This window comes from Tropicimonas sp., assembly GCF_047971885.1.
Taxonomy (GTDB): domain Bacteria; phylum Pseudomonadota; class Alphaproteobacteria; order Rhodobacterales; family Rhodobacteraceae; genus Tropicimonas.
This window is the reverse complement of the sequence record NZ_JBKEAE010000063.1, coordinates 1-57671: the sequence shown is the minus strand read 5'-3', so window position 1 is coordinate 57671 and position 57671 is coordinate 1. Positions and strand designations below refer to the sequence as shown.

At 65.2% G+C, this 57671-nt stretch carries 45 protein-coding genes and 3 pseudogenes (1 of these 48 running past the window's edge); 17 read left to right on the top strand and 31 right to left on the bottom strand.

Annotation, left to right across the window (positions count from 1 at the left end; translation table 11 throughout):
* The 3 genes in view from ACK5IR_RS06480 to ACK5IR_RS06470 are tightly spaced (at most 7 nt apart) and all read left to right on the top strand, a layout consistent with a single transcriptional unit that may run on beyond the window.
* Window positions 1-915, top strand: the 3' portion of a protein-coding gene (locus ACK5IR_RS06480) for a TRAP transporter large permease (RefSeq protein WP_416927083.1). The gene continues 363 nt to the left of window position 1, outside the view; the window shows 915 of its 1278 coding nt (coding positions 364-1278); the start codon falls outside the window, past its left edge; the stop codon is at window positions 913-915.
* 7 nt (window positions 916-922) lie between these two features.
* Window positions 923-1462 carry a VOC family protein gene (locus ACK5IR_RS06475; protein WP_416927081.1) on the top strand — a complete coding sequence of 180 codons (540 nt, stop codon included), beginning with the start codon at window positions 923-925 and terminating at the stop codon, window positions 1460-1462.
* 2 nt (window positions 1463-1464) lie between these two features.
* Window positions 1465-2730 (top strand): RuBisCO large subunit C-terminal-like domain-containing protein, encoded by a 1266-nt coding sequence (locus ACK5IR_RS06470; RefSeq protein WP_416927079.1) that lies wholly within the window; start codon window positions 1465-1467, stop codon window positions 2728-2730.
* A gap of 153 nt (window positions 2731-2883) precedes the next feature.
* Here the strand turns inward: ACK5IR_RS06470 and ACK5IR_RS06465 are convergent, their stop codons facing one another.
* From ACK5IR_RS06465 to fmdA, 3 genes and pseudogenes are all read right to left on the bottom strand, one after another.
* Complete coding sequence (locus tag ACK5IR_RS06465) at window positions 2884-3180, bottom strand: hypothetical protein (protein WP_416927077.1); 297 nt, start codon at window positions 3178-3180, stop codon at window positions 2884-2886.
* An 11-nt stretch (window positions 3181-3191) separates the two neighbouring features.
* On the bottom strand, window positions 3192-3704 hold the full coding sequence (locus ACK5IR_RS06460) for an AmiS/UreI family transporter (RefSeq protein WP_416927075.1): 513 nt from the start codon (window positions 3702-3704) through the stop codon (window positions 3192-3194).
* Between the two features lie 64 nt (window positions 3705-3768).
* Window positions 3769-4995 (bottom strand): annotated as a pseudogene (gene fmdA, locus ACK5IR_RS06455) (formamidase).
* A 255-nt stretch (window positions 4996-5250) separates the two neighbouring features.
* On the opposite strand from fmdA, the gene ACK5IR_RS06450 reads away from it, so the two are divergent.
* Both ACK5IR_RS06450 and ACK5IR_RS06445 read left to right on the top strand, forming a co-directional pair.
* The gene (locus ACK5IR_RS06450; RefSeq protein WP_416927073.1) at window positions 5251-7920 is read left to right on the top strand and encodes an ATP-binding protein; all 2670 of its coding nucleotides are present in this window, start codon (window positions 5251-5253) and stop codon (window positions 7918-7920) included.
* The gene (locus ACK5IR_RS06445) at window positions 7917-9065 is read left to right on the top strand and encodes a sensor histidine kinase (protein ID WP_416927071.1); all 1149 of its coding nucleotides are present in this window, start codon (window positions 7917-7919) and stop codon (window positions 9063-9065) included. Before ACK5IR_RS06450 ends, ACK5IR_RS06445 begins: the two co-directional genes overlap by 4 nt.
* On the opposite strand, the gene ACK5IR_RS06440 is transcribed toward ACK5IR_RS06445, so the two are convergent.
* From ACK5IR_RS06440 to ACK5IR_RS06405, 8 genes are all read right to left on the bottom strand, one after another.
* Window positions 9041-9796 (bottom strand): winged helix-turn-helix domain-containing protein, encoded by a 756-nt coding sequence (locus tag ACK5IR_RS06440; RefSeq protein WP_416927069.1) that lies wholly within the window; start codon window positions 9794-9796, stop codon window positions 9041-9043. The genes ACK5IR_RS06445 and ACK5IR_RS06440 overlap by 25 nt on opposite strands.
* A 191-nt stretch (window positions 9797-9987) precedes the next feature.
* Window positions 9988-10863: an alpha/beta hydrolase gene (locus ACK5IR_RS06435; RefSeq protein WP_416927067.1), complete on the bottom strand. Its 876-nt coding sequence runs from the start codon at window positions 10861-10863 to the stop codon at window positions 9988-9990.
* Window positions 10860-12464 (bottom strand): ABC transporter ATP-binding protein, encoded by a 1605-nt coding sequence (locus ACK5IR_RS06430; RefSeq protein ID WP_416927065.1) that lies wholly within the window; start codon window positions 12462-12464, stop codon window positions 10860-10862. The genes ACK5IR_RS06435 and ACK5IR_RS06430 overlap by 4 nt, the downstream gene beginning before the upstream one ends.
* Before the next feature lie 4 nt (window positions 12465-12468).
* Complete coding sequence (locus ACK5IR_RS06425) at window positions 12469-13287, bottom strand: ABC transporter permease (protein WP_416927063.1); 819 nt, start codon at window positions 13285-13287, stop codon at window positions 12469-12471.
* A gap of 4 nt (window positions 13288-13291) precedes the next feature.
* Window positions 13292-14272, bottom strand: a complete 981-nt coding sequence (locus ACK5IR_RS06420; protein ID WP_416927061.1) for an ABC transporter permease — start codon at window positions 14270-14272, stop codon at window positions 13292-13294.
* On the bottom strand, window positions 14269-15723 hold the full coding sequence (locus ACK5IR_RS06415) for a carnitine 3-dehydrogenase (RefSeq protein ID WP_416927059.1): 1455 nt from the start codon (window positions 15721-15723) through the stop codon (window positions 14269-14271). Before ACK5IR_RS06415 ends, ACK5IR_RS06420 begins: the two co-directional genes overlap by 4 nt.
* On the bottom strand, window positions 15720-17273 hold the full coding sequence (locus ACK5IR_RS06410) for an ABC transporter substrate-binding protein (RefSeq protein WP_416927057.1): 1554 nt from the start codon (window positions 17271-17273) through the stop codon (window positions 15720-15722). The genes ACK5IR_RS06415 and ACK5IR_RS06410 overlap by 4 nt, the downstream gene beginning before the upstream one ends.
* Before the next feature lie 43 nt (window positions 17274-17316).
* Window positions 17317-18204 (bottom strand): 3-keto-5-aminohexanoate cleavage protein, encoded by an 888-nt coding sequence (locus ACK5IR_RS06405; RefSeq protein WP_416927055.1) that lies wholly within the window; start codon window positions 18202-18204, stop codon window positions 17317-17319.
* A 58-nt stretch (window positions 18205-18262) separates the two neighbouring features.
* On the opposite strand from ACK5IR_RS06405, the gene ACK5IR_RS06400 reads away from it, so the two are divergent.
* From ACK5IR_RS06400 to ACK5IR_RS06390, 3 genes and pseudogenes are all read left to right on the top strand, one after another.
* A complete protein-coding gene (locus tag ACK5IR_RS06400) occupies window positions 18263-19255 on the top strand; it encodes a GlxA family transcriptional regulator (RefSeq protein WP_416927053.1) in 993 nt (330 codons plus the stop codon).
* A gap of 138 nt (window positions 19256-19393) precedes the next feature.
* Window positions 19394-19626: pseudogene (locus ACK5IR_RS06395) on the top strand (IS5/IS1182 family transposase); the annotation flags it as partial.
* Window positions 19627-19897: 271 nt separating this feature from the next.
* Window positions 19898-21031: a tyrosine-type recombinase/integrase gene (locus ACK5IR_RS06390; RefSeq protein ID WP_416927051.1), complete on the top strand. Its 1134-nt coding sequence runs from the start codon at window positions 19898-19900 to the stop codon at window positions 21029-21031.
* 90 nt (window positions 21032-21121) lie between these two features.
* Here ACK5IR_RS06390 and ACK5IR_RS06385 read toward each other — a convergent pair whose 3' ends face one another.
* Window positions 21122-22057: a ParB/RepB/Spo0J family partition protein gene (locus ACK5IR_RS06385; RefSeq protein ID WP_416927049.1), complete on the bottom strand. Its 936-nt coding sequence runs from the start codon at window positions 22055-22057 to the stop codon at window positions 21122-21124.
* 175 nt (window positions 22058-22232) lie between these two features.
* Window positions 22233-23663: an AAA family ATPase gene (locus tag ACK5IR_RS06380; protein WP_416927048.1), complete on the bottom strand. Its 1431-nt coding sequence runs from the start codon at window positions 23661-23663 to the stop codon at window positions 22233-22235.
* 578 nt (window positions 23664-24241) lie between these two features.
* Between ACK5IR_RS06380 and ACK5IR_RS06375 the strand changes: the two genes are divergently transcribed.
* On the top strand, window positions 24242-25444 hold the full coding sequence (locus ACK5IR_RS06375) for a replication initiation protein (protein WP_416927165.1): 1203 nt from the start codon (window positions 24242-24244) through the stop codon (window positions 25442-25444).
* 18 nt (window positions 25445-25462) lie between these two features.
* On the opposite strand, the gene ACK5IR_RS06370 is transcribed toward ACK5IR_RS06375, so the two are convergent.
* Window positions 25463-25924 carry an Lrp/AsnC family transcriptional regulator gene (locus tag ACK5IR_RS06370; RefSeq protein ID WP_416927046.1) on the bottom strand — a complete coding sequence of 154 codons (462 nt, stop codon included), beginning with the start codon at window positions 25922-25924 and terminating at the stop codon, window positions 25463-25465.
* A 131-nt stretch (window positions 25925-26055) separates the two neighbouring features.
* On the opposite strand from ACK5IR_RS06370, the gene ACK5IR_RS06365 reads away from it, so the two are divergent.
* From ACK5IR_RS06365 to ACK5IR_RS06355, 3 genes are read left to right on the top strand one after another with little or no spacing between them, the layout of a single operon-like run.
* On the top strand, window positions 26056-27294 hold the full coding sequence (locus ACK5IR_RS06365) for a thiamine pyrophosphate-dependent enzyme (protein ID WP_416927044.1): 1239 nt from the start codon (window positions 26056-26058) through the stop codon (window positions 27292-27294).
* Window positions 27285-28304, top strand: coding sequence for an alpha-ketoacid dehydrogenase subunit beta (locus ACK5IR_RS06360; protein ID WP_416927042.1), 1020 nt, complete (start codon window positions 27285-27287; stop codon window positions 28302-28304). Before ACK5IR_RS06365 ends, ACK5IR_RS06360 begins: the two co-directional genes overlap by 10 nt.
* A gap of 1 nt (window position 28305) precedes the next feature.
* On the top strand, window positions 28306-29520 hold the full coding sequence (locus ACK5IR_RS06355; protein ID WP_416927040.1) for a dihydrolipoamide acetyltransferase family protein: 1215 nt from the start codon (window positions 28306-28308) through the stop codon (window positions 29518-29520).
* Between the two features lie 14 nt (window positions 29521-29534).
* Here the strand turns inward: ACK5IR_RS06355 and ACK5IR_RS06350 are convergent, their stop codons facing one another.
* The 13 genes from ACK5IR_RS06350 to ACK5IR_RS06290 form a co-directional block, all read right to left on the bottom strand.
* Window positions 29535-30782, bottom strand: a complete 1248-nt coding sequence (locus tag ACK5IR_RS06350; RefSeq protein WP_416927038.1) for a TRAP transporter large permease — start codon at window positions 30780-30782, stop codon at window positions 29535-29537.
* The gene (locus ACK5IR_RS06345; protein ID WP_416927036.1) at window positions 30779-31282 is read right to left on the bottom strand and encodes a TRAP transporter small permease; all 504 of its coding nucleotides are present in this window, start codon (window positions 31280-31282) and stop codon (window positions 30779-30781) included. The genes ACK5IR_RS06350 and ACK5IR_RS06345 overlap by 4 nt, the downstream gene beginning before the upstream one ends.
* On the bottom strand, window positions 31283-32281 hold the full coding sequence (locus tag ACK5IR_RS06340; RefSeq protein WP_416927034.1) for a TRAP transporter substrate-binding protein: 999 nt from the start codon (window positions 32279-32281) through the stop codon (window positions 31283-31285).
* A gap of 204 nt (window positions 32282-32485) precedes the next feature.
* Window positions 32486-33430, bottom strand: a complete 945-nt coding sequence (locus tag ACK5IR_RS06335) for an ABC transporter substrate-binding protein (protein WP_416927032.1) — start codon at window positions 33428-33430, stop codon at window positions 32486-32488.
* Window positions 33431-33472: 42 nt separating this feature from the next.
* Window positions 33473-34459 carry an ABC transporter permease subunit gene (locus ACK5IR_RS06330; protein WP_416927030.1) on the bottom strand — a complete coding sequence of 329 codons (987 nt, stop codon included), beginning with the start codon at window positions 34457-34459 and terminating at the stop codon, window positions 33473-33475.
* Window positions 34456-36057 carry a sugar ABC transporter ATP-binding protein gene (locus ACK5IR_RS06325; RefSeq protein ID WP_416927028.1) on the bottom strand — a complete coding sequence of 534 codons (1602 nt, stop codon included), beginning with the start codon at window positions 36055-36057 and terminating at the stop codon, window positions 34456-34458. The genes ACK5IR_RS06330 and ACK5IR_RS06325 overlap by 4 nt, the downstream gene beginning before the upstream one ends.
* 180 nt (window positions 36058-36237) lie before the next feature.
* Complete coding sequence (locus ACK5IR_RS06320; protein ID WP_416927026.1) at window positions 36238-37254, bottom strand: ABC transporter ATP-binding protein; 1017 nt, start codon at window positions 37252-37254, stop codon at window positions 36238-36240.
* A 4-nt stretch (window positions 37255-37258) separates the two neighbouring features.
* Window positions 37259-38095 carry a sn-glycerol-3-phosphate ABC transporter permease UgpE gene (gene ugpE, locus ACK5IR_RS06315; RefSeq protein WP_416927163.1) on the bottom strand — a complete coding sequence of 279 codons (837 nt, stop codon included), beginning with the start codon at window positions 38093-38095 and terminating at the stop codon, window positions 37259-37261.
* 17 nt (window positions 38096-38112) lie between these two features.
* Window positions 38113-38994, bottom strand: coding sequence for a sn-glycerol-3-phosphate ABC transporter permease UgpA (gene ugpA / locus ACK5IR_RS06310; protein WP_416927161.1), 882 nt, complete (start codon window positions 38992-38994; stop codon window positions 38113-38115).
* Window positions 38995-39039: 45 nt separating this feature from the next.
* Window positions 39040-40350: a sn-glycerol-3-phosphate ABC transporter substrate-binding protein UgpB gene (gene ugpB / locus ACK5IR_RS06305; protein ID WP_416927024.1), complete on the bottom strand. Its 1311-nt coding sequence runs from the start codon at window positions 40348-40350 to the stop codon at window positions 39040-39042.
* Window positions 40351-40691: 341 nt separating this feature from the next.
* Entirely contained in the window at window positions 40692-43118 is a 2427-nt protein-coding gene (locus ACK5IR_RS06300; RefSeq protein WP_416927022.1) for a phage tail sheath family protein, read from the bottom strand.
* A gap of 561 nt (window positions 43119-43679) precedes the next feature.
* Window positions 43680-46814, bottom strand: a complete 3135-nt coding sequence (locus ACK5IR_RS06295; RefSeq protein WP_416927020.1) for an efflux RND transporter permease subunit — start codon at window positions 46812-46814, stop codon at window positions 43680-43682.
* A gap of 42 nt (window positions 46815-46856) precedes the next feature.
* On the bottom strand, window positions 46857-48029 hold the full coding sequence (locus ACK5IR_RS06290) for an efflux RND transporter periplasmic adaptor subunit (protein WP_416927018.1): 1173 nt from the start codon (window positions 48027-48029) through the stop codon (window positions 46857-46859).
* 112 nt (window positions 48030-48141) lie between these two features.
* Here ACK5IR_RS06290 and ACK5IR_RS06285 point away from each other — a divergent pair, with 112 nt between their 5' ends.
* The 5 genes from ACK5IR_RS06285 (at window position 48142) to ACK5IR_RS06265 (ending at window position 54146) form a co-directional block, all read left to right on the top strand.
* Window positions 48142-48867, top strand: coding sequence for a TetR/AcrR family transcriptional regulator (locus tag ACK5IR_RS06285; RefSeq protein WP_416927016.1), 726 nt, complete (start codon window positions 48142-48144; stop codon window positions 48865-48867).
* Window positions 48868-48879: 12 nt separating this feature from the next.
* A complete protein-coding gene (locus ACK5IR_RS06280) occupies window positions 48880-50286 on the top strand; it encodes a hypothetical protein (protein WP_416927014.1) in 1407 nt (468 codons plus the stop codon).
* Window positions 50287-50461: 175 nt separating this feature from the next.
* Complete coding sequence (locus tag ACK5IR_RS06275) at window positions 50462-51442, top strand: TAXI family TRAP transporter solute-binding subunit (protein ID WP_416927012.1); 981 nt, start codon at window positions 50462-50464, stop codon at window positions 51440-51442.
* Window positions 51442-51918, top strand: coding sequence for a DUF1850 domain-containing protein (locus tag ACK5IR_RS06270; RefSeq protein ID WP_416927010.1), 477 nt, complete (start codon window positions 51442-51444; stop codon window positions 51916-51918). The genes ACK5IR_RS06275 and ACK5IR_RS06270 overlap by 1 nt, the downstream gene beginning before the upstream one ends.
* Window positions 51915-54146, top strand: a complete 2232-nt coding sequence (locus ACK5IR_RS06265; protein ID WP_416927008.1) for a TRAP transporter permease — start codon at window positions 51915-51917, stop codon at window positions 54144-54146. The genes ACK5IR_RS06270 and ACK5IR_RS06265 overlap by 4 nt, the downstream gene beginning before the upstream one ends.
* Here the strand turns inward: ACK5IR_RS06265 and ACK5IR_RS06260 are convergent.
* From ACK5IR_RS06260 to ACK5IR_RS06245, 4 genes and pseudogenes are all read right to left on the bottom strand, one after another.
* Entirely contained in the window at window positions 54143-55165 is a 1023-nt protein-coding gene (locus ACK5IR_RS06260; RefSeq protein WP_416927006.1) for an ABC transporter ATP-binding protein, read from the bottom strand. The genes ACK5IR_RS06265 and ACK5IR_RS06260 overlap by 4 nt on opposite strands.
* Window positions 55166-55174: 9 nt before the next feature.
* On the bottom strand, window positions 55175-56230 hold the full coding sequence (locus ACK5IR_RS06255; protein ID WP_416927004.1) for a carbohydrate ABC transporter permease: 1056 nt from the start codon (window positions 56228-56230) through the stop codon (window positions 55175-55177).
* Window positions 56227-57234: a carbohydrate ABC transporter permease gene (locus tag ACK5IR_RS06250; RefSeq protein ID WP_416927002.1), complete on the bottom strand. Its 1008-nt coding sequence runs from the start codon at window positions 57232-57234 to the stop codon at window positions 56227-56229. The genes ACK5IR_RS06255 and ACK5IR_RS06250 overlap by 4 nt, the downstream gene beginning before the upstream one ends.
* Window positions 57231-57671, bottom strand: a pseudogene (locus tag ACK5IR_RS06245) (carbohydrate ABC transporter substrate-binding protein); the annotation flags it as partial. The gene ACK5IR_RS06250 and the pseudogene ACK5IR_RS06245, both read right to left, overlap by 4 nt.

Genomic DNA, 57671 nt, shown 5'->3' with positions numbered 1-57671 from the left:
GACGAGATGCCCCGGCAGGGCTATCGCAAGGATTTCGCCGCCGGGTTGACGGTGGCCGCGGCAACCATCGGCCCGATCTTCCCACCCTCGATTCCGATCATCATCTATGCCTCGGTCGCTAATGTCTCGGCGGTGAAACTGCTGATCTCGGGCATTGTGCCGGCGCTGCTCCTGACCGTCTTCCTGATGATCCAGGTTGCGGTCATTGCCCGGCTTCGCGGCCTGCCGCGTGACGACATCAGCCCCGGCGCAGGCGATGTGATGAAGAAGTTCCTGATCTCGCTGCCGGCGCTGTTTGCCCCGGTCCTGCTGATCGGCGGTCTTCTCAGCGGCTATTTCGGCCCGACCGAGGTCGCCGGCGTCACCGTGGCCTATGCGCTTCTGATCGGCGTTCTGGTCTATCGCAGCCTCGGCCTGCGCGAGATCCTCGGCGCGTTGCGCGAAACCGTGGAGGCGACGGCGAATATCCTGTTCGTGGTGGCGACCGCCGCCCTGTTTGCATGGGTACTGACGCTCGATCAGGTGCCGATGAAGGTTTCGGCGCTGATGCTGGGCCTGACCGAGAACCCGCTGCTGCTTCTGCTGCTGGTGAATATTCTGCTGCTGGTCGTGGGAATGGTGCTGGAAAGCATAGCGGCAATTCTGATCATCGCCCCCATCATCGCCCCGGCACTGACGCAGGCGGGCGTCGATCCGCTGCAACTCGGCGTCGTTTTCGTGCTGAACCTGATGATCGGGCTGCTGACCCCACCGGTGGGGATGAGCCTGTACATGATCGCGATCATCACGCGAATGCCGATCGGGCAGGTGATCGCCGGGGTGATGCCGTTCTTCATCCCGCTGCTGCTGTCGCTGCTGGTTGTCACGCTGGTTCCGCAGCTTTCGACCTGGCTTCCCGAAACCCTGATGAAGTGAGGCCGTGATGAGCACCTTCCTTGGCCCGATCCGCCAGCTTGGCTATGTCGTCGACGATATCGAGGCGGGCATGGCCTATTGGTCCGAAACCATGGGCGTCGGCCCCTGGTTCTACAATCCCGCCGTGCCGATCCGCGATTATACCTATGACGGGCATCCCTACGAGGTGACCAACTCCGTTGCCCTGGCGAATTCGGGCGAGATGCAGGTCGAACTGATCCAGACCCGCAGCGACACGCCCTCGATGTATCGCGACTTCAGGGAAAAGGGCCTGCGCGGCTTGCAGCATGTCGCATTCTGGACCCGCGACTACGACCGCGATCTTCGGATGATGCTGGACCGCGGCTTCACCCCGAAGATGAGCGGCTGGGTCGGCAGGAATGGGCGCTTCGTCTATTTCGCCGAAGAGCACCACCCCGGTACCTGTATCGAACTGTCCGAGGTCATGGGCCCCAAGGGCCGCATGTTCGACCTGATCCGCGATGTGGCGAAAGGCTGGGATGGCAGCGACCCGGTGCGGCCCTTTCCGGACCTGTCGGGCGACTGACCATGACCCGTATCCTTGCCGAATATCTGCTGGAAACCCCGGCCGATCCTTCCGAGGTCGCCGCGATGATGGCGGGCGAGCAATCCAGCGGCACCTTCATCCGCGTTGCCGGCGAGACCGACGAATTGCGCGCGCGCGCCGCCGCCGAGGTGCTCACGGTCGAGGAGCAGGAGCCGGTTGCGCACCCTTCGCTGCATTCCGCCTATCTGGATCGCAGGGGAATGGGCGGCCCCTGTCGCCGGGCACGGGTCCGGATCGCCTTCCCGCCCGGTAACATCGGAAAGAACCTGCCGACGCTGGCGGCAACGGTTTCCGGCAATCTCTACGATATCGGCGAAATTACCGGGCTGAAGCTGGAGGGCCTGACCATCCCGGCTGAATACCGCCGCCGCTACGCCCTGCCCGCGCAGGGTATCGCCGGAACGCGCGCCAGAACCGGCGTCAGGGACCGCCCCATCTTCGGCACAATCATCAAACCCAATGTCGGGATGCGCAGCGGGGATATCGCAGCACTTGTCGACCGGCTGTGCATGGCGGGCGTCGATTTCATCAAGGATGACGAGGTCTGCGCCAACCCCGACATCGCACCGCTTTCCGAGCGCGTGCCCGCCGTCATGGCGGTGATCCGCAAATGGCGGGAACGCACGGGTCGGCAGGTGATGATGGCCTTCAACATCACCGATGAGGTGGACGCCATGCGCCGCCACGCCGATCTGGTCACCGCAGAGGGCGGCAGTTGCGTCATGGCCAGCCTCAACTGGTGCGGGCTTGCCGGAATGGAGACCCTGCGCGCCCATACCCCGCTCACCATTCATGCCCACCGCAACGGCTTTGGCGCCATGTCGCGCCATCCGGCGCTTGGCATGGCCTTTCAGCCCTATCACGCACTCAATCGCCTGGCCGGCATCGACCACATGCATGTGCACGGCATCGGCGGCAAATTCGTCGATACCGCCGACGAGGTGACGGCCGCCGCCCGCGCCTGTCTTGCGCCGCTGTCGGATGGCGGACCGGACGATCGCGTCATGCCGGCCTTTTCCTCGGGCCAGTGGGCGGGCACGCTGCCGCAGACGCTGAAAGCCGCGCAGGGGCCGGAACTGATGTTCATGTGCGGCGGCGGCATCCTTGCCCATCCCGACGGACCCGAGGCCGGGGTCGCCTCGCTGCACGAGGCTTATGAGGCGCTGCAAGCCGGGCTGTCGTTGCAGGCGGGCGCCCGCACCCGGCCCCGCCTTGCGGCGGCACTCGCGTTCTTCGGCGGACGCTGATGGGCATACCCCTCGTCTTCGTCAGCAACAATTTCACCGGAGCGTCGGACATGTGCCCCCGACGGGCGTCAGAGCGCCGACCGCCGGAGAGATCGGAGCCTGATCAGGTCCACTTTCTCCATCCCTTGCGCGGCGCTGTTGAATTGCGGGCTTTCAGCACTGCCCGAGCATCCAGCGGCGGGAAGTCGGCGGCGCCTTGACCCTGCACATGTTGCACCCGCAACCGGGCAGATGATCGCGCTTGACGATCCTGGGCGCGGCGGAGCTGGTTTCTGCCCGCGCCTCGGCCCGGCGCAGCGCCCCCGACAAGGTACTGATCTGTGGCAACGCCGGCAGTGCGGAAGCGGTCTGACCGCAGCAGGGACAGGGCTGGCCGTGGCGGCTGGTTTCGTAGCTGACCCGCCCGCTGAAGATACCATGTTCGGCACAGTTGAAATCATAGATCGGCACAGCGTTCTCCTCTACATCAGTCCGTCGAGCAACAGAAAGCCCGGGAGCCATCCGGTGAATATCCCGGCCAGCAGTGTGACCCAGGCGGTCTGGGGCAGGATCGGCCGGCCCCGCGCCAGAAGCAGGTAATACATGAACCACAGGATGCCCCAGACCAGCCAGTTCAGTGCCAGCCAGATTTCGGACAGGGATGCCGCGGCGGCTATGGCGCGCAGGAAGACCGGTACGGTGGTGATGGCCACAAACAGGCTGAACCAGCCCAGACCCCGCCCGTCGACCGCGACCAGCCGGTTATAGGCGACCCAGAAATAGGTAGTGCTGAACATAAGCGTCAGCGCGGCAGCGCGGATACTGGCTCCGTCCGCCCCGGTGCCGAAAGCGCCCTGCAGAACGACCGCTCCGGCAACCAGACCCGAAACAACGTTGATCACGACGATCTCGCGATCCTCGATCTTGCCCATCAGCCACAGCCCGTTCAGAAAAAGCACCGCGCCGACATAGAAGAGCAGAAATCCCAGCAACATGAGTTGGCCTCCTTTTCAGCCCGCGCCCATACCGGCATGCCGGACGGGCGCGGAACAGGCTTGCTCAGCTTGTTTGCGCAACGGCTACTTCCGGAACCGAGCGTTTCGGCCCGTCGCCGTTGGGACGGATATCGAAATCGAAGATCCCGGTGGGGATGGCCAGCGTGGCGCAGACATTCGGGATATCGACGATGCCGGCTATGCGGCCCTCGACCGGAGCGGTGCCAAGGATCATGTAGGCCTGCTCACCGGAATAGCCGAACTTCTTCAGATATTCGATGGCGTTCAGGCAGGCCCGGCGATAGGCCACATGGGCATCCAGATAATACTGCTCGCCGGTGTGCTCGTCGACCGAGATGCCTTCGAAGATCAGGTAGTCGTCGAAATGCGGATCAATCGGCGAGGGGCGGAAGATCGGATTGACGACGCCGTATTTCGACATGCCGCCCTTGATGATATCGACCTTGATCTCGATCCAGCCGGCCATTTCGATGGCGCCGCAGAAGGTGATCTCGCCATCGCCCTGGCTGAAATGGATATCGCCCATCGAAAGCCCGCCACCCTTCACGTAGACCGGGAAATAGACCTTCGATCCGCGCGACAGGTTCTTGATGTCGCAATTGCCGCCATGTTCGCGCGGTGGCACGGTGCGCCAGGCCTCGGCAGCGGCGGATTGCGCGGCCATCCCCGTCATCTGTCCCATCAGAGCCGTCGCCGCGTGCGGTGGTGCAGCCAGCGGCGGTACCCGGTCGGGATCGGTGGCAATCAGTGCCGCCTCGCGCCGGTTCGCCTCGGCCAGCAATTTATGATCGGGCAGGCAGCCGATAAGGCCGGGATGGATCAGCCCCGGATAGCGCACGCCCGGGATATGGCGCGAGGTCGTATAGATCCCCTCGAAATCCCAGATCGACTTTGTTGCATCGGGGTAGTGTTCGGTCAGAAAGCCGCCGCCGTTTTCCTTGGCGAAAAGCCCGTTGAATCCCCAGCGGGAATCCTCCAGCGCGCCGATATCCAGAATGTCGACGACCAGCAGGTCGCCCGGTTCGGCACCCTCGAAACCGAAGGGACCCGACAGGAAGTGACCACGCGTCAGATCGACATCGCGGATATCGTTGGCGCTGTCGTAGTCGCCGATCTGGCCGCACGACCACTCAGATCACTCGACCCGCAGCACCTCGCCGGGCTTGAAGGTCTCAACCATCGGGATATCGGGGTGCCAGCGGTTATGCGTCTTGATCGCCGCATCTTCTGGCGCCTTGTTCAGATCGACCTTGAAAACAGTCTTCGACATCGTGTCCTCCCTGTGTCCGGGGATCGCGCCGCCTGACAGCCTGACAGGGGGCGGTCGCGCCCGTCACAAGCCTGCGCGTGCCGTGTAACCGGGATGCGTTCGCAAACGGCGCGTTTTGTAATTTTTTGTAACCGAACCCGGAAAGCTCTTGTCGGCCAACCGAGGGATGGCAATTCACAGACCGAAAAAAGCGCGCTAGGCTGAACGTCACAAGACCGGCGGTCCGTGAAGCGGAATGTTCGGCGGGGGGAGGAAATGAACACAAGCGGGGCGGTCGCGCCGTCCGGCCTTGCCAGCCGGGCGCCGGTGCCGCAGGGCGGCGAGAAGGATCGCGAAACCGGGGGCAATTTTCCGGGGCTGGAGCCTGCGCCGCGCAGCTATCAGTCATGGGTCGCGGATGAAACGATCGAGGATTACGCGCTGCGCTACGCCCCGGCCTCTTATCGGCGCTGGAATACGGCCACCATTGCCCATACCGCAATCGGCGGAATTTCGTTTCTGGCGCTGGAGGCGATCGGGGCGGCGCTGACGCTGTCCTGGGGCATTCAGACCACGGTGGTGGCGGTGCTGCTGGCGTCGGTCTTCATTTTCGTGACCAGCCTGCCCATTGCCTATCACGCTGCGCGCGCCCATGTGGACATGGATCTGCTGACACGCGGCGCGGGCTTCGGCTATATCGGCTCGGCGATCACCTCGCTGATCTATGCCAGCTACACGATCATCTTTTTCGCGCTCGAAGGGGTGATCATCGGTCAGGCGCTTCTGATGGCTTTCGGGCTGCCGCTGCCCGTGGGCTATCTGCTGTCCGCATTGGTGATCCTGCCGATCGCGTCGCGGGGCATGACGGTCATTTCCCGGTTTCAGCGGGCGACGCAACTGCCATGGATCGTGCTCGGGCTTTTACCCTTTGTCGCCATCGCACTGAGCGATCCGGGGGCAGCGCGGCATTGGCTGGCGGCACCCGGGCCAGAGCTCGATGTGCTCTCGCTGGGGGCGGCCATCGGGGTGTTGTGCGCCCTGACCCTGCAGATCGGCGAGCAGGTCGATTACCTGCGCTTTCTGCCGCCGAGGGCCACCACCACGCGGCTGCGCTGGTGGGGTGCGCTGATCCTGGCGGGGCCGGGCTGGATCCTGATCGGAGGAACCAAGATCCTGATGGGCAGCTTTCTGGCCTGGCTGGCTATCGGTGCCGGGATGGCGCCGGACATGGCGGTAGAACCGATCGGCATGTTTCGTCACGCCTATGAATATCTGCTGGGTCCGCAGGCGGCACTTCTGGTGGCGACAATCTATGTGCTGATTGCCCAGATCAAGATCAACGTGACCAACGCCTATGCGGGATCGCTGGCGCAGTCCAATTTCTTTCTGCGTCTCACCCGCTATCATCCGGGGCGGCTGATCTGGCTATGGTGGCATATCGCCATCAGTTGCGCGCTGATGCTGATGGGGGTCTTTGCCACGCTCGAAGCGGTGCTGGCGATTTATGCCAACCTGGCGATGGCATGGCTCGGGGCGCTGTTTTGCGATCTGGCGATCCTGAAACCCCTTGGCATCAGCCCGACACGGATCGAGTTCAAGCGCGCCTACCTGCCCGATTTCAACCCCATCGGCTGTGGCGGCATGGCGGTTGGCGGACTCGTCGGGCTGGCGCTCTATTTTGGCGCCGGGGGCGCTCCGGCGCAGGCGTGGTCGGCACCCATCGCCTTTGTGCTGTCGCTGGTCGCTGCGTGCCTGATCGGACTGGTGCGCGGCGGTGCCGGTTATCTTGCGCGCCCGGCCCATGTCTTTACCCGCCGCGACCGTTGCGAATGCGCGATCTGCAGCCACGGCTACGAGACCCGCGACATGGCTTATTGCACATTCTACGAACGCCCTATCTGTTCGCTGTGCTGCAGTCTGGAGTCGCATTGCCGCGACTATTGCAAGCGCGCGCCCGAGGGTGATGCCGGTACGCTGGCCCCGGTGGCGGGTGCGGTACGGTTGCACAGGGTGTCGCCGCGGCTGGGGCGACGGGTATGGCAGATTGTGGCGGTGTTTCTGGGGACGATGCTGGCCATTGGCGCGATCTCGCTGGGCGCTAGGCAAATTGTCGTCCACCCGGACAATCGCGCTCTTGCCATGACACTGTTATTGGGGTCCGCGCCGCTGGTGGCGCTGTTCGCATCCTGGGCGGTGATGGCCAACGAACGCCGCCGCCTGACCGAAGAGGATCTTCTGGATGCGCTGCGCCGGTTGGGTACGACCCAACGCGAGCTGGCGGTTCGCCAGCGCCTCGCCGCCGTAGGCGAGGTCGCCGCGACCGTAAGCCACGAATTGCGCAACCCGCTGGGCACGATCTCGAGCTCGGTCGAGGTGCTGTCGCGCGCGCCCGGTCTCGGCCCCGAGGTCGAAGAGGATGTTGCCCGCATCCGGCGCAGCATCGGGCGCTGTAGCCGGATCATCGACATCCTGCTGGATTTTACCCGGCAGGGCGCCCACGAGACGGTACCGGTCGATCTGCGTGACTGGCTTGCGTCGCTGATCGACGAGCATCCGGCGCGGGAGGCGATCACGCTGGCGGTGACCCCGGACATGCGGCTGCGCTGCGATCCGGCGCGGCTGCAGTTCGCCATTCGCAATCTTGTCGAGAATGGCTGGCAGGCCGCCGAATCCGCCACTCGCAACGGCATTCCGCCGCACCTGTCTTTGCGCGCCTTTCGCGAAACCGGGCGTTGCATCATCGAGGTCGAGGATAACGGGCCCGGCCTGTCGCCCGAGATCCGCGCGCGCGCTTTCGACCCGCTGGTAACCACCAAGGCGACGGGTGTCGGTCTGGGGCTGACGCTGGTGCGCCGCGTGGCGCAGATGCACGGCGGCGATGCCTGGGTCGAACGCACCGGCGCGGGAGGCACGATCATGCGCCTCAGCCTTGCGGAGGTGCAATGAGCACCGGTGCGCATACCGAAACCGCCCCGCGCCGCCAATTGCTGATTGTCGACGACGACGTCGACTTCACGGTCTCGACCTCGCGCGCGCTGGCCCTCGAAGGGGTGGACTGCGCGATCGTGCACGGACGAGCCGAGGCATTGGCGATGGCCGCGACCTGCGAATGCGAGGTCGTGCTGCTGGATATCCGGCTGGGCGACGGAGACGGGACCGAACTGGCACGGGAACTGCGCGTCCGCCGGCCAGAGATGGTGCTGATCATCATGACCGCCTATGCGACCGTTGACAGCGCGGTGGCTGCGCTGAAAGCCGGGGCCTACGACTATCTTCGCAAGCCCTTCTTTCTGGACGAATTGTTGCAGGTGCTGGAGCGGTGCTACCTGATGACGGACCTGCGCCGGGAGAAACTGCAGGCGCAGACCCAGCTTGCACTGCTGCGACAGATCGAGGCGGCGTCGCAGCTGGCGACGGGCCTGTCGCATGACTTCAGGAACATGCTGGCAGTCATCCAGGCCAATCTGGCCGTTATCGCGGACCGGATGCCTGCGGACGATCGGTTGCGCCCTTATCTGGGCGATGCGCGGGAGGCCGCGGCGACAGCCTCCGATCTGGTATCCAACCTGATGGAGTTTGCGCGAAGTCGCGGCCCGAACATCGAAGCGATCGACCTGCGCAGACCTGTCGCCGCCGCCACGACGATGCTACGGCGCACGCTCTGCGCGGACATGACGTTGCAGCTGGATCTGCCGGAAACCGCAGTCCTCGCTCCCGCCGATTTCGGCCAGATCGAAACCGCCGTGGTGAACCTTCTGATCAATGCGCGCGACGCGACCGGCGGGCGCGGACAGGTCACGATCCGGCTGGAGGTGGTCGGGCTTGGCGGTCTTTACGCGCGGCTGAGCGTCAGCGACAATGGTCCCGGCTTTTCTGCCCAGGGGCTGCAACGGGCGCTGGAACCGATGTTCAGCACGAAATCCGACGGAACGGGGCTGGGCCTGTCGGTGATTCAGCACATGGCATTGCAGCTTGGCGGACAGTTCCGCATTGAAAACGCTGCTGGTAGCGGCGCGCGCGCCGTACTCGACCTGCCCTGTCTCGGCTTCCGCGAAAGCGGAGGGGGTCAGGGCTCGGGCGAGAACATGTAGCCTGCGCCGCGAATGGTATGGATGCGGCGGCGGACGGGGTCGGTATCGCCAATCTTGCGCCGGATCTTGGCGATCATCACATCGACCGAACGGTCATAGGGCGACCAGTGCCGGCTGACCGTCAGATCAAGCAGCTGATCGCGACTCAACACACGGCCCGGTCGCTGTGCCAGCGCACTGAGCAGGTTGAATTCCTGCGTCGTCAGTTCCTGGATGCGGCCGCCGGCATCGCGCAGAAGCCGCGCATCGAGATCCAACCGCCAGTTTCCGAACTTCAGGCAGTGCTGCGCGTCGTTCGGTGCGCCACGGCGGTCGCCCCGAAGACGGCGCAGCACCGCGCGGATGCGGGCCAGCAACTCGCGCGGCTCGAACGGTTTGACAATAAAATCATCGGCCCCGATTTCCAGCCCGATAATCCGATCCAGCGCCTCTTGCCGCGCCGAAAGAAACAGGATGCCGGGATCGCCCGTTCGCTTCAGTTCCCGCGCCAGCGAATAGCCGTCGTCGCGCCCCGGAAGCCCAATGTCGAGGATCACCAGATCGACCTCCCCGGGTTCCAGCTCGATGCGCATCTCGGGGCCGCTACGCGCCAGCCGCACATCATAGCCTTCGTCGGTGAAGTAGCGCACCAGAAAATCGCCAAGCTTGCCGTCGTCCTCGACAAACAGGAGCCTGGGTGGCCGCTCGTCGGTGCCGGATCCGGCGCTCTGTCTCGCTTCGGCGCGTTGCATGACACCGTAAACCTCGCCTGCTGTACCGGGCAGAATGATAGCAAACCCGCCACAACCTGCACAGGCAGGATAGTGCGGGCCTTGAATGGGCCTGCCCAAGTGAGCGGCTCGTGTTGCACAAACCGCGCCGAGCGTGGGCTTTTCGGCAGCCTGCCAAACAGACGGGCTGGCACGGCACCTCTGCTGTCGGGTCAACTGGCCGCAAAGCCTGCGACGGATGCCGCGATGGCGAGAAAGCTCCTTCTGGCGCGGTCACACGACCTGCGGGCGCGCAGGAATCCGTGGGGAAGTTCGGGTTCGTTCCGGAGAACAGCCGCGACGCCGGATTCGGCAAGCCGCTGGACATAGCGGACGCCGTCGTCGCGCAGGGGGTCGACATCCGCCGTCACGACGAAGGCGGGGGCGGCGCCGGACAGATCGGGTACCTGAAGCGGTCGGGCGAGAGGGTCGGTCACCGGCGCGTCGCCATGCAGTGCCAGCTGATAGGCCCCCAGATCGTCGGTGCGCAGCATCGGCGCTTCCGCATTCTCGCGATAGGAGGGGGCTGTGCCGTCTCCGCCGAGCCCGGGATAGATCAGCACCTGACCAAGCGGCTGGTGATTTCCACGCGATGCAAGGCACAGGGCGGCGGCCAGCATGCCGCCTGCGCTATCGCCCACCACAATTGCGGGCCGGCCGAGCGCTGCCCACACCGCGCAAGCATCGTCCATCTGCGCTGGCCAGCGGTGTTCCGGCGCCAGCCGGTAATCCACCGAAACCACCTGCAGCCCCGTCGCATCCGCAAGTTCGGCACAGACATCATCGTGGCTGTCGAGCCCGCCGACCACAAAACCCCCGCCGTGGAAATAGACCACCGCCACCGGCGTTTGCGCACCGTAGATGCGGCAGGGCACGCCACCGATATCGCGATCCTCCACCACCAGCGATGGGGGTCGAGGCGCGCGGAACACCGCGCACATCTCGTCGTAGGCACGGCGGTTGTACGCAATCGGGGCGCCGTTGGACCCGGCCGGATAAGCGGCCTCGCTCCGGGCGATGAAGTCGAGCACCTCCGGGTCGCGGATCATGACGCTACTCCCTCTGCGATGCGCCGGGTCAGCCAATCCGGGTCCATTTGCGGAACCGAGCGCAGCAATTCGCGCGTGTAATCGTTACGCGGCGGATCCATCGCCTCGGCCGTGGTTCCGTAGTCCATCACACGCCCGCCGCGCATGACCACAACCTGATCGGCGATGGCGCGGACGGTGGCGATATCGTGGGTGATGAACATGTACGAAACGCCGGTTGCATCCTGAAGCCGGCTCAGCAGCCGCAGGATGCCTTCGGCCACGATCTGGTCCAGCGCGCTTGTTACCTCGTCGCAGATGATGAAGGCGGGATCGGCTGCAAGGGCGCGGGCGATTCCGATGCGCTGTTTCTGCCCGCCGGAAAGTTCGCCGGGCAGACGGTCGAGAAAAAGGGCGGGGTCCAGTTCGACCTGCTCCATCAGTTCACACAGTCGCACCTCGCAACTGCGGCCGGAAAGGCCGAGATAGAACTTCAGCGGCCGCGACAGGATCTGGCGGATGGTCTGGCGCGGGTTCAGCGCCGTGTCGGCCATCTGGTAGATCATCTGCACCGCACGCTTCTGTTCCCGCGTCCGCTGTTCCAGACGCGGTGGCAGCGGGGCGCCGTTCAACGCGATGACGCCCCTGCGCGGGGGCAGAAGGCCGGTGATGACGCGCGCCATCGTCGACTTGCCCGAGCCGGATTCACCCACCACGGCGACGGTTGCACCATGCGGGACGTCGAAGCTGACATCATGCAGCACATCGATGGAGCCATAACCGGCGGTCACGTTCTCGACCCGGATGGTCGCTGCGCTTGCCGCCGGCAGCCGGTGGGCATTGCGGCGAAACTCCCGGACGGCCCAGAGGCTGCGCGTATAATCTTCGGCCGGTGCCTCGATCATCCGGCGCGTCGGCGCTTCCTCGACCTCCCGCCCGTGACGCATGACCTTGATGCGGTCGGCCATCTGCGCAACCACGGCAAGGTCGTGGGTGATGTAGATCCCGGCCGTTCCCGTCTCCTCGACCGCCTGACGGATGGCAGCGAGAACCCCGATCTGCGTGGTGACATCGAGCGCGGTCGTAGGTTCATCGAAGACGATGAGGTCGGGTTTGCAGGCCATCGCCATGGCGACCATCGCGCGCTGCAGTTGACCACCCGAGACCTGATGCGGGAAACGCAGGCCGAAACGGTCCGGGTCGGGCAGGTGCATGTGGGCATAAAGCTGCTGCGCGAAGGCTTCGGATTCCGCCCGCGTCGCTGTGCCGTGGATCGCCGGGCCTTCGCAGAACTGGTCGAGCAGGCGCCACGCCGGGTTGAAGCTGGCTGCCGCCGACTGAGCGACATAGGCCACGCGGCGACCGCGGAGCGCCCGCCGCCGACGTTCGGAAAGACGCAACAGGTCTGTGCCGTCGAACAGAACGCGGCCACCGGCAAAGCGCAGGCCACCCTGCACGAACCCCAGCGCGGCAAGGCCCAGTGTCGATTTTCCCGCGCCCGATTCACCGATCAGCCCGACAACCTCGCCGCGTGCAACCTGCAGGTCGACACCGTGGAGGATTGGCTTCCAGCCCTCTTCTCCCCGCGCCTCGATCCTGAGTTTTTCCACGTTCAGCAGCATGCATTCAATCCTTCAGACCCGAGGCACGGTGCAGCATCCAGTCGATCACGAAATTCACCGCGACGGTGAGCACTGCGATGCAGGCGGCAGGCAGCAGAGGTGTAACGTCGCCAAAAGTGATCAGCGCCGCGTTGTCGCGCACCATGGACCCCCAGTCAGCCATCGGCGGCGGCAGGCCGAGCCCGAGGAACGACAGCGCCGAGATTGCCAGGAAAACGAAGCAGAAGCGCAGCCCGAACTCGGCGATCAACGGAGCGGAAATGTTGGGAAGCACCTCGCGCGTGAGGATCCACCACGTTCCTTCGCCACGAAGCTGTGCGGCCTCGACATAGTCCATCACCATGACGTTCATGGCCGTGGCGCGCACCAGCCGGAAAACGCGTGTCGAATCGAGGACCGCAACCACGAGGACGAGATTGATTACCCCCGGGCCGAGCGCGGACAGCGCAAGCAGCGTCAGAATCAGTGACGGTACCGCCATCAATACGTCGACCAGCCGCGACAGGGTAAGATCCACCCAGCCGCTGAGCGCGGCCGCCAGAAGCCCGCCGATGGCGCCAATGCCAAAGGCAAGCACTGTCGTGACCAGAGCGACCGCGACGGTATTCCGCGCCCCCCAGATCAATCGCGACAGCATGTCCCGCCCCAGCGTATCGGTGCCGAGCGGATAGGCCGCACCCCAGGGCTCGAACTGGGCGCCGACGATCTCGGCCTGTCCGTAGGGGGCGAGCAGTGGCGCGAAAATCGCCGTCATGGCGTAGGCAATAATGACAACGACGCCCAGAATGGCGGTCTGCGGCATGGTTTTCAGCATCCGCATCATCGGGTCACCTCGGATGCAGCAATCGCGGGTTGGTGGCGATCGCAAGGACATCGGCCGAAAGGTTCAGCAGGATGTAGACGGCGGCAAAGATCAGCGCGCAGGCCTGCACCACCGGAATATCGCGGTTGCTCACGCTGTCGACCATCAACTGGCCGAGGCCCGGATAGACGAAAACCACCTCGACGATGACCACGCCGGTGATCAGCCACGCGATGTTCAGTGCCACGACGTTGACGATCGGCGCCAGCGCGTTTGGCAGCGCATGTCTGGTGACCACCCGCCAGCGCGATGCACCCTTGAGCCGTGCCATCGTCACATAGGGCGCGCCCAGCACGTTGACCACGGCGGCGCGCGTCATTCGCATCATGTGCGCCGTGACCACCAGAACCAGCGTGATCGCAGGCAGGAAGGCGCGGAACAGCATCTGCCCGAACCCAGGCGAGGCGCCCGGATCGGCGATCGAGGGGAACCAGCCCATCCGCACCGACAGCCAGAACATCAGGATATAGGCGATGAAGAACTCGGGAAACGAGATAGCCGACAGCGTCGCCACGTTTGCGATACGGTCAAACCATGTCCCGCGCCAGAGAGCGGCCAACAATCCCAGTCCAACGGCGAGCGGCACGGCGATGGCACCTGCATAGGTGGCCAGGAACAGCGTATTGCCAAGGCGTGCGGCCAGCAGGTCGCCCACCGGTCGGCCATTGGCGAGCGAGTTGCCGAAATCGCCGCTCAGCACACCCTTTACCCAGCCGAGGTAACGAAGGACCAGCGGCTGATCGAGCCCCAGTTCACGCCGCAGCGCCGCCACGGTCTCGGGCGTGGCGGACTGGCCGAGGAGTTGCTGGGCGATATCGCCGGGCAGAAGGCTGACGACCATGAATATCAGAACCGAGACGAGAAACAGCGTGATCAGCCCAAGCCCAAGTCGCGCGACGATCATGCGCAAAATGGCGTTTCGAGGCGACGTGACCGATACGGTCATGTGGTTGTTTCCATCCGGCGGATGTCGCGCAGGCCCTTTCCGGCATGTTCCGGGAAGGGCTCGGTCTCCTGACCGGCCACCCGGTCGAGCGCCTCCATGATTGCGGCGGGCATCGGTACCGCACGGCCCACGGCGGTGTCGACATGCAGCAGCATGTGCTCGCCCGTGGCCGCCTCCGAGCCGTCCTCGCGCCGGATCGAATGATGCAGCCGGAAGCGTTTCGCATCATACCCCAGCAGCCGCGTCTCGACGGTCAGCAGTTCGTCGGCGTTCACCTCCGCAAGATGCCGGATGTGCGTCTCGGCCGTATAGGCCGAGAAACCCCCGGCGCGGTAGGCCACATTCAGGCCAACATGAATCAGAAACGCATCCGTCGCGTCGCCCATGACCTGCAGATAACGGAATTCGGTCATGTGACCATTGTAGTCTACCCAGCCGCCGGTAACCCGCGCCCGATGAAGACGTAACGGATACCCGGCCACCGGCACGGGTGCGCGGGCGTAGAATGTATCCTCTTGCGCACGCACGGTCCTGCCCACGCCCCAGTCGCTCGCCTTGAGCGCGTGAAAGATCCCCACCAGATTGTCGTCGCGGATACGCTCCAGTTCGCGGATGGTATGCATGCCCGATTGCGAATCCGACTGCGCCGCGATGCGATCGATCAGCGCATCGTCGAGGTCGGGAACGTCCGTCAGCCTTGTCCACGGCCATTTCAGCGCCGGGCCGAACTGACCGAGGAAGTGGCGCATTCCCGCCTCGCCCCCTGCAATCCGGTAGGTTTCGAACAGACCCATCTGCGCCCAGCGGAGGCCGAAGCCGAAGCGGATGATATCATCGATTTCTTCCGTCGTGGCGACGCCATCCCTGACCAGCCACAGCGCCTCGCGCCAGACCGCTTCCAGAAGCCGGTCGCCGATATGGGCATCGATCTCGCGGGCGATCTGTACCGGCTTCATGCCGACGCCGGTCAGGATCTCCGCCGCACGTTCCGCCTCTGCACCGCCACCGACGAGTTCAACCACAGGCAGAAGATAGACGGGATTGAACGGATGCGCGACGAGAATGCGCTCGGGGTGCATGGCACCGTCGCGCAGTTGGGACGGCCGGAAGCCGGAGGTGGACGAACCGATGATGGCTGCTGCGGGTGCTGCGGCTTCGATTCTGGCAAGGATCCGGCGTTTCAGATCGAGCCGCTCCGGAACACTTTCCTGAACATAGGCGGCATCCACGACCGCCTCTTCAATCGAGCCCGCCCAACGGATCTGCCCGGGCCGGGGCAGCGGCGCCTGAAAGAGCTTCTCCCACGCGCGTGCGGCATTGGCGAGTACCTCACCCACGATGCGCGCCGCCTCCGGGTGGGGGTCGTGAACCACAACATCATGGCCCGACAGGACGAAGCGTGCAATCCAGCCGCCACCAATGACGCCACCGCCAATCGCGGCAATTTTCATGCCTTCCACCAGCGTTCAACCGCCTTCCAGCCATCGAGGAAGCGGTTCGACGCGACCTCGCCATGGCCGATGCCGTCACTGGTCACGTCGATGTAGTTCACGAAGATCGGAATGATCGTGGCGCCGTCCTCGCTGACGAGGCGCTGCATCTCGTGGTACATCTCGGCCCGTAGATTCTCGTCCAGTTCGGCGCGGGCAGTCAGCAGAAGCTCGTTGAACCGCGCATTGTCCCAGTGGCTCTCGTTCCACTCGGCACCCTTTGCATAGACGAGGGAGAACATGTCGTCCTCGGTCGGGCGGCCATTCCAGTAGCTGACGCAGAAGGGCTTCTTGAGCCAGACATTCGACCAGTAGCCATCGTCGGGTTCGCGCTTGACCTGAAGGTCGATACCCGCGGCGATGGCCGATTGCTGATAAAGCTGAACCATGTCGAGCGCCCCGACCGAGGCTGCGTTCGCGGCCGCGATCTCAACGCTCAAACTGTCCAGGCCGGCCTGCTTCAGGTGGTATCTGGATCTGTCCGGGTCGTAGCCGTGCTGCGGCAGATCGGCGGCATAGTAGCGGTTCGCGGGGGCTATCGGGCTGTCGTTGGCGATCTGGCCGTGGCCGCGCAGCACCTTGTCCAGGATCTCCTGCCGGTCGATGGCGTATTTCAGCGCAAGCCGCACATTGGGATCGTCAAAGGGCGCGGTATCGCTGAACATGGGCATGGTGTAATGGGCGGTTCCCGTCACCTCGACCAGATTGATGCCCGGCCGGCGCTGCAACAGGTGCAGGGTGGCAAGATCGGGCGAATTGATGACATCGACCTCCCCCGTGATCAGCGCGTTCTGGCGCGCTGTGGCGTCGTTGATGGTAAGCAGGATCGCCTCGTCGAACCAGGCACGGTCCGGCTTCCAGTAATCGTCGCGGCGCCTGAGGCTGATACGCACGCCCGGCTCGAAATTCTCGATCACATAGCCGCCCGAGCCGATGCCCGACTGCCAGTCGAGCGTGCCGTCTTCATTGGCGGGCATGATGATGAAGTGGTAGTCGGAGGTCAGGTAGGCAAAGTCGGCATTGCCCGAGCCGAGTTCGAATACCACGACGTTGTCGCCGTCTGCGCGGATGTCCTTCACCTGTTCCAGCGAGCCCTTGGCCCCCGAGATCGTGTTCTCGCCCCGGTGATGGTTGAAGGAGGCGATGACGTCTGTCGCCGTAACCTTGCGCCCGTCCGAGAAGGTGACACCGTCGCGCAGCCGGAAGGTCCAGGTGCGAGCCTCGGAATCCGGCTCGTAGCTTTCGGCGAGTTCGGGCACGGCGGCACCGCTGGCGTCTATTTCCACAAGGTTGTTGCAGACCGCCAGCATGGCCGTGACCACCGGCCCTGCGGCGAAGGTCGCGGGATCCAGCTTGTCCGATGTGGCGCCGCCCAGATGTCCGATGCGAAGCGTCCCGCCGCGTCTGGCTTCCTGTGCGCGGGCGCCGCGAGGCAGGAAGAGCCCGGCCGCCGTCAGTCCTCCGGTTGCGGCCAGCATGCCGCGCCTGGTCATGTGAAAACGAGAATTCATGATACCTCATATCTCCCTGACGTGTTTCTGCGCTCTCCCGGATTCAGCGCCGGGTCAGCTTCAGTTTATCGCGCACTTCCGCCGGCCCGATGATGCGGCAGCCCATGGCGGTCAGGATCGTGGCCGCGCGTTCGACCAGATCGCCGTTGCGGGCAGGCACACCCCGATCGAGCCAGATATTGTCCTCCAGCCCGACGCGGACATTGCCGCCCGCAAGCGCCGCCTGTGCCACATAGGGCATCTGCATGCGTCCGATCGAGAACATGGAATAGATCCAGCCATCGGGGATGTTGCTGACCATCGCCATCAGGCTGTTCGGGTCGGCCGGCGCACCATAGGGGATGCCCATGCAGAGCTGGATCAGTACCGGATCGTCGACCAGCCCTTCCTCGACCAGCGTCCGCGCCATCCAGAGATGCCCGGTATCGAAAACCTCGATCTCCGGGCGGACTCCCGTCGCCTTGATCCGCGCGGCCATCGCGCGCAGCGTGCCGGGGGTGTTGGTCATCACGTAGTCGGCTTCGGCAAAGTTCATCGTGCCGCAATCCAGCGTGCAGATCTCGGGCAGCAGTTCCTCGACATGAACCAGCCGTTCGGAGGCGCCGACGATATCCGATTGCGGCGACAGCGGCAGCGGCGCCTCGGCCGAACCGAGCACGATGTCTCCACCCATGCCCGCCGTCAGGTTCAGAACCACATCGACGTCCGACGCGCGTACCCGCTCGACCACCTCGCGATAAAGCGACGGATCGCGCGACGGTGCGCCGGTTTCCGGGTTGCGCACATGAACATGCGCAATCGCCGCCCCGGCCCTTGCCGCTTCGATACAGGCATCGGCGATCTGCTCCGGTGTGACGGGCACCAGTGCCGATTTCCTGTGGCTCTGTCCCGATCCCGTGACCGCACAGGTGATGAAGACGTCGCGGTTCATCCATGTCTCCCGCAGTTTCCCGACCCGAGCAGCGTGGCAGCATTCGGATTGTATTGATGTGCCGATACTGCCATATTATTTGCCTATGCTGCCAAAATTACCTCTGCATCTGACCTTCCTGCCGTTCGACGGCTTCTCGAACATGGTGCTGGCCAGCGCCATCGAGCCGCTTCGTGCTGCCCGTGACCTGTCGGCCAGGCGGCTCTTCTCGTGGCAGGTCTGCTCGCTGGACGGAGGGCCTGTGATGAGTTCATCCGGGCTTTCCCTGGCGATCGATCTGCCGCTTGTGCGTGTCGGTGCAACGGATGCCCTGATCCTTGTCTCCGGCTACGGTATGCGCGACCATCTGCGGCGCGACTCGGCGCAGAGCGTTCTCAAGAAGGCGCGTGGTCTTCCGCTGATCGGCGGGTTCGACACGGGGGCGTGGCTGCTGGGCCGGATGGGGCTTCTGGCGGGACGGCGCTCCACCATCCACTGGATGGAGCGGGACGCGATGGCCGAGGCATTTCCCGAGGTCAACGTTGTCTCCGACCCATACGTTGTCGACGGGAATGTCGTGACCTGTGGTGGTGCGCAAAGCGTTCTGAGTTGGTCTCTGGATCTGATCAGCGCCCATTCGGGAGAAGCGTTGCGCTTCGATGTCGCCAACATGTTCGGCCGCGTCATGGGCCGGAGCTCAGATCCGGTCGAATGGCAGTTGCCCAGCCGGATGACCAACCGGGCCCTCCCCCTGTCATTGCAACGTGCGGTTCGCGCGATGCGCGAAACCGCAGAGCGACCGCTGGCACTGTCGCGCATCGCAGAGCGCGCGGCACTGTCCCTGCGGAGCATGAACCGGTTGTTCCACGCCCATCTTGGGGTATCTTCGGGCGAATACTATCGCCACATCCGCTTGTCCCACGCCCGCGCGCTGGGGCAGGAAACCGACCTGTCTCTGGAAGAAATAGCGTCCCGTACCGGGTATTCCGGCGCCTCGACCCTCGCACGCGCCTATCGTCAGGTATACGGCGAGACCGTTCGGGAGAGCATCATCCGGAATAACGTCGCGTAACCAGAACGCCCCTCGCGTTCGTGCTCGCAGGCGTCGGATTGATCGCGCTGGCCCCGCATCAGTTTCTCGGCGTCTATCCGGCAGGGCGACCCTCACGCGCGCCTTAGGGTCCCCGGCTTCGGCGCCCGGCCCTGCCCCCCAAGGGCCATCGCCCGAAACGAAGCCGTCAGGCATCGCGATACCTGGCGCGTGCCATATGGCGACGATGGAGCGAATATTACCGCCGAAGCCGTGTCGGAGGCGGATGAGTCGCATGAAGCTACCAGCCTATCGCTGACGGCAAGGGGCTTCAACCGGCAGGCGGGGAAATCCAGGTCCGCGTCGCCGTCCTGAACGGCTGTACCGCTCTGGGCATTCCGGTCGCAGGATAAGTCTGTCCGGGGAAAGGGGAATCTCGGCTGTCAGCCGATTTGCGCAACAGAGCCACCCGAGGTATGTTCTCGGGTCTTCGATAATGGTCTTGCGAACGAAGGTCATCCTGCGAGCCTATTCATGGCGGCGCTTTCGAGCGGCGAAATCCCTTTCATCCGCCGTCACTGTACGCCGGCCCTTGCCTCCGATAAGTTTGCCTTATCGGAAGCAAGATGACAGGCTGTGGAAAGATGGCAGAAGCGGCGGCAAGGCGGCGGATCGGGAGCGACGATGGCAGCGGAGAACGGCAGGGACGTGACGGCAGCGGGCGGTGCTCCAGACAGCGGTGCTCCAGACAACGGGAACCCACCCGGCGTGGGCGCCCTCTCCGCCCCTGTTTCTGACACGGTCGCCGGCACGATCGCCGGTTCGGGCGGCCTCGACCGGTTGGCGGGCACGGCGCGCGACTATGCCCGCGCCGCCGCTTCGGAGAACACGCTCAGGGCCTATGCCGCCGACTGGGCCCATTTCACCCGCTGGTGCCGCCGGCGCGGCGCCGATCCCCTGCCCCCCTGCCCCGAACTGGCCGGGCTCTACATCGCCGATTGCGCCGCACCCCCGCCGGCCGCCGGCGGCAGGCCCCCCCGCCCCACCCTCACCGTCGCCACCATCGAGCGCCGGCTCTCCGGGCTGGTCTGGGGCTACCGCCAGCGCGGCCTCACCCTCGACCGCAGCGACCGCCACATCGCCAGCGTGCTGGCCGGCATCCGCCGCAAACACGCCCGCCCGCCGCTGCAGAAGGAGGCGCTCTCGGCCGGCGACATCCTCGCCATGACCGCCACCCTGCCCTTCGACCTGCGCGGCCTGCGCGACCGTGCGATCCTGCTCGTCGGCTTCGCCGGCGGGCTGCGCCGCTCCGAGATCACCGGGCTCGACTTCGGACGCGACGACACGCCCGACGGCACCGGCTGGATCGACATCCTCGACGGCGGTCTGCTCCTCACCCTCGACGGCAAGACCGGCTGGCGCGAGGTCGAGATCGGCCGCGGCTCTGCGGAGATATCCTGCCCGGTCCATGCCCTCGAACGCTGGCTCGACTTCGCCAGGATCGACTTCGGCCCCCTCTTCACCCGTGTCTCGCGCGATGGCCGGCGCGCCCTGCCCGCCCGCCTCAACGACCGCCACGTCGCCGAACTGATCAAGCGCACCGTGCTCGCCGCCGGCCTGCGCCCGGACCTGCCCGAGGCCGAGCGCCGCGCCCTCTTTTCCGGTCACTCGCTGCGCGCCGGGCTGGCAACCCACGCCGAAGTCGACGAGCGGCACGTCCAGAAACACCTCGGACACGCCTCCGCCGAAATGACCCGAAAATACCAGCGCCGCCGTGATCGCTTCCGCGTGAATCTCACCAGAGCCGCAGGCCTGTGAAGCGTCAGCGTTCGCGCTCAGGGGACGGTCCCAAATCGACCGGGCCGGACAAATCAGCCCCCTGCCCCGGTTTCGCCACGAAACCGAACATCAGATTTCCTCCAGACACCGGCGGATTCGCTCGATCAGCAGCCCGCAGGCTTCATCACCCGGCGCCTTCCCCTCGATCCGGATCACAACCCCGTTCCCGTCGGTCCGGTGCCTGAACGACCATCCCGAACCCACCACCTCGGCAACTGCCGGCCCCGATCCGGCCGGCAAGCCGCCGACACTTCTCGGCCGCCCGCCGCGTCGCGCATCCCGGGGCCTTGTCTCCAGCCGGGAAAGAGCCGGTTCGAGCAACGCCCACTCTTCATCGGGTCCATTTCCACGTCCACCTTCGAGCGCCGCGCGCAACATGGCGCCACCTCCGGACCTCAAACCGGACGCGAGCCGCAGACCCTGCCGCTCACTCAGAAATTCGGGGAAAAGCAGAAGGTCTCCCAACTCTTCAAACACCTGTGCAAACGAACGGATCTTGGATCTCTTCGCCTTGGACGCAGTGGCAAACAGATTGTCGACCGCCGCCTCCACATTGGCAAAAGCGCCGTTCTGTGCCGCTATGACCGCTATGCGCCCGCGCTCGTATGGGCTGAGGTTGGCTCGAACCTCGTTTTCCTCGACCATCGCAACAAACGCGCCGCCCATATGTTCGGGCTCGCGAACAAGCGCGCGAATGGTGGAAAACCTGTCTCCGCCCGACATCGCATGCAGACGCTCCATCGCCAGATAACGCCGGTAACCCGAAACCAGACCGTACCGGCAGCCGCGCGAATCGGGCGCGGATAGCTCGAAAACCTCGATCGGCAGGCGCAGACCATGTGCCGCGATCGAATTGATCAGTTCCGTCAGGTCATCCTCGTCCATGACCAGTCGGTCGCGGATCATGCTGTCGGTCGCTATCTCCGACAGCGGCAGGTCCTCGATCAAACGCCCTGTGGCACGAGCCAAGCGAAAACGCTCCGAATCGGCTTCGAGCCGCGCCACCTCGGCCCGGGCATCCGCCGGGCGCACGTCGAGCGCCCCGGCGGTCTCGGCCGCGACCTGCGAGATTGGCGCCGCCTGCGGGAGCGGGCGGCCATGGGTTTCGCGGCGAAACTCCTGCTCGATCCGCGAAAGATCGTCGGCGCTCGGCGCCTCAAGTCGTCTGCGTTTCGCCATTTCACCGCTCCCCGCTCATCAGGGCCGGGCGCGCCTCCGCGGCAGCACTCCGGCTGTTTCCTTGCACCTGAAGATCGCGCCACCAGGTTCCCAGCAACAGTTCCTTCACCTCGGCCCAGGTGCGGTCGAACGCCTCCCGACCGCGAACGTAGGTATCGCGATTGAACTCGCGATAATCTGTCTCGTAGATGCCGCTGACCTGCTCGCCCGCCTGACCGACCATCGCGGTATAATCCTGCCTGTAGGTGGTCATGAAATCGCCAAAATAGGCCTGAATGACATTGGCGAGATCGGTCTGCTGCGCTGCGTCGAACCGCGTGATCAGCGCCCGCACCGCATCCCATTCGAACCTCATCTCCGGCAAGCCGTCCCGACGCCGCGCTGCGTTCTCGCCATCCTCGATGCTGGCGAAGGTCGAGTAGAGCATATCGAAAAACCGCCCGGTCGAATCGAACTCGAGAAACGACGCACCGAGCGGAACGAGAAGAATATCCGCCGCGGCGAGCGCATTGATCGTCAGATACCCGAGGGCAGGGGGGGTATCGAGCAGAACGATATCGTAGTCGTCGAGCAGACGCTCGCGCTCGAGGCATCCGGTCAGCGCATCCCATAACGGCCATGACCTGAGTTGCATGCGCCAGACCGGGACCTGGAACTCGGACCAGTAGAGATTGAGCTGCGCCCCGATGAGGTCGATGTTGGGCCAGTGCGTCTTCTGGATGACATGTTCGCGCGCCGAAATCCTGAGCGCCTCTGTCAGGGTCTCGTCGAGCGGAAGGGCAGGGGACCCGGCCGCGGAACGCACCGTGTTTTCGGCCTGAACCGCGAGGGCGAAATCCTTGGCCATCAGCGGAAATGCCGTTTGCCACTCGTCCCGGACCTTGCCGCCCATGATCGAGGTCATGGAGCCCTGGCTGTCGAGATCGACGATCAGCACCCGGTAGCCATCGAGCGCCGCCGACATCGCAAGATGCGCGCAGGTCGACGTCTTGCCGACCCCCCCCTTGAAATTGGCCACGGCGACCACCTTGGCCGGCAGTCCCTCGGGGCGCCACGGCCGATACTCGCGCCCGCTCGCCCCCTCTGCCGCGAAATGGTCTCTCAGGCGCAGAACCTCTTCCAGTGTGAACCATTTCGAATTGCTCTCGCCGCTTCCCTGCGGAAGCTCGGGATTGTTCTTGAGAACGCGCCGGAAATGGGCAGGAGCGACCGGAATGAGATACCGGCAGATCTCCCATGTGGAAAACTTGCGCAACCGCTTGCGGCCGTCGGGCGCATAGCCACGTCGCGCAAGATCGTCGCGACCTTTCGCTGCGAAAGCAGAAGCTTTCGCGAATCGGCCGGTGTCGATAGGGTCGGAAAGACGTTGCGCCGCTTCCGCAGGATCGAGATTCAGATATGGCGGGACGGGAGGTTTGCCTGTGGATGTCATGTTGCCTCTGATATGTCAGCAATTTCGCCGTACGTTGCGCAAACTATCGCACATCGGCAAAGGCATGTGAATCAAAGACATCGACAATAGCACCCTCTCCACTGAAAATCCTGAATAAACTACGAATCAGGAACGATACAAAGATGTAGAATCTTTCAGGTCTTTAAAAACTTTCTGCTCAATAAATCTTTTTATTTCAGTTGATTATGGCGTCAATGATACCCTGATACAGGGTGAAGGGTACCCGATTCCGGGAAATCAGGTACCCGGATACGGGGATTCGGGTGCCGATTCGCGGGAACAAGGGGTCCCGGCTTCGGGAAGCCCGGAATAAGGCCGGTTCCGGCCGCGAAACCGCGGTTTCGCAGCAGGGCAGGGGCCTTTGTCTCCCGTATCCGGGTACCCGAAATTGGGGCGATGTGTAGCTGCCGCAGCAGAGGCACCCGAATACGGGATGGCGGGGAGAAAGCCGGTCCTGTGACGGGGACCCGGAAAAAAGTTGCCAGAGGGCACCTTTGCTGACACTATATATAGCAACCCGCGACAGACGGGAGACAGCAGTGAACCGGACAGGCAGCATGATAGAAGACATTCCCCGGGAGCAGTTGACCGGATCGCTCAGACGCGAATCGGTAAAGAAGAACGTGGCCGCGATACATATTTCGGGCAAGCTGACATTGCTGCAGCGCAAGCTCAGTAACGTGCTGTTGCTGAACGCCTATGACACGCTGACCCGGCAGGCGACGCATTATATCGACGCGCGCACGCTGTGCCTGATGGTGGGCTACAATTCGAACGACATCGAGACGCTGAAAACCTCGCTGCGCGGCCTGGCCGAAACCATTGCCGAATGGGATATGCTGGACGAATCCGGCCGCCAGGAATGGGGGGTGTCCAGTCTCATCTCCTATGCCAAGCTCAAGGGGGGGGTCTGTGAATACGCCTATTCACCGGCGCTGGCCGAAAAGCTGCACGATCCGAAGGTCTTCGCGCTGATCAACCTCAATATCCAGCGGCGCTTTACCTCTGGGCATGCGCTGGCGCTTTACGAGAACTGCTATCGCTTTGTACGCACCGGATCGACCGGATGGTGGTCGCTTGACCTGTTCCGCAGGCTGATGGGGGTTGACGCAAGCGCCTATTACGAGAGCTTCAAGCACCTGAACGCCAAGATTGTCAAACCGGCGGTGGCCGAGGTCAACAAGACCTCGAACATCATTCTGGCGCCCGAGACACGCAAGCGGGGCAGGGTTGTCACCGATATCCGTTTCCTTATCCGCGAAAACCCGCAGCTTGCGATCCTCAACATCGACGACGGCGCCGGCATTCGCAACGGCGCGGTTTATGCGCGACTGCGCGAGCTTGGGGTTGGCGACAGGCTGGCACGGCAGTGGATATCCGAGCACGGCGAGGAATATGTTGCCGGGAAGCTCGACTACGTGGCGGGGCAGGGGGGGGTGAAAAGCCCGTTGCGCTATCTGACGGCGGCGCTGCGCGACGATTATTCGGCCGCGCCGCCCGTACCGGCCCTGCAATCGGATCGTTCGCGGCGGCTGGCGCGGCTGCGCGAACTGGTCGAGGCGCGCAGCCCCACACAGCGCGATGCCGACAAGCGGCTCTTTCTGCGCCGCATCGAGACCGAGGACCGGCGGCAGGATTTCGAGCGCTTCGGCTGGATGTCGCCGCTCAACGCCGAAGCGATCTTTGCCTTCTGGGAGGATTTCCAGCCCGGCTCTTTCGACGACATCGACGAAGCTGCGGTGCGTACCGGGCGGCGCTGATGCGGCGGGGCAGGGGGGTCAGCGCCTGCCCGCCGGCAGCCGGCTGCGCCCGACGAACTGGCGCAGCGCAAAGCGCGACCTGACCGACCGGATGCCAGGGATCCGCGTCAGCCTGTCCTGAAGGAACCGTTCGAAGGCGTGCAGGTCCTCGACGACCACGCGCAACAGAAAATCCTGGCTGCCGGTCATCAGAAACCCCTGGACGACCTCTTCGAAACCGCTCACCCGCTGCTCGAACAGGGCAAGGCTTTCGGCATCCTGACGCTCCAGTTCCACCGAAACGAAGGCGGTAATGGGATAGCCGGCCTTCTCGGGGTCGATCACCGCGCTGTAGCGGACGATCAGACCGTCGTCCTCCATCCTTGCGATACGTTTGCGGCAGGGCGTCGCCGAAAGCCCGACCTTCTCGGCAATCTCGATGACCGGCAGGCGCCCGTTCCCCACCAGTGTTTCCAGAATGCGGCGATCTATCTTATCCATGGTCATTTTCGCTATGAAAGTGAGTATTCGTAGACAGTATCGCCAAAAATCCCGATGACCGAGAGTAAATTTGGCCAAACCCGCTCTGCACTCTCGGCTATCATTCTTCCATGGGCCAACGGGAGAGCGCCATGGCAGAGGAAACGAAGGCCAGGATTTCGATACCGGAGCCCGCGTTCCGGCCCGGTGACATACCCGATTATTCAAACGTCAAGATCCCCGAAGCGGGCGCGGTGACGCTGCCGCCGCTCGATGTCGAGCCGCGACTGCTGCGCAATCATGCGTTCTCGATCATCCGCATCCTGCGGCGCGACGGCGAGGCAGTCGGGCCATGGGCACGGATGCTGAGCGACGAGGATCTGATCGCGGGGCTGCGCCACATGATGATCCTGCGCACGCTCGATGCCCGCATGGTGGCGGCGCAGCGGCAGGGCAAGACCTCGTTCTACGTGCCGCAACTGGGCGAAGAGGCGGTGGCCATCGCCTTTCAGAAGGCGCTCGGCAAGGGTGATATGAACTTTCCGACCTACCGGCTCGCCGGCCTGCTGGTCGCACAGGATTACCCGCTCGAACAGATGATGAACCAGATCTTCTCGAACGAGATGGACCCGCTGGCCGGCCGCCAGTTGCCGGTGCTCTATTCGGCGCGCGATTACGGGTTTTTCACCGTTTCCGGCAACCTCGGTACCCAGTTCGTTCAGGCGGTAGGCTGGGCGATGGCGGCGGCGATCGACGGCAGCGACCGGATCGCGGCGGGCTGGATCGGCGACGGCTCGACTGCCGAGTCCGATTTCCATTCCGCAATGGTCTTCGCCTCGACCTACAAGCCCCCGGTGGTGCTGAACATCGTCAACAACCAGTGGGCGATCTCGACCTTCCAGGGCATTGCAAAGGGGGAATCGGGCACCTTTGCCGCCCGTGGGCTGGGCTTTGGCATGGCGTCGCTGCGGGTCGACGGCAATGATTTTCTTGCCGTGCACGCGGTTGCCCGTTGGGCGGTCGAACGGGCACGGCAGGGGCTGGGCCCGACGCTTCTGGAGCATGTGACCTATCGCGCCGGCGGGCATTCCACCTCGGACGATCCCGAGGCCTATCGCCCGAGGGCGGAATCCGATGCCTGGCCGCTTGGCGATCCGATTGAGCGGCTGAAGCTGCACCTGATCCGGCGTGGCCTGTGGTCCGAGGAACGCCACGTTCAGGCGCGGGCCGAGATTCGCGACATGGTGGTTGCCGCGCAGAAGGCCGCCGAGCGGCATGGCACGCTTCACTCCGGCGGATCGCCCCGGCGACGCAGCATCTTCGAGGGCCTTTATGCCGAAATGCCGCTTCATCTGAAGCGGCAGAAGGAGGCGGCGGAAAAATGGCTGTAAGATCCCTGTCGATGGTCGAGGCGATCCGCGACGCGCACGACGTGATGATGGAGCGCGACAGCCGCGTCATCGTCTTCGGCGAGGATGTCGGTTTCTTTGGCGGTGTTTTTCGCTGCACGCAGGGTCTGCAGAAGAAATACGGGCGCCTGCGCTGTTTCGATACGCCGATCAACGAAAGCGGCATCGTCGGAGCGGCGATCGGCATGGCGGCCTATGGCCTGCGCCCCTGTGTCGAGATCCAGTTCGCCGACTACATGTATCCGGCCTATGACCAGATCACGCAGGAGGCCGCGCGCATCCGCTATCGTTCGAACGGCGATTTCACCTGTCCGCTGGTCGTCCGCATGCCCACGGGCGGCGGGATTTTCGGCGGCGAGACCCACAGCCAGAGCCCCGAGGCGCTGTTCACCCATGTGTCGGGGCTCAAGACGGTTCTGCCGTCGAACCCGCACGACGCCAAGGGCCTGTTGATCGCGGCGATCGAGGACCCGGATCCGGTGATCTTCCTCGAGCCGAAGCGGCTCTATCACGGGCCGTTCGACGGCCATCACGAGCGCGAGGCAACATCGTGGAAGGGTCACCCGCTCGGCGAGGTGCCGGAGGGGCATTACGCCATTGCGCTCGGCACCGCGGCGATCCGGCGCGAGGGGGCGGATGTGACGGTGCTGACCTACGGGACGATGACGCATATCGCGCTGGCCGCCGCCGACGAGCAGGGGATCGATGCCGAGGTCATCGACCTGCGCAGCCTGATCCCGCTCGATCTCGAAACCATCGAGACCTCGGTGCGCAAGACCGGGCGCTGCGTCGTCGCGCACGAGGCGACGCTGACCAGCGGTTTCGGGGCCGAGCTTGCCGCGCGGGTTCAGGCGACCTGTTTCTATCATCTCGAAGCGCCGGTGCGCCGGGTCGCCGGCTGGGACGTGCCCTATCCGCATGCGCAGGAATGGTTCTATTTTCCCGGCCCGGCCCGGGTCGGCCGGGCGCTGCGCGAAACGGTGGAGGCCTGACATGCCCGAGACCGTCATCAAGCTGCCCGATATCGGCGAAGGCATCGCCGAGGCCGAGATCTCGGAATGGATGGTCGATGTCGGCGACCAGATCCTCGAGGACGATCCGCTTGTCGCGGTGCTGACCGACAAGGCGACAGTCGAGATACCGTCGAGCGTTTCGGGCCGGGTGACATGGCGCGCCGGCGATCCGGGCGACACGCTGGCAATCGGGGCGCCGCTGGTGCGGATCGAGGTTGCCGGGGCAGGGGAGGGCGACCCGGAACCGGAGGGTGGCGGCAAGGAAGCCCCGGGCGACAGCGAAACCGGCGTCGTCGTTCCCCGGGACAAGACGACACCCGAAGCGCCGGCACTGAGCAAGGGCAGGGCACTTGCCGCCCCGGCGGTGCGCCGGCGGGCGGCCGATCTGGGCATCGATCTGGCGGCGGTGCCGGGCAGCGGCCCGGACGGGCAGGTCACCCATGCCGATCTCGACCGGCGGCTGGCCTCGGGCGGATATCGTCCGTTGCCGGCTGCGGATGACACCGTGGTCGAGACCCCGGTTATCGGGCTTCGCCGCAAGATCGCCGAGCAGATGGCGCTGTCGCATGCGCATATACCGCAGATCACCATTGTCGAGGAGACCGACGTTACCGAGCTCGAACGCCTGCGGGCGCGGCTGAACGCGGACGGGGCAGGGGAGGGGACGCGGCTGACGCTTCTGCCCTTCCTGATCCGCGCAATCGTGCTGGCCCGCGATGCCGCGCCGCAGGTGAATGCCCGCTACGACGACGGGGCAGGGGTGCTGCACCGGTTCGATGCCGTCCATGCCGGTATCGCAACCCAGACGGAACGCGGCCTTGTGGTTCCGGTTCTGCACCATGCCGAGGCGCTGTCGGTTCCCGACATGGCTGCCGGAATTGCCCGCCTGGCGGACAGCGCCCGCGATGGCTCGATCGCGCGCGAGGCGCTCGGCGGTGCGACGATCACGATAACCTCGCTCGGCCCGCTGGGGGCTGTCGCCTCGACCCCGCTGGTGAACCACCCCGAGGTTGCGATTGTCGGGGTGAACCGCAAGCAGATCCGCCCCCTCTGGGACGGCCGGGCTTTCGTGCCGCGCGAGATGATGAACCTCTCGGCCAGTTTCGACCACCGGATCGTCGACGGCTGGGATGCGGCGAGCTTTGTTGCGCGGCTGAAAACCCTGATCGAAACCCCGGCGCTGCTCTTTGTCTGAGCGGGCAGGGGCCGTCAGAATGCGAGCGGAGCGAAGGTCACGACAAAGAGCACGGCGATCAGAACCGCGAGATAGGGCAGCACCGCCTTCGAGATTTTCTCCAGCCCGATCCCGGTGACCGAGGTCGCGACATAGAGGTTGATCGCCACCGGCGGCGTGATCATCCCGATTGCCAACCCCATCACGATGACAATGCCGAAATGCACCGCGCCCAACCCCAGTTGCAGCGCCAGCGGCAGCAGGATCGGCGTCAGGATGATCAGCGCCGAGGCGGTCTCGATGAAAACGCCGGTCAGCAGGATCAGCAGCAGCATCAGCGTCAGGATAACGATCGTGTTGTCCGAGATCGCCAGCACGCCATTGGCGATCTGCGCCGGCACCTGCCAGTTCGAGAGCAGCCAGCTCAGCGCGGCCGAAGCCGAGCTCACGAACATCACCACCGCCGTTGTCGTCGCCGAACGGATGAAGAGCCGGTAGACATCGCCAAGGGTAATGTCGCGATAGATTACGAGAGAGACGAAGAGCGCGTAATTGACCGCGTTCACTGCCGCCTCCGAGGGCGTGAAGATGCCCGAGAAGATCCCGCCGAGGATGATTACCGGCGTCATCAGCCCCCAGAAGGCGGCAAGGAAGCTGCGCCAGATCCGCGCGGGCGAAAACGCGCCGCCGCCGGGATAGGCGCGCCGGTAGCCCTGCACCAGCGCGATGGCGATCAGCCCCAGCCCCATCGCCACGCCGGGGATGAAACCGTTGAGAAACAGCTTCGAGACCGAGTCCTGCGCCATCACCGCATAGATGATCATCGGCACCGAGGGCGGGATCACCACGCCGATGGTGCCCGCCGCGGCGATCAGGCTCGCCGCCGAAGCGGGCTCGTAGCCCTTGCGCCTGAGTTCGGGCACAAGCGAGGAACTGACGGCGGCGGTGGTTGCCGCGCCCGAGCCCGAGATTGCAGCGAAAAAGACCGCAGCCAACACCGAAACGATGGACAGCCCGCCGCGCAGGAAGCCGATCAGCGCATCGGCGAGCGCGATCAGCCGGGTGCTGACTTGCCCCTGTGCCATGATATCGCCGGCAAGGATGAACATCGGCACCGCGACCAGCGCGAAGCTGTTGATGCCGGCGAACATCTGTTGCGGCAGCACCAGCAACGGTACTCCGCCGGCCTGCATGGCGATCATCGTCGCGCTGCCGATGGCGATGGCCACCGGCAGGCCGAGGATCAGGAACAGCAGGAACAGACCCAGCAGAAGCAGGCTCATTCGACCGATCCTTCGGTTTCCGGCAGCTTTCCGGCGATCAGCAGGCGCACAAGGTCGCTGAGGCAGAGCCAGGCCATCAACAGGCTAGAAACGGGAATGATCGCATAGACCCAGGACATCGGTATCCGCATCGCCGCCGATTTCTGGAAGCTCTGGACCGACATGTATTCATGGCCCACCCGGGCCAGCGCCAGCAGAAAGGTCAGGGCGACAAGCAATGCGATCGTCGTGGCAATCCTGCGCGACGTTCCGGGCAGGCGTTCGACAATCACCGAAACGGCGATGTGGCGGCGCGCATACCAGGCATAGACCGCCCCGGTGAAAGTAAGCCAGACGAGCAGGAACCGCGCCAGTTCCTCGGTCCAGCCGAAGGCGGTAAAGAAGACGCGGCTGACCACCTGCAACGTGATCACGACGATCAGCGCCGCCATCCCGGCAAAGAGCAGCGGGCGGAGCAGGGCGCCGAGCGCCCTGTCGATGGTTCCGGCCAGCCGCAGCACTCAGTCGAGTTCCGCGTTGATCCGGTCGAGATAATCGCCGAAGGCCTCGCCGTATTTCTCGTAGACCGGGGCGATCTGTTCCCTGAACGCGGTCAGGTCGGCGTCCTCGATCACTTCCATGCCCTTGGCCTTGAGCTCCTCGAGCTGGGTCGTCTCCATCTCGGCGTTGTAGTCGCGCTCATAGGCGGCGGCATCGCGGGCCGAGGAAAGCAGCACCTCCTGCGCGGCCTCCGGCAGCTTGGTCCAGCTTGGCATGCCGATGACGAAAATGGCCGGCGCATAGGTATGCCGCGTCATGGTCATGTATTTCTGCGTCTCGTCGAGCTTGAACGAATAGACCACGCCGACCGGGTTCTCCTGCCCGTCGATCGTGCCCTGCTGCATGGCGGTCAGGGCCTCGGTCCAGGCCATCGGGATGGCATTGGCGCCCAGGTCGCGGAACGTGTCGATATAGACGGGGTTCTCCATCACCCGGATGCGCAGCCCGTCGATATCGGCCGGGCTGGCCACCGGGCGCTGGCTGTTGGTCAGGTTGCGGAAACCCCGCTCGGCATAGGCCAGGCCCTTTAGGTTGACCTCCTGAAGCCGGTCGAGCAGTTCCTGCCCGATCTCGCCATCGAGCACCCCATAGGCCGCCTCGCGGGTTGGAAACAGGAAGGGCAGTTCGAACACGGCCATTTCCTCGACGAAATTCGCCACCGGGCCATTGGTGATCACCCCCATGTCGATGGAGCCGATCTGCATGCCCTCAAGCAGCGTCCGCTCGTCGCCGAGCGAGGCGTTGGGATAAAGCTCGATGGTGACTACGCCGTCCGTGCGCTCCTCGACCAGATCGCGGAACTTCATCGCCGCGATGTGACATCCGTCCTGCTCGGTCACCACATGGGCAAGACGCAGCGTGACCGGGTCCATATCGTCGAAGCCGGCTGCGGCGGCGGGAAGGGATGCAAACGCCAGCGCGGTGCTGACGGCGGTGGCAAGGAATGAACGTCTGATCATGGTGCCGGTTCCTCCGATTGTCGGGCCTCTTTCCTTCGTCCTTGTTGCCGCAGAGGTCAACCGCTGTCGTCGCCGGGAGGGGAAGCGATCAGAATATTCCGATAACCATTGTTATGTTAATAAACCGGACCAAAACCGGTGGCGGCAGATAGGATCGAATGCAGTCCGGGCCGCCACCTCTGCGGCGGCCCGGGATCGGGAATGTCAGCGGGCGGCGGTCCAGCCCATGTAGGAACCGACATTTTCGGCGGTAATGAGTTCCGGTTCGAGAAGAACCGTATCGTTCTCGGGCGTCTCGCCGATCAGCACCTTGTAGGCCATGTCGAGCGACATGCCTGCCATCACATACGGGTCCTGGCTGGCAGAAGCCTTGATCAGCGAATTGCCCCCCGCAAGCGCGGTTTCGATATCCGGCGCGCCATCGACAGCGGTGATGATGAACTCGCTGCGCTTGAGCTGCCTGGCCGCGAGATCGGCGCCGATACCTGTCGGATCGTTGATCGCGAAGACGCCGTCGATGTGATCGAACCGGGTCAGGATGCCCTGCATCACATCCAGCCCGCCGTCGCGCGATCCCTGACCGTTCTGATCGTCGGACAGGATGTTGATTCCCTCGTTGGCGTCGAAGACCTCGTGACAGCCCTGAACCCGGTCGAGGATGGACGAGGATGCCGGGCCGTTGATGATCACCACATCGCCGGTACCGCCAAGCTGGTCGACGATATACTGGCAGGCCTTGCGTCCGGCGGCGACGTTGTCGGTCATCACTGTCACGTCGGCGCCCGGCGCCGAAACGTCGAAGGCGGCGACAACCACGCCGGCGTTTCTGGCCCGCATCACCGCCGGGCCGATCGCCTTGGCGTCGACCGCGTTCAGCATGATGATGTCGACACCGGCGGCGATGAAGCTGTCGATCTGGTTGACCTGCTTGTTCAGGTCGTAGTCGGCCGAAACCGATGTGATCTCGACATCGGGGTTGATCTTGCGGGCGGCGTCCTCGATGCCCTTGATCGTGGCGACAAAGAACGGATTGCCCAGCAGGCCGACCGAAATGCCGATGCTGTTGAGCTCCTTGTCCTGCGCCGGGGCGCCGGTCGCGATGGCGAGCGCCGCGGCGGAGCCGAGAAGCAGTCTGGTTAGGTTGCGCATGGATATACCTCCCTGGATGCGTCCTGATTGGATGTGGTGGCCTCAGGTGTTCGAAGTGCCCTTCAGCCTGTACCGGTCGAGCGCCACGGCTGCGATGATGACGAGGCCCTTGATGATGAATTGCCAGATGTCGGAAACCCCGGTCAGGATCAGCCCGTTGGAGAGCACCGCGATGATCAGTGCGCCGATCAGCGTGCCCCAGATCGAGCCGACACCACCGACAAAACTGGTTCCGCCGAGGATCACCGCGGCGATGGCGTCAAGCTCGTAGGCCTGCCCCAGTTGCAGCCCGTTCGCCGCATAGAGCCGCGCTGCCGACATCACGCCGCCGAGCCCCGAGCAGAAGCCCGAGACGCAATAGACGAACAGCAGCACGAACCAGACCTTGATCCCGGCAAGGCGTGCCGCCTCGACGTTGCCGCCCACCGCATAGATCCAGGTGCCCAGAATCGTGCGGCGCAGGATGAACCACGACGCGAGGATCACCGCAACCGCGATGATCGCCAGCCACGGGATACCGAGGAACGATCCGTTGCCGATGGCCTCGAAGGGAAGGTCGGGGTTGAAGACGGTGGTGTCCTTGCCCATCAGGCGCGCCACCCCGCGCACTGCCGTCAACGAACCGAGCGTCACGATGAACGGTGGCAGCCCCAGCCCCGCGATGAGCGCCCCGTTGGCAAAGCCGAACATCAGCCCGATCAGCAGGCCGGTCAGCACGCCGAGAACGCCCCCCATCGGCCAGGTCGAGACGATGACTGCCCCCATTGCCGCCGCCGCGAGGATCGAGCCCACCGACAGGTCGATCCCGCCGGTCAGGATGACGAAGGTCATGCCCGAGGCCAGCACGATATTGATCGACGCCTGCTGCATGATGATCGACAGGTTGTTTGCCGTGATGAACTTGCCCGTCAGAAGCTCGAAGCCGATGGCAAGCAGGATGAGGACCGGCAGCATGCCGAGCGCGAAAAGCTGTGCCTTCACGCGGTTGCGGTCGATGGTCTTCACGGCGTTTGCGTTCGCGTCGCTCATGCGGTCATTCCTTCGGTTTCCGGCTTCCGGAGCGGGGTCCGGCCGGTTGAAATCTCGCCGACGCTGTCGGCATGGGTTGCAAAAGCCATGATCGCTTCCTGAGTGATGGCACCGGCGTTCCGGTGGTCGATCTCGCCGACGATCGCGCCATCGCGCATCACCAGCACGCGGTCGGCCATGCCGATGATCTCGGGCAGTTCGCTCGATATCATCACCACCGCCATGCCCTCGCCCGCCAGCCGGTCGATCAACCGGTAGATCTCCGATTTCGCCCCGACATCGACACCGCGCGTCGGCTCGTCGAGCAGCAGCACCCTGGGCTTCAGCTCCAGCAGCCGCGACAGCAACACCTTCTGCTGGTTGCCGCCCGACAGCGCCCCCACCTTGAGCGCCACGCCCGGGGTGCGGATATCGAGCGATTTCACCGCCGCTTCGGCCCGCTGGCGGGTCGCGCCAAGGCTGCGCACCCCGTAGCGGTTCGAATCCTCGTGCAGCACGCAGATGCCGTTGTTCTCGGCAATCGCCATTTCGAGAAACAGCCCCAGCACCTTGCGGTCCTCGGTCAGATAGACGATGCCGGCCTTGAGCGCCTCGACCGGCCTTCGCGGCGTGACATCCCTGCCGTCGATGAAGACGCGCCCCGAGATCCGCGGATCCGCGCCGTAGATCAGCCGCGCCAGTTCCGTCCGTCCCGAGCCGACCAGGCCGGCGATGCCCAGAACCTCGCCTTCGTGTACCTCGAAGCCGCAATCGCGGACGAGTTTTCCGTCCGACATGCCCTCGACCCGCATCACCACCGCGCGGTCGGGGTCGGGCTCCTTGTGGTCCTTCTTGTAGAAGCTCGAGATATCGCGGCCGACCATCATGCCGATCAGCTTCTCCTCGCTGATCTCGTCGCGGTCGAGCGATCCGACATAGGCGCCGTCGCGCAGCACCGAACACCGGTCGGCCAGCGCGTAGACCTCGTTCATCCGGTGCGAGATGTAGATGATCGCCATCCCGTCCGCCTTGAGTGCCGCGATGACCTCGAAAAGCTTGTCGACCTCGTGACTCGACAACGAGGTCGTGGGCTCGTCCATGACGATGATGCGCGAATTTCCCGCCAGCGCCCGGGCGATCTCGACCAGCTGGCGCTCGCCCAGCGAAAGGGTCGAGACCCTGGCGTCGGGCGAGAAGTTCACGCCGAGCCGGCCAAGCACGGCCGCAGTGCGCCGCCGCGCCTCCGGCCGGTCCACCCGCCAGCCCCGGGCGATCTCTTCCCCCAGAAAGACGTTCTCGGCGACCGTCAGGTTCGGCGCAAGCGACAGTTCCTGATAGATCACCGCCACGCCGCGCGCCCGCGCCTCCTTGGGGTTGCCGGGGGGCAGCGAAACCCCCTCGACCAGAACCGCTCCGCCCGGGTCGGGCGAATAGGCCCCCGAGAGGATCTTCATCAGCGTCGACTTGCCGGCGCCGTTCTCTCCCATCAGGGCGTGGACCTCTCCCGCGTTGGCGATCAGCGAGACATTCTGCAGCGCCCTGACCGGCCCGAAGGTCTTGCTGATGTCGCGCATCTCCAGCGCGGGCCGGCTGCCTTTTCCTGCCTGCTGTTCAGTCATCCCTTGCTCCCTCGGGCCCGGCGACAATGGTATCGACGTCCGCGTTTTCCAGTATCCGGAGGTGTCACCCGCTTACACCTGCATCAGTGACGATACGATCGGTCTTGTCCAGCCCGATCACGACGATCGGTCGTCGCGGACCAGATCCCCCGCCGCGCGTGTCCCGGACCGGGGCAGGTCCTATCCGGCAGGGATGCGCCTGCCGGTTTCGGCGAAGCGATGCGCCTGTTCGTCGTTCCAGGCAAGACCGAGCCGCGTTCCCTCGGCGGGGATGGGTTCGTGGCCGTCCCGCCGCACGGTGACGGAGTCTCCCTGGGACGTGACAAGGTGGATCAGCGTCTCGGCGCCCAGCGGTTCGGCGCTGGTCACGATACCGGCGATCCTGCCGTCGGGCTCCGGTACGATGCGCAGGAACTCGGGCCGGATACCGAGCCGGGCACCATTCGCCGCCGCCCCGAAACGCGCCGCGTCGAAAAAGTTCATCGGCGGCGAACCGATGAACCCGGCGACGAAGGCCGTGGCGGGGTTGGCGTAGACCTCGAGCGGCGGACCGATCTGATCGACGTGGCCGGCGTTCATCACCATCATCCGGTCGGCCAGCGTCATCGCCTCGACCTGATCGTGGGTAACGTAGAGCGATGTCACGCCGAGCTTGCGTTGCAGCGCCTTGATTTCCAGCCGCATCTGCACGCGCAACTTGGCGTCGAGGTTCGAGAGCGGCTCGTCGAACAGGAACACCGCAGGCTCGCGGACGATCGCACGCCCCATGGCGACGCGCTGGCGCTGGCCGCCCGACAATTCGCGCGGCCTGCGCTTCAGATAGGGTTCCAGTTGCAGGATTTCGGCGGCGGCATGCACCCGCGCCCTGATTTCGGCCCGGGGCACCTTTGCGATCTTCAGCCCGTAGGCCATGTTGTCGAAGACCGACATGTGCGGATAGAGCGCGTAGTTCTGAAAGACCATCGCGATGTCGCGGTCCATTGGCTCGACCTCGTTCATCCGCCTGCCGCCGATGCGCACCTCGCCTGAGGTCACGGTTTCGAGCCCGGCAACCATCCGCAGAAGGGTGGATTTCCCGCATCCCGAGGGGCCGACGATGACGATGAATTCGCCGTCGGCGATGTCGATGTCGACGCCGTGGATGACTTCGGTCCTGCCGAAGGATTTCCTGAGATTTTCGAGCGTCACGGTTGCCATGGTGTCATTTCTCGCTGTCGACAAGGCCGCGGATGAAGAAGGTCTGCATGCCCACGACCACCGCCACCGGCGGCAGCATCGCCAGGATCGAGGCGGCCATGATGACCGGCCAGTCCGCCGTGTCGTCGCCCGACGGGAACATCTGCTTGATGCCCATCACGATGGTGTTCATGTCCGGGTCGGTGGTGATGAGAAGCGGCCAGAGATACTGGTTCCAGCCGTAGATGAACAGGATGACGAACAGCGCCGCGATATTGGTACGGCTCATCGTCAGCAGGATGTCGATGAAAAAGCGCATCGGGCGCGCGCCGTCCACCCGCGCCGCCTCGGCCAGCTCGTCCGGCACGGTCATGAAGAACTGGCGGAACAGGAAGGTGGCCGTGGCCGAGGCGATCAGCGGAAAGATCAGCCCGCCATAGCTGTTGAGCAGCCCGAATCCCGCCGCCACCTCGTAGGTGGGAACGATGCGCACCTCGACCGGCAGCATCAGCGTCAGGAAGATGAGCCAGAAGAACAGCTTGCGGCCCGGAAAGCGGAAATAGACGATGGCGAAGGCCGAGATCAGCGAGATGGCGATCTTGCCCGTCGCGATACCCACCGCCATGATGCCCGAATTGAGCAGCATCCGCGCCACCGGCGCGTTGATGCCCGACGACAGCGCGCGCGAATAATTCTCGAAGAACCTGTCGCCCGGCAGAAGCGGCATCGGCGGGCGGACGATCTGCTGCTGGTCGACCGTCGAGGCGACGAAGGCGAGCCAGATCGGGAAAAAGATTACCAGAACGCCGACGATCAGCCCCAGATGCGTCATCCAGCGGCCGAAACCGCGCGTTTCCACCATGCCGCCACGACCCGCCATCAGTAATGCACCCTGCGTTCGATGAAGCGGAACTGGATCACCGTCAGGAGCGAGACCACAACCAGCAGGATCACCGATTGCGCCGCCGACGAGCCGAGATCCTGCCCGACGAACCCGTCGGAATAGACCTTGTAGACCAGCGTCGTCGTCGCCTGCTGCGGCCCGCCCGAGGTTATGGTGTGGATGACACCGAAGGTCTCGAAGAAGGCATAGACGATGTTGACCACCAGCAGGAAAAAGGTGGTGGGCGAGAGAAGCGGGAAGACGATGGTGCGGAACCGCGTCCAGAACCGGGCGCCATCGATTGCCGCCGCTTCGATCACCGAATGAGGAATCGCCTGCAAGCCGGCGAGAAAAAACAGGAAATTGTAACTTATGCGCCCCCAGGCCGAGGCGACGACGACCAGCCCCATCGCCTCGTGCGGATTCAGGACATGGTTCCAGTTGTAGCCGAGTTGCCCCAGATACCAGCTCACGACCCCGACCCGCGTGTTGAACATGAACATCCACAGCACGCCGGCGACGGCGGGGGCGACCGCATAGGGCCAGATCAGCAGCGTGCGATAGACGCCCGACCCCCTGATCAGCCGGTCCGCCAGCACCGCGAGAAAGAGCGCGGCCCCCATCGAGACCAGCGTCACCAGCGCCGAGAACACCAGCGTCGTGCCGAACGAGGCGCGGTAATAGGGATCGGACAGCAGAAAGCGGAAATTGCCCAGCCCGACATATTGCATCGACAACCCGAAGGGATCGGGGATGAACAGCGATTGCCAGATCGCCTTGCCCGCCGGATAGAAGAAGAAGATGGCCGTGACCGCGATCTGCGGAAGAACCAGCAGGATGGGCAGCCAGATGCCCCTGAAGGTGACGCGCTTTTCCATCGCCGAAGCGGTGCGCCCCGCCGGTGCGGGGTGCACCCCGGTTCCCTAGCGGGCGGATTGTTCGAAGCGGCGCAGCAACTGATTGCCGCGTTCCACCGCGCTGTCGAGCGCGGCCTGCGCCGTCTTGTCGCCGGCCCAGACGCCTTCGAGTTCCTCGTCGATGATGGTGCGGATCTGGTCGAACGAACCCAGCCGGATACCCTTGGAATTCGGCGTCGGTTCCCTGGCGGTCATCTGGATCACCGCCACATCGGTGCCGGGATTGGCCGCATAGAACCCCTGCTCGCGCGTCAGTTCGCCCGCCGCTTTGGTGATCGGCAGGTAGCCGGTGTCCTGATGCCATTTGGCCTGGATCTCGGGCGAGGAGAGGAAGTTGAGGAAGGCCGCCGTTCCCTTGTATTCCTCGGGGCTGTGCCCGGCCATGACCCAGAGCGACGCGCCGCCGATGATGGTGTTCTGCGGCGCGCCCTCGACCCCTTCCCAATAGGGCAGCGGGCGCACGGCGAAATCGAACTGGGCTTCGGCCTTGATGCCGGCGTAGCCGGCCGAGCTTTCGGTGAACAGCGCGCATTCGCCCGAACGGAAATTCGCCCCGCCCTCGTTGCGGCGCCCGGTGTAGATGAACTTGCCGTCCCTGGCCCACTGGCCCAGCGTCTCGACATGCCGGACCTGAAGCGGGCCGTTGAACGCCAGTTCGGTATCGAGCCCGGCAAAGCCGTTCTCCTGCGTCGCGAAGGGGATGTTGTGATAGGCCGAGAGGTTTTCGAGTTGAATCCAGCTTTGCCAGGCGGTGGTCAGCGGGCAGGAATGGCCGCCGGCCCTGAGGTCGTCCAGCACCGCGCCCACCTGTTCCCAGGTCGCAAGGTCGATATCCGGGTCGATCCCCGCCGCCGTCAGCGCATCGCGGTTGACCCACAGAACCGGTGTCGACGAGTTGAACGGCAGCGACAGCATCTGCCCGTCGGTGTTGGTGTAATAGCCCTTGACCGAGCCGATGAACCCGTCGGGGTCGAAACCGTCGCCAGCCTCCTCCATCAGTTCATGGACGGGTTTGATAGCCCCGCTGGCGCCCATCATCGTCGCTGTTCCCACCTCGAAGACCATCAGGATTTCGGGCTGCTCGCCGGCTCGGAAGGCGGCGATCCCGGCGTTGAGGGTTTCCGAGTAATTCCCCTTGTGGCTCGCCCGGACCACGTATTCGTCCTGCGAGGCGTTGAAGGTCTGCACCTGTTCGGCCACCCTCTCGCCCAGAGGCCCGGTAAAGGCGTGCCAGAATTCGATCTCGGTCTGGGCTGAGGCGGCACCGGCGGAAACGAGGCCGCTGGCGAGCGCAAGAACTGAAGCCGTGTATCTCATGACATCCTCCCTGTTGCGTCATGTGCTGCGGGTCCCTGCCCCGCGCCGCTCCGGCATCCGGCGGGTCGTCGTGCCGACGCCCGGGTGTTGCCGGAGTTGCCTGCCTGGCGGAGAATGGCACGGCATCCCGGCGCTGGCAATGTTGGCGGAAGATGCCGCAGCGGCAGGATTGTGGCGTTCTTCAGGGACATGCGACCTGTGCCAGCGGTTGTGAAGCGGTTCCCGCTGCTTCTGGTTCCAGGGCAGGCGGAACCTGAAGGTCTTGCAGGGGTCGATGCGGTGGCGGTCGGTGACAGGGCCTGTCTGTATCGTTCCCTGCTTCCTCTCTGCGTCCCCGGCGCTCAGCCGGGATCGCCCGCGATCTGCCGGATGGTGATGACGACGAATTCCGCCGGCTTCAGCGGTGCGAAGCCGACCTCGATATTGACGATGCCGAGGTTGCGATCGGCCTGTGTCGTGGTTTCGTTGCCGCATTTCACGAAATAGGCCTGTCGCGGCGTCGCTCCCTGAAAGGCACCCTGGCGGAACAGTCCGTTCATGAAGACGCCGGCGTCGAGCCGGATCTTCGACCACAGCGGTTCGTCGTTGGGTTCGAAGACAACCCATCGTGTGCCGCGGTGGAGGCTCTCCTCGATCATCAGGGCGAGGCGGCGGACCGGCAGGTATTTCCACTCCGATCCCAGATCGTCGGCGCCGTCCATGGTGCGCGCGCCCCAGTTGACACAGCCCGCCGGGAAACCGCGCGCGCAATTGACGCCCAGCCTGTTCAGCACCCCGTTTTCCAGATCAGTCAGCCGGACCGCGAGACCGACGATGTTGCGCAGGTCGGCCTCGATGCCGGCCGGTGCCTTCCAGACGCCGCGCGCCGCGTCGGTGCGGGCCAGCAGCCCGGCGATGGCGCCGGTCGGGCCGACCTCGCGCAGGTCGCCGCGGTCGTTGAACCTGAGCCTGGGGTAGAACACCGCCGCGTGATCCCTGACCACTGTGGCGCGCAGGTTGTTCACGTCGTCGGTTGCCTGCACGATGGCCGGGCGACCCTCGCTGTCGGTCCAGGAATCGGGGGCGTCCAACAGCAGGACGGCGCGGCGGGACTGCGCATAGATGCTGGCCGGCCCCCAGAGCCGGCGCCGGGTGGCGTCGCTCAGGTCGTGATCGGCCGGCAGCACCAGAAGGTTTACCAGATCGACCGTATCCAGCGCATGAAAGCCGGTCCTGGAGACCGGATCGCCGACATATTCCGCATAGCCCGGCGCGCCGCCATCGGCGCCGGTCTGGGTTGCCGCGTTGAACCGGGCAAAGGCCGATATACCGTTGGGGCCAAGGGTGTATTGCCGGGAGTTGAGCCGGATGGCGGGGTTGACCGCCGCCGCGCCGCCGCCGGCAAACGCGACCGATGCGGGGATCTGGTTGAAGGTGCCCGATCTGGCCAGCACCACCAGATCGTGACCCTGCACCTCGGCCCGCCAGGCCGAGCCCGGCGCGTTGCTGATCGCCCGGGCGATGATCGCCAGCTTTTCGCGCACGCCGTCGCTGTTGCCGTTGGGGCTGGTTGCGCCATTGTTGTCGGCCAGAACCGGATCGGCCGCGCCGGTGGTCTGGATATTGTCCGGCGCCGTGTCGAGGTGGACCGGTGCCTCGCTGCCGATGGCGATCCGCGTCAGGTTGCCCTGCGGCATGCCGGCCAGCGTGTTGAGCCGGGCAAGGCTGCCCGTATCGTCGGAACAGCGCAGGACCGAACCGTTCTGCGCCGGGCGGAAGTTCGAACGCCGCGCCTGCTCGACCCCGCCGTTGTCGACGCCCATCATCAGACCCCCGGCGATATCCGAACCTGCCGCGCGCCGCACCCGGACATTCGCCGTGTCGCCGTTGGCGGCTGTCAGGCGCAGGAAATGCTGGTTGAGCGGCGGCGCCGCCGGGCTGATCGAAACCACGACCGTCGGGGCCGGAACAAGCGCGGAAAGCGCATCGTTGATGCGGTCGCGAAGCTGGGTCTCCAGATCGGAAATCGCCCCGACGCCGGCATCGCTGACATTCCAGTCGGCAAGGCTCACCGCCACAAACGCCGAACCGTTGACCGAGATCTCGAAATCGCGCGCGCCCGACGGATTGCCGAAGCCGATCAGCCCGTCCAGGGTTGCCTGCACCCCGGCGAGATCGGTACCGAGCGGGCGGCGCGCCTCGGAAAAGCCGGCGAAGCTGCCGGCCGACAGGTTCAGTTCGCCGTCGGGCGCAAGCTCGATCAGGGCGGAGTTCTGGCTGACGAAGCTGGGGGCGAAACGTGGCGAGGCCGGGTCCATGTCCAGCGCCCCGTGGGTCTCGCTGGCGATCTCGACCCCGCTCTCCTCCTGGCTTACCGTCAGGTTGAAGCTCTCTCCCGGGTTCGGCGTGTTGTAGTCGACCCTGAGCCTGAGCCCGTTGCCCCACTCCCCCGCCCCCCGGGCGCTGGCTCGCAGCACCGGAATGCCGGCGCTGTTCCCGAGGTCGATCCCGGCCCGCGCCGCGCCGGCCCCGGCCAGACGCACCACGTAGCAATCGGTGCCGCCGTTGTCGAAGAACAGCTTCACACTGGTGCCGATCTCGCTTTGCGGATGGGCGCCGCCGACGTTGCGCAGGAAATCGGCATGACTCTGGCAGCGGACCGGCTTGTCGACCGGCCCCTTCACAGTTCGCCCGAAGAACGCGGAAATGGATGTTGCAACGCCGGTTATCATTCTGACATCGCCTGGTTTCTCGGCACTGTAGACGCCGGGATAGCTGACCCGCACCATGGATGTCCTCCTGATTTCATATGCGCATCTCGTGCCGGGACGGGCCCGCCATCTCTCGTCCGGACGAAGAGCGGGCGCTTTCCGTCATTCCCTCTGTTGTCGGGTCGGAAGCGCGGGCCACGGGACGGCAACCGCCACCACGCGCGCTTCGCAACGACACGCGTCCATTCGCCGATGTCCAGGCAAATCCCTGTCCCTTGCCGGTGGAGCCGGGTCGCGCAACCGTTCCGACCGAGTTGCCCCAGCGTAATCCATGTCATGCCGAGTCGGCAACCATGGCGTGAACGGGCTGGACAAGCTTCGCTTTGCTGGCGTGAATTGAAGGGAAAACAAATGATCAACTGGGATTACGCGCCGATCCCGATCTTGTCCGTGTGGTCAGGCGCAGGTTTTCGTCGTATGATCAAATACCGAAAAATTATTTATTGATAGATTGATAGAAAAAGTTTCCAAGGTTATACCTGAGCTTCCCCGACGAAGCGGGGACGTTTGCACACAAAACAGGCATTGCCTTGCCCACGGCGAAAATGCGCCCGTACCTTCCGCGCCGGGACTGGACACTCAGGCTGCGGATTCGGTTTCCGTTTCATTGGCGCGGCGGCGTTTCCCGCCGAAGAAGCGTTGCACCAGCACGAAGAACAGCGGCACGAAAATCACCCCCAGAACGGTGCCGGTGATCGTGCCGCCGAGCACGGCGGCACCCACGGCCCGCCGCCCGCCGGATCCGGCGCCGGTCGATACCACCAGCGGCAGGACGCCGAGCGAGAACGCCATCGAGGTCATGATGATCGGGCGGAACCGCTGCCGCGCCGCTTCGAGCAATGCGGCGAAAAGCTCCTCGCCCGCCTCGTAGCGGTCGCGGGCGAATTCGACGATCAGGATGGCGTTCTTGCCGGTCAGGCCGATCACGGTCAGCAGGCCGACCTGGAAGAAGACGCCGTTCTCGAAGCCGAAGTAATGGGCGGCGAAAAGCGTGCCGAAAACCCCGACCGGCATCACCAGAATGACCGAGAAGGGAATGGTCCAGCTTTCGTATAGCGCGGCGAGGCAGAGGAAGATGGCCGCCAGCGACAGCGCGTAGAGAAGCGGCGCCTGCCCGCCGGATTCGCGTTCCTCCAGCGAAAGACCGGTCCAGGCGACCGAGTATCCGGGCGGAAGCTGCTGAACCATGGCCTCGATTTCGGCCATCGCCTGCCCGGTGGTCACGCCGGGTGCCGGATCGCCCTGGATCTGCATCGACGGGATGCCGTTGTAGCGGTTCAGGCCCTGTGGGCCATGGGTCCAGTGTTCCGCGGTGAAGTTGGCGAAGGGCACCAGTTCGCCGAAGGTGTTGCGTACCCGCCAGAGCTGGATGTCCGAGGGCTGGGCCCGGGCTTCGGGCTCGCCCTGGACATAGACCCGCTTGATGCGGCCGTTATCGTTGAAATCGTTGACATAACGCCCCGCCCAGGCGATCGACAGGGTTTCGCCCACATTGGCCGGCGAGACACCGAAGGCCCCGGCGGCGCGCCAGTCGATATCGAGCGCGAATTGCGAGGCGTCCTCCAGCCCCGAAGGCCGGATCGAGGCCAGCGCCGGGTTCTGCATGCCCATGCCGAGAAGCTGGTTGCGCGCTTCGAGCAATTGCTCGTGCGTCTGTCCGCCGATGGCCTGAAGATAGAAGTCGAAGCCCGAGATATTGCCAAGCTCGGGCACGGCGGGCGGTACCACCGGAAAGACCATCGCATCGCGGATCTGGGAAAACGCGCCATAGGCACGGCCGGCGATCGCCTGCACGCTCTGGTCAGGGCGCGGGCGTTCACCCCAGTCCTTGAGCCGGATGAAGCCGAGGCCGGCATTCTGCCCCTGGCCGCCGAAGGAAAAGCCCACCACCCCGAAGACGGCATTGACGTTTTCGGCCTCGGCGGTCTGGAAATAGGTCTGCACCTCCTTCTGGACCGCGCTTGTCCGCTCGGTCGTGGCACCGGTCGGCCCCTGAACCAGGGTGAGCAGGATGCCCTGATCCTCGTCGGGCAGGAAGCCGGTCGGCGTGTGGGTGAACAGCCAGTAGATGCCGCCGCCGATGGCGGCATAGATCAGCAGGATGCGGAGCGGCCGGCGGATCACGTAGTTCACGGTGCCGCCGTATCCCCTGGTGATCGCCTCGAAGGCGCGGTTGAACCAGCCGAAGGGGCCGCGCCGGGCGTGGTGGGCATCCTTCTGCCGCAGGATCGTCGCGCAGAGCGCCGGCGTCAGTGTCAGGGCGACCAGCACCGACAGCAGCATCGCCGAAACGATGGTGATCGAGAACTGGCGATAGATCACCCCGGTCGAGCCGCCGAAAAACGCCATCGGCACGAAAACCGCCGAAAGCACCAGCGCCACGCCGATCAGCGCGCCGGTGATCTGCGACATGGATTTGCGCGTCGCGTCGCGCGGGTTCAGCCCCTCTTCCTCCCTGATCCGCTCGACGTTCTCGACCACCACGATGGCGTCGTCGACCAGCAGGCCGATCGCCAGCACCATGGCCAGCATGGTCAGCGTGTTGATGGTGAACCCGGCCACCGCGAGGATCGCGAAGGTGCCGAGCAGCACCACCGGGACCGCCAGGGTCGGAATGATCGTGGCGCGGATGTTCTGCAGAAACAGCAGCATCACCATGAACACCAGCCCGATCGCCTCGAAAAGCGTGTTGCGCACCTCTTCGATCGAGATCTCGATGAAGGGAGTGGTGTCGTAGGGGATGACGTAATCGATCCCTTCGGGGAAGAACTGCGAGAATTCCTCGATCCGGTGCTTGACGCGTTCGGCGGTGGCCAGCGCGTTGGCGCCCGAGGCCAGCGACAGCGCCATCCCCGAGGCGGGCTGGCCGTTGAAGCGGGCGATGATCGAATAATCCTGCGCCCCGACCTCGACCCGCGCCACATCCTTGAGCAGCACGAGCCCGCCGTCGGTTTCGGCGCGGATGACGATGTTCTCGAAATCCTCCGGCGTGGTGAGCAGCGACTGCGCGGTGATGGTCGCGTTCAGCTGCTGACCCTCGGGCGCCGGCAGCGAGCCGAAGGCCCCGGCGGAGATCTGGGCGTTCTGGCCGGAAACCGCGTTCACAACATCGGTCGGCGTCAGCTCGTAGGCGGCCAGCCGCGACGGCTCCAGCCAGATGCGCATCGCATAGGGCGCACCGAAGACCTGGGCGCTGCCGACCCCCTCGATACGGCTGAACTCGTCGACGAGCGTGCTGTTGAGGTAGTCCGACAGGTCCGCCTGATCGAGCGATCCGTCTGCGGAAATGAGCCCGATCACGATGAAGAAGCTCTCGGAGCCCTTGGACACCCGTACCCCCTGCCGCTGCACGATCTCGGGCAGCGAGGAGGTTGCCTGCGACAGCTTGTTCTGCACCTGCACCTGCGCCACGTCGGGGTCGGTGCCGGTTTCGAAGGTCAGGTTGATCGAGGCCGTTCCCGCCGAGGTCGAGCTTGACGACATGTAGCGCATGCCGTCGATTCCTGTCATCTGCTGTTCGATGATCTGGGTCACCGTATTGGCCACCGTCTCGGCCGAGGCGCCCGGATAGCTGGCCGAGATGCGAACCGACGGTGGCGCGATCTGCGGATATTGCGCGATCGGCAGCGTCCAGATCGAAAGCAGCCCCACCCCCATGATGAGGATCGAGATGACCCAGGCAAAAACCGGTCGGTCGATGAAAAAGCGTGCCATGGGAATGTTCCGGAATGCTGGGAGCGGGAAGCTGTGAAAGGGTCAGTTGCCGGCTGCGGGCCCGGCTGCCGGTTCGGCGGCGGTATCGGCCGCGCGCTCCTCGGCGACGACGGTCTGGCCGGGCGCGATCCTTTGCAGGCCGGCGACGACGATGCGGTCGCCCGGTGCCAGCCCCTCGGTGACGACCCATTGGGTGCCGTAATCGCGCTGGATGGTCAGTTGCCGGGATTCGACCACGTTTTCGGGCGTCACCACCATGGCGACGGGGCGGCCGCGCCGGTCGCGTGTGATGCCCTCCTGCGGTGTCAGGATCGCGCCCTCGACCACCGCCTGCGGCACCTCGACCTGCACGTACATGCCGGGCAGCAGGATCTGCTCGGGGTTGGCGAACTGAAGCCGCAGCACGATGACCCCGGTCTGCTCGTTCACGTGCGGTTCGGCGGCGGCGAGCCGCCCGGTCTGGTCGTAGGTCGAGCCGTCGGCCAGCCGCAGTGTCAGGCTGTCGACACCTCCGGCTTCGGCACCGACATTCTCGACCGAGCGCCGCCAGTGCAGGATCTCGGCCGCCGATTGCGTGACGTCCACATTCACCGGGTCGATCTGGCGGATCACCGTCAGGGCGCTCGCCTGCCCCGAGGTGACCAGCGCGCCCTGCGTCGCCTGGCTGAGGCCGGCGAAACCGGCGATCGGGGCGCGGATCGTGGTGCGTTCCAGGTCGATCTCGGCCGCCTTCAGGTTCGCTTCGGCAACCTTGACCGACGCGGCGGCGACGTCGCGCGCCGCGATCGCGTCGTCGTGGTTCTGCTGGCTGGCGACCGAGCGCTGCAGCAGCGCCTCGATCCGGGTCACCTCGCGCTCGGTGGATTTCAGCTGCGCCTCGGCCTGGGCGAGGCTGGCCTCGGCGGCGGCCCGCGCCGCCTCGTAGGTGGCCGAATCGATCCGGTAAAGCGCGTCACCCTCCTCGACCTGGCGGCCCTCCTCGAACAGCCGTTCGGTAATGATGCCGCTGACCTGCGGGCGCACCTCGGCCACCGCCGAAGCCGACACCCGCCCCGGAAGCGGTGTAGTCAGGGTGACGTCCGAGGCTTCGAGCGTGACGACCGTTACCGTTGCCGGCGGCGCACCCTCCTGCGCGGCGGCGGAGGAGACGGTTACGGCAACGATACAAGTCGCCGCCAGAACGGTGCGAAGCCCGCTAAGTGATTGGGTCAGCATGGCATACTCCGCTGCAGGGATACCGGGAAATTGAACCTTGATTCCGAATAAGGATACCGGCAGGTTTTGTAAAGCGGTCAATCCGGAGACCGAAGGGCGGGAGGAGGACGGGATGAGCGGACAGGGCGAGTGCCCGCGCGAGGGTGTGGGTGTTACGGCACGGCGCCGCGGGCGGCCGTTACAGCTTTCGCCCGAAACGCGCGAGGCGCTGGTGCTGGAGGCGGCGGGCGGGCTCCTGTCGGAGCAACAGCTCGACGATGTGACGATGACGGCGATCGCCGACCGGGCGCACATGTCGAAACGCACGCTCTACCGGATGTTCGGCAGCCGCGAGGCCCTGCTGGAGGCGGCCATCCGCCGGGTGGCGCAGACGGTCTTTCAGCCACTCGATCCCGCCGCGCGCCGGCTTGCGCTGGCTGACCGGCTCGATCTTCTCCTGACGATCGACAAGGACCCGGCGACCGAGCCGCACCGGCTGGAACTGCTGCGCGCGATCATTGCCGGAACGCGGACCTTTCCGGTTCTGGCCCGGCGTACCCTGGCCGAAGGGCGCGAACTGCTCGAACGGAATGTCGCGTCGGAATTGCGGACGGCGGTCGCGCGCGGCGAGATCGGCCTGCCGGCGGATCGTATCGATCTGGCGGCGCTGATCCTGATCGACATGGCCTTCGACAACCCGTTGTCGCGGCTGCTCGGGCCGGATCTGCCCGCACCCACAGCAGAGCGGATCCGGACACGGCGCCGGGCGGCCATCGCCATCTTCCTGGCCGGACTTCCGGCGCTCGGTGCCACCACCGGTTCGGTGCATGCCCGGGCCCAGACGCATGGCGGCATCTGAGGTGCCGGTGCGATGACCGCGACGACCTGGCGCGCCGGGACCGATCTGGCCACCTCCTGCCTGCTGGTTCTGCTGACGCTTCTGTCAGTGCTGCGCGAATGGGGCGCCGGCCTGCCCGACGGTCTGCCGGCGGCGGCCGCCGCCGGCGTGCTGGCCCTGCTGGCGCTCAGGGTGCGGCGGTCGCGCCGCGCCTTCATCGCCGCCGGGATCCTGCTGACCGCCCTGCTCGCCCTGACCTCGGACGGCTGGCAGGCGGTCGCGCTGAAGGGGCTGCTGTCGGCCACCTTCATCGGCTCGTTCTTCACCGCGCTTTCGACGCTGCGCAACGTTGCCGAAACCTCGCCGGGGATTGCCCGGGCGGGCGGGTTTCTGGCCGGTCAGCCGCCGGGGCGGCGCTATGCGGCGCTGACGCTCGGCGGGCACCTTTTCGCCCTGCCGCTCAATTACGGGGCGATCTCGCTTCTGGGCAGTCTGGCTTCGGCCAGCGCGCGCGCCGAGCCCGATCCGCTGATCCGCCGCCACCGGCTGCGCCGGATGCTGCTGGCGATCCAGCGCGGCTTCATCTCGTCGCTTCCCTGGTCGCCGCTGGCCTTTGCGATGGCGATCTCGACCGCGCTGATCCCCGGCGCACGCTGGGCGGATGCGGCCCTTCCGGGGGCGGTTTCGGCGCTGATCCTCGCCGGCACCGGCTGGGCGCTCGACACGATCTTCAAGCCGCGCGTCCCGCCCCGCCCCGCCGCCCGGGCCACCCCCGCCGGATCGTGGGCGAGCCTGTGGCCGCTGGCGCTGCTGCTGGTGCTGCTGGGCGGCAGCGTCTTTGCCCTGCACGCGGCGACCGGCGTGCGCGTGGTCGGGACCGTGATGGCGATCGTGCCGCTGCTGGCACTGGGCTGGGCGCTGATCCAGCATGCGGGCGGCGCGCTGGATTTCACCCTGGCGAAACGGCTGCGCGACTATTTCAGCACCGACCTGCCGGGCAACCGGGGCGAGCTGACGCTGCTGATGATGGCCGGCTACATCGGCACCGTCGGCGCCCCGCTTCTGGCGCCGCTGATGGCGGGGGCCGGGCTCGATCTTGCCGCGTGGCCGGTCTGGCTGGTGCTGGCGGGGCTGGTCTGGGTCATCCCGCTGCTCGGTCAGTTCGGCATGAACCCGATCCTCGCCGTCACGCTGATCGCGCCGCTTCTTCCCGATCCGGTCGCCATGGGCATCGCGCCGGCGGCGCTGGTGACGGCGATCACCGCCGGCTGGGCGGTCAGCGGGATCAGCTCGCCCTTTACCGCCACGACGCTGCTGATCGGCTCGTTCGGCAATGTCAGCGCGCTGCATGTGGGGCTGCGCTGGAACGGGCTCTACGTGCTGGTCGTGGCCGCGCTGCTGACCATCTGGGTGCTTGCCCATGCCTTCTGGCCGGCCTGAGCGCGCCGGGCATCGCGCATCGGTTGAAACATCCAGCGCAATCACATCTTTTCGCAGCGAAATCGGGCGTTGACTTGCTCGCCGGCTTTGTCAGGATCGTTTCAGGACACCGCTTGCCGCGACCGGAACAAATCCGGCGGGCATCGGACAGGACACAATGAACAGGGAGCTGCACATGACATTTTCCAGACGCGGATTTATCGGTTCGACCGCGGCCGTCACCCTCGCCGGGCTGGCGGCGCTTCCCGCATCGGCGCAGGGACGCACGTTTTTCGGCATCGCCACCGGGGGTACCGGGGGCACCTATTACCCGCTCGGCGGCATGCTGGCGCAACTGATCTCGAACACCGCCGAACTGCCCGACACGAAACTGTCGGCCACCGCCGAGACCGGGAACGCCTCGGTCGCCAACGCCCAGTTGCTTGGCCGGGGCGAGATCGAATCCGCCTTTGCCGCCGCCGATATCCTCGATGCCGCCTACAAGGGCATCAACCAGTTCGACGGCGCGGCGTTGGGCAACCTGCGCGCCATCGGCGCGCTCTATCCCGAGACCGTGCAGCTTGTGGTGCGCGCCGACAGCGGCATCGCGAAATTCGAGGATCTGAAGGGCAAGTCGGTTTCCTCGGGCTCGCCCGGGTCCGGCCAGTGGCAGCTTCTGGGCGACCTGCTGGCGGCCCACGGCATGGCGCGCGAGGATGTCTCGGAGGATTATTCGTCTTTCGCCCAGTCGGTCGACAAGATCAAGGACGGCAATCTCGACGCCTCGCTGATCACCGCCGGCCTGCCGACCTCGTCGGTGACCGATCTGGCCAACGGCCACGATATCCGCATCGTGCCGCTCAACGGCCCGGCCATCGCAAAGCTGCAGGAAACCCAGCCCTATTATGCCAGTTCGGTGATTCCGGCCGGCAGCTACAAGGGTGTCGATTCCGACGTGGAAACGCTGGCGGTGCGGGCGATCTGGGCCACCCATGACGGCGTGTCCGACGATATCATCTATGCGGTAACCCGGGCGCTTTACGAGAACACCGAGACTCTGGGCCAGGTGCATCCGATGGGCCGGCAGATCTCGCTCGACAAGGCGCTGGAGAGCGTGTCGATCCCGGTTCATCCCGGTGCGGCGAAATATTACGAGGAAAAGGGCGTTGCCCCATAATGGGGCAGCGCCTGGCGGGAATGGCGGCGCTTGCCGCCTTTGCCGCCGCAGGTCCCCTGCCCGCCGCCGGGCCTGAATGGCTGTGCCTGTCGCCGACGCACGGGGGCGGCACGGTGATGCGCCTTGCCACTGGCCCTGAGGGGGAATTTGCCCTCAGCTTCATTCATTCGGTGTCGAAAACGCCGGTGACCGATCTCTACCGGCTGACCGACGGCCGGATCGTGCAGATAGCCGAGATTTTCGAGGCCCATGGTGCCGGGCTGCCCTCGGTCGCGGCCGAGGTCGGCGCAACCGGCTGGCGGCACGAGAACGGGCGCTTCATCCTCGATCTGGCGCGCCCCACCGGGCCCATCGCGCTGCGGATTCAGGCCGAATACGCCAACACGCTGCATGTGGCCGGCAGCGCCCTGCCGCTGGCGCGCCTCGGGCTGCCCGCCCTGACGCTGGCGCCCTGCCCCAAGGAGAAATCCCCTTGACGATCAAGACCCCGCCGCCGCCGGAATTCGACCCCGACGATCACGAGCTTGACGCCGACGAGGTCGAGGCGCTGGTCCGCGAATACGATTCGGAATCGAACTTCCGCCACCTGACCGGCCTGACCGCCAGGTTCGTCACCGTCGCCTCGGTCGCCCTGTCGCTGTTTCACGTCTATACCGCCGGTTTCGGCCTGCTGAACGAGGTGATGCACCGGACGATCCACCTGACCTTCGTGATGGGGCTGATCTTTCTCGTCTTCCCGCGCAAGCGCGCCCGGCCGGATGCGCGGCTGTGGGTCCAGTCGCTGGTCTTTGCCGCCTTCTACCTCTACCTGCTTTACGACCTCATGCGATCGCTGCCGCCGGGCGGGCTGAAAACGGTCTTTGCCGGCGTGATGCTGGTGCTGATCGCGCTGACGCTGCCGCTCAATCCCAGGGGTGCCGATCCCGAGAAGGTAAGCCTGCGCGACTGGATCTTCGCCGCCTTCGGCGCAGGGTTCTCGGCCTATCTGACCCTTTTCTTCCGCCATATCTTCATCGACAATGTCGGTAACCCGCCCGAGCCGGTCTACATGATGGGGCTGATCGCCATCGTCATGACGCTGGAGGCGACGCGCCGCACCATGGGGCCGACGCTGGCCTATATCGGCATCGGCTGCCTGCTCTACGCGCTGGTCGGGCCGTACCTGCCGGGCATCCTCGCCCATCGCGGCTACAGCATCACCCGGATCATCAACCATCTCTATGTCGGGACCGAGGGTATCTACGGCGTCGCGGTCGGCGTGGTGGCGACCTATGTCTTCCACTTCGTGCTGTTCGGCATCCTGGCGCAGATGAGCGGGCTGGGGCAGCTCTTCATCGACCTGGCGACGATCATCGCCGGCCGCGCCTCGGGCGGGTCGGCCAAGGTTTCGGTTGTCGCGTCGAGCTTTTTCGGCATGATCTCGGGCTCGCCCATCGCCAATACCGTGACCACCGGCGCCTTCACCATTCCGCTGATGAAGAAATCGGGCTTTTCGGCCCGGTTCGCCGGCGCGGTCGAGGCTTCGGCCTCGTGCGGCGGGCAGATCACCCCGCCGATCATGGGCGCCTCGGCCTTCGTGATGACCGAGATGCTCGGCGTGCCCTATAACGAGATTATCCTGATCGCCATCGTCCCGGCCCTGTTCCACTATGTCGCCATCCTGCTGATGGTGCATTTCGAGGCCAGACGGCTCGGGCTGACCGGGCTGACCGCCGACCGCATTCCGCGGTTCGGGCGGGTGCTGGCCCGGTCGTGGCACCTGTTTGTCCCGCTCGGCGTGATGGTGGCGATGCTGCTCATGCAATACACGCCCTTTCTGGCCGCCTTCTGGGGCATCGTGCTGACCGTCGCCTTTTCCTATGTGCCGCTGGCGATGCGGGCGCTCGGCAATACGGCGATGGACACCTCGACCGTTCTGACCCCGCCGCGGCTGGTGCGCGGCTTCGAGGACGGGGCGAAATTCGCCCTTGCCATCGGGGCGGCCTGCGCCTGTGTCGGCTTCCTGCTGGGGATGACCACCCTGACCGGGCTGGGCTTCAAGTTCTCGGCCGCCGTGGTGCAGCTTGCCGGCGATCTGGCCGCGTGGCTGATCGCCTTCGATTTCACCGGGCTCCTGTCCGAACGCAGCCTTGCGCTGTTCTGCGGGCTGCTGTTCGTCGCCGTCGCCTGCATCGTCATGGGCGCGGGAATTCCCACCACGCCGACCTATATCATCCTCGCCTCCATTGCCGCGCCGGCGCTGCTGCAATTCGACGTCCCGCTGATCGCCACCCATTTCTTCGTCTTCTATTTCGGCGTTCTGGCCGATGTGACGCCGCCGGTGGCGCTGGCGGCCTATGCGGCGGCGGGTCTGGCGCGCAGCGAGCCGATGACCACCGGCACCACCGCCTTCCGCCTGTCGATGGGCAAGGCGCTGGTGCCGTTCATGTTCGTCTATGCGCCGAGCCTGCTGTTCGTCGATTTCTCGCCGGTCGAGTTTGTGGTGGCGCTGCTGTCGGGGCTTGTCGGCATCCTCGCCCTGTCGGCGGCCTATATCGGCTGGTTCGGCCGCGACCTCAGGCTGTGGGAAAAGGCCGCGCTCACGCTCGGCGGCCTGTTCCTGATTTCGCCGGGCTGGATCGCCATCGCGGCGGGGCTGGCGCTGGTGGTGCTGGTTCTGGCCCGCGCCTCGGCGACGGGCCGGGCGCCGGCCGCAACGCCCTAGCCGTCGAGCCGGAGCCCGCCTTCGTCGAAGAAATGAAGGCTCGCCGGATCGGCGCCCAGCGTCATCCGCTCGCCCGCCGCGACGCGCATCTGGCCGGGCTCGGTGGCCAGTAGCCGGGTTCCGCCGCCGATCGCGCCGTGGATCACCGTTTCGGTGCCGAGCGCCTCGACCAGCGTGACCGACATGTCGAGCCCGCCTTCGGCGGGCACCAGATGCTGCGGACGCACCCCGATCAGCGCCGTACCGGCGGGGGCGGCATGGCCGGCCAGCAGCGGGACGGCCTCGGCGGGGGTCAGGAAATTCATCGACGGCGCACCGATGAACCCGGCCACGAAGCGGTTCGCCGGCCGGTCGAACAGATCGAGCGGCGCGGCAACCTGTTCGATCCGGCCGGCGCGCAGAACGACGATCCGGTTGGCCAGCGTCATCGCCTCGACCTGATCGTGGGTGACATAGATCATCGTCGCCCCCAGCCGGGCATGCAGCGCCGCCAGTTCGGCCCGCATCGAGACGCGCAGTTCCGCATCGAGGTTCGACAGCGGCTCGTCGAGCAGGAAGGCGGTCGGATCGCGCACGATGGCCCGGCCGATCGCCACCCGTTGCCGCTGTCCGCCCGAAAGCTGCCCGGGGCGGCGCGCCATCAGCGGCTCGATTTCCAGCATCCGCGCCGCATCGGCGATCCGCCGGTCGATCTCGTCCCGGGCCATCTTCATGTTCTGAAGCCCGAAGGCGAGGTTCTGGCGCACCGACATGTGCGGGTAGAGGGCATAGGACTGGAACACCATCGCCAGTCCCCGATCGGCGGCGCTGACACGCGTGACGTCGCGCCCGTCGATCAGGATGCGCCCCGATGTCGGCTGGTCGAGCCCTGAAATCTGCCGCAGCAGGGTCGATTTCCCGCAGCCCGACGGGCCGACGAAAACCGCCAGTTCACCCTCGCCGATCTCGAGGTCGATGTCCTTCAGCACCTCGTGCGCGCCGAAGCTCTTGTTCAGGCTCTCAAGTTCGATGTGACCCATGGAAGCCTCCTATTTCAGTCCGGTGCCGGCAATGCCGGCGGTGATGAAGCGCTGAAGGAAGACAAAGACCACCACCACCGGGATCATCGTCGCCACCGTCATCGCCAGAATATAGTGCCACTGCACGTTCAACTCGCCCGCGAAGGTGTTGAGCCCGACCTGAAGGGTGAACAGTTCCTTGCGGCTCAGCACGATCAGCGGCCACAGGAAATCGTTCCAGCGCCAGACGACCGAGAAGATCGCCAGAACCGCCAGCGCCGGCGCGGTCAGCGGCAGCACGATCCGCCAGTAGATCTGCCATTCGCTGGCCTTGTCCATGCGCGCCGCCTCGAGCAGTTCGTCGGGGATCGTCAGCATGTACTGGCGCAGCAGGAACACCCCGGTCGGGGTGGCGACCGTGGGCAGGATCACCCCCCAGAGCGAATTGAGCAGGCCCAGCGACGAGATCACCGAATAGAGCGGCACGAGGTTCACCGACAGCGGGATCATCAGCGTCGCCACGATCAGCAGCATCACCGAATTGCGGCCGCGAAACTCGTATTTCGACAGGGCGAAGGCGGCCATGGAATTGGTCAGCAGCGTTATCAGCGTCGCCATCGTGGTGACGAAGACCGAGTTCCACAGATAGCGCCCGAAATTGTTCTTTTCCAGCGGCTCGGTATAGTTCTTCCACGCGAAACCTATCGTGCGCACCGGTTTGCGGTCGTTGATGTTGACGCGGACGATTTCCTCGGGGTTCGCCGGATCGACGAGGTTCGACATCGTGCCGACCCGGCGCAGTTCGGCCAGACGCCGGGTTTCGCCATCGGGCGTCACCACGTCGTATAGCGGCAGTTCCGTGGCCGTGCCGCCGCGTTCGACCAGCGCCGTTTCAGGCTGATAAGGCAGCAGGGATGGTGGAAATTCAGCCAGTTGCGCCGGAGACTTGAAGGATGACATCAATAGCCAGAAGGCCGGGCCGAACATGACGATCAGCCCGCCGACCAGCCAGACCCAGGTCACGATATCGGTCCAGTGCCAGCCGGTTCCGCCCCGGCGGCGGGTCAGGAAGGTACGTGCGTTCATGTCCGGTCCCTCCAGCGGGTCAGGCCCAGTTGCGCCAGTGTCAGCACCACCAGCACGCCGCCCATCATCAGCGAGGCCGCCGAGGCAACGCCGGGATTGCGCAGGATCGAGGCAAAGCCGGTTTCATAGATGTATTGCGTCATGAACAGCGTCGCCGTGCCCGGCCCGCCCGAGGTCAGCACGAAGACCTCGTCAAAGACCTGCACCGCCCGGATCAGCGCCAGAACGATCACCACCAGCAGGTTGGGCCACAGAAGCGGCAGGGTGATGCGCCAGAAGATCCGCCCCGCCGGGGTGCCGTCCATGGTGGCGGCCTCGTAGATGTCGCGCGGGATCGCCTGAAGCCCGGCCAGCAGGATCAGCGCGTAGAACCCCATATGCGCCCAGACCGAAACGCCGATCACTGCGGTGAAGGCCCAGCCGCGCTCCAGCAGCCAGTTGACCGGATCCTGCCCCAGTTCGATCATGAAGAAGTTCAGAATCCCCTCGCGCTGGAGGATCCAGCGCCAGATCAGGCCAACAACGACCGGCGACAGAAGCACCGGAAAGAAGAAGACGGCGCGCCAGAAACCGCGCCCCGGAATCGCCCGGTTCAGGATCAGCGCGGTGATCATCGCCACGCCGGTCATCGCGGTGACCTGGAAGATGACGAATTTCGCCGTGTTCCACACCGCTGTCCAGAACAGGTCGTCGCGGCAGGTGGCGGGATCGAAGTGGTTTTCGCAGCTCAGCAGGCGGTCGAAATGCGCGTCACCGACATAGGGCCGGTCGGGCAGGAAAAGCTCGGTCCCCCCGGTGACCGAATAGGCGAAGTTGATGACCAGCGGGACAAGGACGAAGATCCCGAATACCGCCATGTTGGGGATCAGGAAGAAGGCGATCATCCCGCCCCGCCCCGCAACCCGCTGCCACCAGCGCAGCGGCACATCGGCCGCCTGCGCCAGCCAGCGGACCGGCGCGGCAAGCACCGCGCCGACCAGGGTCTTTTCCGCCGGGGCCGTCATTGTCCGGCTTGCTTGACTTGCTCTTCGATGTCGCTGTCCATCCGCGCGAAGGCATCGTCGAGCGACATTTCGCCGGCCATCGCCTGGCTGGTGCGGGTGACCAGCGCCGTGTAACAGGCCGAGGCCCATTTCCATGCCGGCATGGCGTCGGCGGCCGGCGACTGGCGCGCCGAGGCGGCGACGAAGGCGTCGAGCGCCGTCTTGACCTGCGGATCGTCGGTGACGAATTCCAGCCCGCCCTTTTCGACCACGGTCTTGTTGGCCGGCAGGAACAGCGTGCGCTCGGAAAATTCGCGCACCACATCTTCGGAGGCGAGGAAATCCATCACCCGGGCGACCGCTTCGGGCTCCCTGGTGTACCTGATCGCCACCAGCCCGGCACCGCCGGCCATGCCCGTGCAGGCGGCCGGGCCGCAGGGGCTGCCGGTGGCGAGCCA

Coding starts and splice junctions, on each gene's coding strand:
- ACK5IR_RS06325 (WP_416927028.1), bottom strand. CDS start 36,057: ATGACTGAACAGCAGGCAGGAAAAGGCAGCCGGCCCGCGCTGGAGATG.
- ACK5IR_RS06280 (WP_416927014.1), top strand. CDS start 48,880: ATGACCGCGACGACCTGGCGCGCCGGGACCGATCTGGCCACCTCCTGC.
- ACK5IR_RS06390 (WP_416927051.1), top strand. CDS start 19,898: ATGGCAGCGGAGAACGGCAGGGACGTGACGGCAGCGGGCGGTGCTCCA.
- ACK5IR_RS06330 (WP_416927030.1), bottom strand. CDS start 34,459: ATGAGCGACGCGAACGCAAACGCCGTGAAGACCATCGACCGCAACCGC.
- ACK5IR_RS06410 (WP_416927057.1), bottom strand. CDS start 17,273: ATGAATTCTCGTTTTCACATGACCAGGCGCGGCATGCTGGCCGCAACC.
- ugpA (WP_416927161.1), bottom strand. CDS start 38,994: ATGGAAAAGCGCGTCACCTTCAGGGGCATCTGGCTGCCCATCCTGCTG.
- ACK5IR_RS06375 (WP_416927165.1), top strand. CDS start 24,242: ATGATAGAAGACATTCCCCGGGAGCAGTTGACCGGATCGCTCAGACGC.
- ACK5IR_RS06440 (WP_416927069.1), bottom strand. CDS start 9,796: ATGCAACGCGCCGAAGCGAGACAGAGCGCCGGATCCGGCACCGACGAG.
- ACK5IR_RS06300 (WP_416927022.1), bottom strand. CDS start 43,118: ATGGTGCGGGTCAGCTATCCCGGCGTCTACAGTGCCGAGAAACCAGGC.
- ACK5IR_RS06415 (WP_416927059.1), bottom strand. CDS start 15,723: ATGAAAATTGCCGCGATTGGCGGTGGCGTCATTGGTGGCGGCTGGATT.
- ACK5IR_RS06340 (WP_416927034.1), bottom strand. CDS start 32,281: ATGATCAGACGTTCATTCCTTGCCACCGCCGTCAGCACCGCGCTGGCG.
- ugpB (WP_416927024.1), bottom strand. CDS start 40,350: ATGAGATACACGGCTTCAGTTCTTGCGCTCGCCAGCGGCCTCGTTTCC.
- ACK5IR_RS06255 (WP_416927004.1), bottom strand. CDS start 56,230: ATGAACGCACGTACCTTCCTGACCCGCCGCCGGGGCGGAACCGGCTGG.
- ACK5IR_RS06450 (WP_416927073.1), top strand. CDS start 5,251: ATGAACACAAGCGGGGCGGTCGCGCCGTCCGGCCTTGCCAGCCGGGCG.
- ACK5IR_RS06285 (WP_416927016.1), top strand. CDS start 48,142: ATGAGCGGACAGGGCGAGTGCCCGCGCGAGGGTGTGGGTGTTACGGCA.
- ACK5IR_RS06250 (WP_416927002.1), bottom strand. CDS start 57,234: ATGACGGCCCCGGCGGAAAAGACCCTGGTCGGCGCGGTGCTTGCCGCG.
- ACK5IR_RS06370 (WP_416927046.1), bottom strand. CDS start 25,924: ATGGATAAGATAGATCGCCGCATTCTGGAAACACTGGTGGGGAACGGG.
- ACK5IR_RS06435 (WP_416927067.1), bottom strand. CDS start 10,863: ATGATCCGCGACCCGGAGGTGCTCGACTTCATCGCCCGGAGCGAGGCC.
- ACK5IR_RS06420 (WP_416927061.1), bottom strand. CDS start 14,272: ATGACCGTATCGGTCACGTCGCCTCGAAACGCCATTTTGCGCATGATC.
- ACK5IR_RS06460 (WP_416927075.1), bottom strand. CDS start 3,704: ATGTTGCTGGGATTTCTGCTCTTCTATGTCGGCGCGGTGCTTTTTCTG.
- ACK5IR_RS06335 (WP_416927032.1), bottom strand. CDS start 33,430: ATGCGCAACCTAACCAGACTGCTTCTCGGCTCCGCCGCGGCGCTCGCC.
- ACK5IR_RS06295 (WP_416927020.1), bottom strand. CDS start 46,814: ATGGCACGCTTTTTCATCGACCGACCGGTTTTTGCCTGGGTCATCTCG.
- ACK5IR_RS06275 (WP_416927012.1), top strand. CDS start 50,462: ATGACATTTTCCAGACGCGGATTTATCGGTTCGACCGCGGCCGTCACC.
- ACK5IR_RS06270 (WP_416927010.1), top strand. CDS start 51,442: ATGGGGCAGCGCCTGGCGGGAATGGCGGCGCTTGCCGCCTTTGCCGCC.
- ACK5IR_RS06320 (WP_416927026.1), bottom strand. CDS start 37,254: ATGGCAACCGTGACGCTCGAAAATCTCAGGAAATCCTTCGGCAGGACC.
- ACK5IR_RS06260 (WP_416927006.1), bottom strand. CDS start 55,165: ATGGGTCACATCGAACTTGAGAGCCTGAACAAGAGCTTCGGCGCGCAC.
- ACK5IR_RS06290 (WP_416927018.1), bottom strand. CDS start 48,029: ATGCTGACCCAATCACTTAGCGGGCTTCGCACCGTTCTGGCGGCGACT.
- ugpE (WP_416927163.1), bottom strand. CDS start 38,095: ATGGTGGAAACGCGCGGTTTCGGCCGCTGGATGACGCATCTGGGGCTG.
- ACK5IR_RS06475 (WP_416927081.1), top strand. CDS start 923: ATGAGCACCTTCCTTGGCCCGATCCGCCAGCTTGGCTATGTCGTCGAC.
- ACK5IR_RS06425 (WP_416927063.1), bottom strand. CDS start 13,287: ATGATGCGGATGCTGAAAACCATGCCGCAGACCGCCATTCTGGGCGTC.
- ACK5IR_RS06430 (WP_416927065.1), bottom strand. CDS start 12,464: ATGCTGCTGAACGTGGAAAAACTCAGGATCGAGGCGCGGGGAGAAGAG.
- ACK5IR_RS06365 (WP_416927044.1), top strand. CDS start 26,056: ATGGCAGAGGAAACGAAGGCCAGGATTTCGATACCGGAGCCCGCGTTC.
- ACK5IR_RS06355 (WP_416927040.1), top strand. CDS start 28,306: ATGCCCGAGACCGTCATCAAGCTGCCCGATATCGGCGAAGGCATCGCC.
- ACK5IR_RS06360 (WP_416927042.1), top strand. CDS start 27,285: ATGGCTGTAAGATCCCTGTCGATGGTCGAGGCGATCCGCGACGCGCAC.
- ACK5IR_RS06350 (WP_416927038.1), bottom strand. CDS start 30,782: ATGAGCCTGCTTCTGCTGGGTCTGTTCCTGCTGTTCCTGATCCTCGGC.
- ACK5IR_RS06405 (WP_416927055.1), bottom strand. CDS start 18,204: ATGAACCGCGACGTCTTCATCACCTGTGCGGTCACGGGATCGGGACAG.
- ACK5IR_RS06380 (WP_416927048.1), bottom strand. CDS start 23,663: ATGACATCCACAGGCAAACCTCCCGTCCCGCCATATCTGAATCTCGAT.
- ACK5IR_RS06470 (WP_416927079.1), top strand. CDS start 1,465: ATGACCCGTATCCTTGCCGAATATCTGCTGGAAACCCCGGCCGATCCT.
- ACK5IR_RS06445 (WP_416927071.1), top strand. CDS start 7,917: ATGAGCACCGGTGCGCATACCGAAACCGCCCCGCGCCGCCAATTGCTG.